Origin of the sequence: Kitasatospora sp. NPDC088346, assembly GCF_044740765.1 — a bacterium.
Lineage (GTDB): Bacteria > Actinomycetota > Actinomycetes > Streptomycetales > Streptomycetaceae > Kitasatospora.
This window is the reverse complement of the sequence record NZ_JBIURH010000004.1, coordinates 171,517-228,530: the sequence shown is the minus strand read 5'-3', so window position 1 is coordinate 228,530 and position 57,014 is coordinate 171,517. Positions and strand designations below refer to the sequence as shown.

Genomic DNA, 57,014 nt, shown 5'->3' with positions numbered 1-57,014 from the left:
TGCGAACGCACCGCGGCGGCCTCCACCGCCGCGTCCGCCCCTTCGGGGGACAGCTCCACCCGTAGTTCCGGCTCCACCCGTGGTTCCGGCTCCACCCTTGGTTCCGGCGACGGCCCCACGGGGGCCCGCTTCACCCGGCCCGGCGGGATGTTCTCCTCCCTGAGGGTCCGTAACTACCGCTACTTCTTCGCCGGCCAGATCGTCTCCAACTCGGGGACGTGGATGCAGCGGATCGCCCAGGACTGGCTGGTCCTCAGCCTGACCGGCAGTCCGTTCGCGGTCGGTGTCACGACGGCCATGCAGTTCCTCCCGATGCTGCTGCTGGGCCTGTGGGGCGGCGTCCTCGCCGACCGGCTGCCCAAGCGGCGCCTGCTGATCGTGACCCAGGGCGCGATGGGCCTGCTGGCCGCCGGGCTCGCGGTGATGACCGTCACCGGCGCGGTGACGGCGTACTGGGTGTACCTGTTCGCGCTGCTGCTCGGCCTGGTGACGGTGGTGGACAACCCCACCCGGCAGGCCTTCGTCAGCGAGATGGTCGGGCCCGCTGACCTGTCCAACGCGGTCAGCCTGAACGCCGCCAACTTCCAGTGCGCGCGGCTGGTCGGCCCGGCGGTCGCCGGACTGCTGATCGCCGCCGTCGGCAGCGGCTGGGCCTTCGCCGTCAACGCGCTGTCCTTCGCGGCCGTGATCGGCGGGCTGCTGGCGATGCGGACGGCCGAGCTGCGGCCCACCGTGCCGATCGCCCGGCAGAAGGGCCAGCTGCGCGAGGGCCTGCGCTACGTGCGCGAGCGCCCGGAGCTGCTCTGGCCGATGGTGCTGGCCGGCTTCATCGGGACCTTCGGCTTCAACTTCCCGACCCTGCTCTCCGGTTTCGCCCACGACACCTTCAAGGTGGGGCCCGGCGAGTACGGTCTGCTGAACACCGCGATGGCGGCCGGCTCGCTGGTCGGCGCGCTGCTCGCGGCGCGGCGGGGGATGCCCCGGCTGCGCGGCCTGGTCGCCGCGGCGCTGGCCTTCGGCGCGCTGGAGGTGCTGGCCGCGTTCGCGCCCGGGTACTGGACGTTCGCGATCCTGCTGACCCTGATCGGCGTGTTCGGGCTGACCTTCAACACCTCGGTGAACTCGGCGCTCCAGCTGGCCACCGACCCCGCGATGCGCGGGCGGGTGATGGGCCTGCTGGTGCTGGTCTTCACCGGTGGTACGCCGATCGGCGCGCCGCTGGTCGGCTGGGTGACCGCCGCGTACGGTCCGCGGGTCGGGCTGCTCGCCTGCGGTCTGGTGTCCGCCCTCGCGGCGGCCGTGGTGGGCCTGGTGCTGGCCCGTGCCGCGAACCTGAAGGTGCGGGTCGACCTGCACCGGGGCAGCCGGGTGGTGACCGTGGTGCCGCGGACGGTGTCCAGGCAGCAGCTGGCCACGGCCAGTTGAGACCCGGCCGGAGCCGCCGCCGCGCCCGGGGGCGGGCGGCGGCTCCGGCCGGCGCGCGTCAGAGCCGGATCTCCAGGAGCTGTCCGGGCCACGGCGTGCCGGACTGGTCGACCTCGAAGGACTCGGTCGGGGTGAAGCCGAGCTTCTCGTACTGGGCGACCAGGCGCCGGTCGTCGCCCGCGTAGCAGTCCACCCGGAGCAGCCCGAGGCCGCGCCGCCGGGTCTCCTCGACGGCGTCGGCGACCAGGGCGGCGCCGATCCCGGAGCCGCGGTGCGCGCGGTCGGTGACCAGCAGCCGGACGTACAGCTCGGGCCGGTCGACGGGGGTCGCGTACTCCGGGGCCTCCTCGGCCAGCACGCAGACGCCCAGGGCGCGGCCGTCCGCGTCCTCGGCGACCCGCAGCAGGTAGTCGCGGGCGTACCGCTCGGTGCGCTCGACGGCCTTGCGGTGGCTGGTCCACGGCCGGTCGCCCCACTGGCCGGTGCGGCCGAGGGAGACCAGCCAGGCGACGGCGGCGTCGAGCAGGGCCAGGGTGGCGGGGGCGTCGGCGGGTCCACCGGTGCGGATTCTCATACCGCAGTTCTATCCGGTGGGGTCCGCCGTGTGCAGAGGAATCGACGGGACGGCCGCGGCGATGGGCGGCAGGATGGCGCCATGAGACTCTTCGTGGCGGTGAATCCGCCGACGGCGGCGATCCAGGAGCTGGTGGACACGGCCGCACCGCTGAAGGACCTGCCCGGCGCCGACCGGCTGCGCTGGAGCGAGGTGGCGGGCTGGCACCTGACACTGGCCTTCCTCGGCGAGGTGCCGGTGGTGAACGTGCCGGACCTGGAGGCCCTGCTGGCCGTCGCCGCGCAGGAGCACGGCGCGCACCGGCTGCGGCTCGCGGGTGGCGGCACCTTCGGCGACCGGGTGCTGTGGGCCGGGGTCGCGGGGGAGGTGTGGGCGCTGCGGGGGCTGGCGGAGGCCGTCCGCCAGGCGCTGCCGCTGGTCGGGATCGAGTCCGACCAGCACGGTTTCCACCCGCACCTGACGCTGGCCCGGGCCGGGTCCTCGCACGGGCAGCGGCGGGCCGAGCGGCGGGCGGCCGTCGGGGAACTGCAGGCGATGGCGGCGGCGCTGGAGGGGTTCCGGGGCGCCGAGTGGGAGGCCGGGGAACTTCACCTGATGAGCAGCGAGCCGGGCTTCGGCCCGGCGCGCTACCGGAGTGTGGCCTCCTGGCCGCTGGCCCGCTGGGAGGCCTGAGCCCGGCGGCCACGGCGGCCCCGGCGGCCCGGCCCCGGGCGGGGAGCCGGGCCGCCCGTCCTTTCAGCCCAGGTCCGGTGCCCCGCGCAGCTCCACCGCCGCCGGGGCGGCGTCACCGAGCTCCAGCACCACGAGGTCGTTGGCGCCCTCGCGCAGCAGCGGCTGCGGGCAGTACAGCGTCGTCTGGGGGCCGGCCGCGTCGTAGCGGCCGAGCAGGAAGCCGTTGACCCACAGGTAGCCGTGCCCGCCGCCGGGGACGGCCAGGAACGTGTCGCCGGTGGACCGGAGGGTCAGCGTGCCACGGGCGAGGACCTCCGAGCCGGGCTCGCCCGGGCCGAACTCCGCGTCGGGCAGCGGCTCCAGGGGCAGTGGCTCGGCCCGGCACCCGTGCAGGTACTGGCGCTCGTACCGGACGCCTCCGGTGATGCCCTTGGTCTCGCCCACCCGGGGGCCGTAGTTGACCCGGCCGAGCGACTCCACCAGCAGCTCGACCACGGCGCCGCCCGGGGCCGCCACCGGTGTGCCCTCGGCGCCCCGGTACAGCGCGGCCGTCCGCTTGCCGTCGATGCGCAGCGTCGCGCGGTCCCGCAGGCCCTCGACCGTGAGCGGCAGTTCGGGACCGGGCTCCGGGGTGCGGAAGGTGTAGCGGACCAGGCCGTGCGCCAGGCCGAGCTCCTCCAGCGTCGGCGGCACCGGGGCCTCGACGGCCGGCCCGAAGGGAAGTTCGGCGAACGCGGTCAGCTCCACCCGGCCGGCCGGCAGCACCGCGGGCAGCTCCGGGAAGGCGGGCGTGCGGTCGTCCAGGAAGCGGGCCTGCTCGGGCTGTTCGGCCGCGAACTCGGCCAGCACCGCGCGGAACGGCTCGTACTTCGCGCCCGGCGCGCCGCGCTCGTCCAGCGCGGCGTCGTAGTCGTACGAGGTGGTGACCGGCTGGTACGGGGAGCGGGTCCAGTCGGTCGAGTTGTGCGGGGCGTCCTCGTGGTTGGCTCCGGCTCCGGTGCCGAAGTTGGTGCCGCCGTGCGCCATGTAGAGGTTGACCGAGCCGCCGGCCGCCAGGATCCGGCGCAGGGCGTCGGCGGCGTCGGCGGCGTCCCGGGTGTGGTGCGGCTTGTCCCAGTGGTCGAACCAGCCGTTCCAGTACTCCATGCAGAACGGCGGGTCCTGCGGCCGGTGGCGGCGCAGCAGTTCGAAGGCCGCCTCCGGGTCGTTGCCGAAGTTGACGGTGGCCAGCACCCCGGGCAGTGTCCCGGCCGCGAGCATGTGGTCGGTCGGGCCGTCCGAGGTGAACAGCGGGACGGTGACGCCCCGGCGCAGCAACCCGTCGGCGAGGTGGCGCAGGTAGGCCCGGTCGCTGCCGAAGGACCCGTACTCGTTCTCCACCTGGACCAGCAGCACGTTGCCGCCCCGGTCGACCTGGCGGGCCACGACCTCGGGCAGCAGCACGTCGAGGTAGGCGTCGACGGCGGCCAGGTACTCCCGGTCGGAGGTCCGCGCCCGGCGGCCCACCCGGGCGGTGAGCCAGGCCGGCAGGCCGCCGTTGTCCCACTCGGCGCAGATGTACGGGCCGGGGCGGACGATCGCCCACAGGCCCTGGCGGGCCGCCTCGTCCAGGAACGCGGGCAGTTCCGGCAGCCGCTCGTACCGGCCCTCGGCGGGTTCGTGCAGGTTCCACGGCACGTACGTCTCGACGGTGTTCAGGCCCATCGCGCGCAGCGCGGCCAGCCGTTGGGGCCACTGCTCGGGCCGGGTGCGGAAGTAGTGCACGGCCCCGGAGAGGATCCGCAGCGGCCGCCCGTCGAGTGCGAAGCCGGTGGAGTCATAGGTGAGCATGCCCCCAGCCTGCGGGAACGCCCCCCGTGCGGCCATGGACAAAGCCCGGCGGCGTGTTGGATTGTTCGTCCGGTGGGCAGGGTGACGGAGGACGCCCGGCCGGCCGAGGAACGGGGGAGCAGATGGAGCGCTGGTGGCAGTACCTCACGCCCGGGCCGGTCCAGCTCCGGACGGGCCTGGCCTGTCTGGGCGTCGGGATGCAGCGCGGCCGGCTGCCGACGGTCGGCCCCCGGACGCTGGACCACTGGGTGGCGGTGGTGGTCACCGGCGGCCGCGGCTGGTTCGAGGAGCCGGACGGCACCCGCCGGCCGGTGACCGGGCCCGCGGTGCTGTGGCTGCGGCCCGGCGTCCCGCACCACTACGCGCCCGACGAGCGTGGCTGGGCCGAGTCCTTCGTCGACTTCGCCGGGCCCGCCACCGCCGCCTACGCCGAGCTGGGGCTGCTGCCGGAGGCCTCGGTGGTGCCGCTGACCAGCGCGGAGCCGGCCCAGCGGGTGGTCGCGCGGATCGCCGCCGCCTGCCGCCGGACGGGCCCGCTGACCGGGGTGGACGCGGCGGCGGGCGTCCACGAGCTGCTGGTGGAGCTGCGCCGGCACCGGGCCGACCTGGACCCGGCGGGCGCCCCGGTGCTGGAGGTGCTGCGGCGCGACGCCTGCCTGCCGCTGTCGGTGGCGGAGCACGCCCGCCGGGCCGGGATGTCGGTGGCAGAGCTGCGCCGCGCGGTGCGCTCGGTGGGGGCGGTCGGGCCGAAGGAGTACCTGCTGGGCGTCCGGCTGAACGAGGCCAAGGACCTGCTGGCGGCCAGCGAACTGCCGGTCGCCGCGGTGGCCCGGCGGGTGGGGTACGCGGACCCGGCGTACTTCACCCGGATCTTCACCCGGCGGGTCGGGGTGGCGCCGTCGGTGTTCCGGGCCCAGCAGTACCGCGGCGACGGTCGGCTGCGCCCGGTGCGGACGGAGGAGCTGGCGGCCGAGCTGACCGGGCTGTACGGCCCGGAGAGGGGCCGGGCGCAGGCCCGTCTGGCCACCGGGTAACCTCGATGACCGTGGACCCCAAGACTCGTATGCGGATCGTGACCGGCGCCCTGGTGCTGCTGCTGGTCGTCGTGGTGGTCGGTTCGCTCGTACGGCGCTGAGCCGGACCGGACCGCGGACGACCGAGGGCGCGGCGGTCACCGGGTGGTGACCGCCGCGCCCTCGCGGCCGGTCGGACGGGTCAGAGCGCGCCGACGACGTGGTCGATGCAGGCGGTGAGCGCCTGGACGTCGGCCGGGTCGACGGCCGGGAACATCGCGATCCGCAGCTGGTTGCGGCCGAGCTTGCGGTACGGCTCGGTGTCGACGATGCCGTTGGCCCGCAGGGCCTTGGCGATGGCGGCGGCGTCGATCGACTCGTCGAAGTCGATGGTGCCGACCACCTGCGAGCGCTCCTGCGCCGCGGCCACGAAGGGCTGTGCGAAGGAGGACTTCTCGGCCCAGGTGTAGAGGATCGAGGAGGACTCCGCGGTGCGGGCCACCGCCCAGTCCAGGCCGCCGTTGCCGTTCAGCCACTCCAGCTGCTCGGCGAGCAGGAACAGCGTCGCGATCGACGGCGTGTTGTAGGTCTGGTCCTTCGAGGAGTTGTCGATCGCGGTCGGCAGGTCGAAGAACGGCGGGATGTACCGGCCGGAGGCGGCGATCTCGGCGGCGCGCTCCAGGGCGGCCGGGGAGAACGTCGCCAGCCACAGACCGCCCTCGGAGGCGAAGGACTTCTGCGGGGCGAAGTAGTAGACGTCGGTCTCGGTGACGTCCACCGGGAGGCCGCCGGCGCCGGAGGTGGCGTCGACCAGGACGAGGGAGCCCTCGTCGCCGCCGACCGGGCGGCGGATCGGCATCGCCACACCGGTCGAGGTCTCGTTGTGGGTGAGCGCGTAGACGTCCACGCCGGCCTCGGCGACCGGCAGCGGGTGGGTGCCCGGCTCGGACTTGATCACCGACGGGTCGCCCAGCCAGGGCGCCGCCTTGACCGAGGAGGCGAACTTGGAGGAGAACTCGCCGAAGTTGAGGTGCTGGGACTTCTCGCGGACGAGGCCGAAGGCCGCGATGTCCCAGAACGCGGTGGAGCCGCCGTTCCCCAGTACCACCTGATAGCCCTCGGGGAGCGAGAACAGGTCGGCGACGCCCTGACGGACGCGCTTGACCACGTTCTTGACCGGGGCCTGCCGGTGCGAGGTGCCCAGCAGCGAGGTGCCGGTGGCCGCGAGAGCGCTCAGCGCCTCGGGACGCACCTTGGAGGGGCCACAGCCGAAACGGCCGTCGGCGGGCTTGATGTCAGCGGGGATCTGGATCTGAGCCACAGCCGCAGCCTACTGCCCAAGCCCGTCGGCGCGGTACGGAAGTCCGCACGCTGAGATGCGATTCCCGCTGCTCGGACGGGCCCGGAACGCCGTTCCGGACCCGCCCGAAAGGGTGATGCCTGGTCAGCGCGTGAGCGCGGCCCAGCCCTCGACCTCCTGCGGGCTGCGCGAGGCGGGGCCGATGTAGCGGGCGGCCGGACGGACCAGCCGGCCGGTGCGCTTCTGCTCCAGGATGTGGGCGGACCAGCCGGCCGTCCGGGCGCAGGTGAACATCGAGGTGAACATGTGCGCCGGGACCTCGGCGAAGTCCAGCATGATCGCGGCCCAGAACTCCACGTTGGTGGCGAGCACGCGGTCGGGGCGGCGGTTGTGCAGCTCCTCCAGCGCGGCCTTCTCCAGCGCCTCGGCGATCTCGAAGCGCGGGGCGCCGAGCTCCTTGGCGGTGCGGCGCAGCACGCGGGCGCGCGGGTCCTCGGCGCGGTAGACGCGGTGACCGAAGCCCATCAGGCGCTCGCCCTTGTCGAGGGCCTTCTTCACGTACCCGGCGGCGTCGCCGGTGCGCTCGATCTCCTCGATCATGCCGAGCACGCGGGACGGCGCGCCGCCGTGCAGCGGGCCGGACATCGCGCCGACCGCGCCGGAGAGCGCGGCCGCCACGTCGGCGCCGGTGGAGGCGATGACGCGGGCGGTGAAGGTGGAGGCGTTCATGCCGTGCTCGGCGGCCGAGGTCCAGTACGCGTCGACGGCCTTGACGTGCTTGGGGTCGGGCTCGCCCCGCCAGCGGATCATGAACCGCTCGACGATGGTCTCGGCCTTGTCGATCTCGCTCTGCGGGACCATCGGCCGGCCCTGGCCGCGGGCGGACTGGGCCACGTAGGACAGCGCCATCACGGCGGCCCGGGCGAGGTCGTCGCGGGCCTGCTCGGCGGAGATGTCGAGCAGCGGCTTGAGGCCCCAGACCGGGGCGAGCATGGCGAGGGCGGACTGCACGTCGACCCGGATGTCACCGGAGTGGACCGGGATCGGGAACGGCTCGGCGGCGGGCAGGCCGGGGGCGAACTTCCCGTCGACCAGCAGACCCCAGACGTGGCCGAAGGAGACGTGACCCACGAGGTCCTCGATGTCCACACCGCGGTAGCGCAGGGCGCCGCCTTCACGGTCTGGTTCGGCGATCTCGCTCTCGAAGGCGACTACCCCTTCGAGCCCGGGTACGAAATCGGACATCAGACGGCTCCTTCAGTGATCCGATACGGCGCGTCGCGATGGTGGTGCGGCGCGTCGGTGACCGATGGTGGTTGGCACTCGGTGTCAGACTCTCAGGCACCGAGTGCATTGCGCCATACACCACCACGGTGATGTTTCCCCCACGGGCCGCTCCGGCCCCGGGCGCGCGTCCGGCGTCATCGGCGGACTTCCCGGGTGAATCCGGACGTTTCCGGACCATTCTCCCGTGCGGTGGGCGGTGGAGCGGTGGCGAGACACCTTATCTCCCACCCGGGTTTGCACAGACGTAGCGGTGCCCGACGCTTGTCGTACGGGATGATGTTGGGGTGCCTACCGCGGAACGCCACCCGACAGCCCTGACCACGCGCACCGAGGGCCGGCCCGGTCCGGACCTGGCCGCGATGCGCCGGCAGTACCAGCACGACGGCCTGACCGAGGCCGGGATCGCCGCCGACCCGGTGGCCCAGTTCACCGACTGGTTCCACGAGGCGGTGGCCGCCGGCGTGGAGGAGCCCAACGCGATGGTGCTCTCCACCGCCGACGCGGCCGGGCGCCCCGGCTCCCGCACCGTGCTGCTCAAGGGCTTCGACCGCCGCGGCTTCGTCTTCTACACCAACTACGGCTCCCGCAAGGGCGCCGACCTGGCCGCCAACCCGCAGGCCTCGCTGCTCTTCCCGTGGATCTCGCTGGCCCGACAGGTGATCGTGGGCGGCCGGGTGGAGAAGGTCGGCCGGGACGAGACCGCGGCCTACTTCCGCACCCGCCCGCACGGCTCCCAGCTCGGCGCCTGGGCGAGCGAGCAGTCCAGCCCGGTCGCCGGCCGCGAGGTGCTGGAGCAGCGCTACGCCGACCTGGAGGCCCGCTACCCGGAGGGCGAGGGCGTGCCGGTCCCGCCGTTCTGGGGCGGCTACCGGGTGGTCCCGGACACCATCGAGTTCTGGCAGGGGCGCGAGAACCGGCTGCACGACCGGCTCCGCTACGTCGCCGAGGCCGAGGGCGGGGCCTGGCGGGTGGAGCGGCTCTGCCCCTGAGGCCCCTGAGGCCCCCGAGACCACTGGGGCCCCCGAGACCGCGGAGACTGCTGGAGCCTTGAGGCCCGTGGGGCGGGCGGCCGTCAGCCGGTTGGCGCAGGAGGAGCGCGGGCGGGCCGGTGGCGCGCGCGCTTCGCCGAACGAGTGAATCCCCGGGCCCCGCCGCCGGGGACACGTGCACTTGGGGGGACCGGGCGACTTCCGGGGCCCGTCCGCGCCCCGCTCGCGCGGTCGCGGTGCGGGCACTTCGCGGTTCTCCAAGGCATACCATTTGGCCAGGCATCGAAACCAGCAGTGGCAGTCGCGAAAGGCGGCCCTCACCACCCCGGCGATCCGATGCCCGAAGAACGGTCGAAGGTCTGAAGAACGGTCAGACAACGGCCCATGTATCGCCCATGTCCACGGAAGAAGGGCAGCACTGCCATGACCACTGCACTTGCCAACGAGCCCGTAGAGTATTTGACTGACGGTCAGATCGGTGAAGGAAGAGTGTCGCTCGCCGAACTCGCCGCACTGGGTGCCGACGAGCTCGTCGCGCAGCTTCGGCGCGCTCTGCCGGGAGGCGTGACCAACCAGGTGTCGGTCGCCGCCTTCCAGTCGTCCATCTGAGGTCGCGCTGAATCGGTTCCCCGCGTTGCCACACACCCTTTGACGGCGGTTCACCTTCATGACGCACCATCCGGTCCCCTTCAGGCAGTTCGTGCTGAAGGTGCACAGTCGCTGTGACCTGGCCTGTGACCACTGCTATGTCTACGAGCACGCGGACACCAGCTGGCGCGGGCGACCGCGGGCCGCGAGCGACGAGGTACTGGCCAGGACTGCGGAGCGGATCGCGGAGCACGTGTCCGCTCACCGGCTGAGAGCGGTCCATGTGGTGCTCCACGGCGGGGAACCGCTGCTCGCCGGTCCGGTGCGGCTGCGTCGGGCCGCCGAGCTGCTGCGCGCGGCCCTGCCCGGGGACTGCACGCTGGACCTGCGGATCCACACCAACGGCGTACTGCTCAGCCGGGAGTTCTGCGAACTCTTCGACGAGCTCGACATCAGGGTCGGCGTCTCGCTCGACGGCGACCGGGTCGCCAACGACCGGCACCGCCGCTTCCCCGACGGCCGCAGCAGCCACGCCAAGGTGCTCGCCGCGGTCGACCTGCTGCGCCTGCCGGAGTTCCGCCACCTGTACGCCGGGCTGCTGTGCACCATCGACGTCGAGAACGACCCCGTCGCCGTGTACGAGGCGCTGGTGGCCCTCGACCCCCCGCGGATCGACTTCCTGCTGCCCCACGCCACCTGGGACGTCCCACCCAAACATCCGGACGGCGCCGGGCCGACGCCCTACGCCGACTGGCTGCTGGCCGTCCACGACCGCTGGACCGAGCAGGGCCGCCCGGTGCCCGTCCGCGGCTTCGAGTCCATCCACCGCACCCTGCGGGGCCGCTCCAGCCTCACCGAGTCGCTCGGCCTCGATCCGGCCGACCTCGTGGTGATCGAGACGGACGGCAGCCTCGAACAGGCCGACAGCCTCAAGACGGCGTACGACGGCGCACCCGCGACCGGGTTCGACCTCTTCGCGCACACCCTGGACGACGTCGCCCGGCACCCGGGCATGCTGGAGCGCCAGTCGGGCCTGGCCGGGCTCAGCGCCCGGTGCCGCGCCTGCCCGGTGGTGCGCTCCTGCGGCGGCGGTCTCTACGCGCACCGCTACCGCAGCGGCAGCGGCTTCGACAACCCGTCGGTCTTCTGCGCGGACCTGCTGAAACTGATCACCACCATCCGGGACGGCGCCGCGCTGCCCGCCCCGCCGGCCGCCCCGCCCGCCCCGCTGACCGAGGAACAGCTGCTGGAACTGGCCTCCGGCCACGGCGGCGGCCCGACCGTCCGGGCCCTCGCCGCCGCGCAGCTCGGCCTGACCAGGCGGCTGCTGGCCGCCGTCGCCGCCGGCCCCTCGCCGGCCTGGGACGTCCTCGACGAGCTGGACGGCCGCGCGCCCGGCGCACTCGACGCGGTGCTCGCCCACCCGTACGCCCGCTCCTGGGCCGTGCGCTGCCTCCAGGGCGAGCCCGGTGCCGACCTCGGCGGCCTCGCCGAGCTGGCGGCGGCCGCCGCGGTGCGGGCCGGCCTGCCGGCGGAGCTCGTCCTGCCGGTGCGCGGCGGCGCCGTCCACCTGCCGACCCTGGGACGGGTGCTGACCGGCGGCAGCGGTGAGGCCCGGCTGACCGTCACCGCCGACGGGTTCACCGTCGACGGCGGGGGCGACCGCCTGCGCGTCCGCCCGGACGCACCGGACGCCCCGGACGCCCCGGACGCCCCGGGTGACGGCCGCTGGCAGCCGGTCCGGCGGATCCCGCTGCCCGGCTGGACGGTCGCACTGGAGGACACCGACCCGCAGCGGGACAGCCACCAGTGGCCGGCCGCCGACCGGCTGCCCGACCCGGAGCTGACCGCCTGGACCGCGGACCTGCGGGCCGCCTGGGAGCTGCTCGGCCGCGAGCTGCCCGGCCACCTTCCCGGCATCGCCGCGGGCCTGTCCACCGTCACCCCGCTGCGCCCCGGCCCGGCCGGCCGGGACATCAGCGCGGCCGCCCGGCAGGCCTTCGGCGCCGTCGGCATCGCCCGCCCCACCGACCCGGCGATCCTCGCGCTGCTGGTCGCGCACGAGTTCCAGCACGTCAAGCTGGGCGCGGTGCTGGACTTCCACGACCTGTACGACGCGGCCGACGACGCCCTGTACTACGCACCGTGGAGGCCGGACCCGCGCCCGCTGGAGGGGCTGCTCCAGGGCACGTACGCGCACCTCGCGGTGACCGAGTTCTGGGGGGCCCGGGCCCGGACGTACGACGGGGCCGGCGGCGCCGCGGGCGACCGGGCGCGGCTCCAGCTGGCGACCTGGCGCGCGCACACCGCGGAGGCCGTCGAGACGCTGATCGACTCCGGCTCGCTCACCGGCCTCGGCCGGCGGTTCGCGGTCGGCATGCGGGCGGCGGTCGCGCCGTGGCTGGACGCCCCGGTGGGCGCCGCCGCCGAGGCGGGGGCCCGGCGCGCGGCGGCGGAGAACCTGGAACGGTGGCGGGCCCGGAGCCCGGAGCAGGCCGCGGCCACCGGCCGCTGAGCGGTGCACGTCCCGAATCCGGCAACGGCGCCGGGAGGCTACTGGAGGCCGTGGTGTACTCCCGAGCGGAGCTGACCGCCCACCTGCGAGACCTGGGGGTCGGCGAGGGCGAGACCCTGCTGGTGCAGTCCTCCGTGAAGGCGGTGGGCCCGGTCGACGGCGGATCGGCGACGATCGTCGCCGCCCTGCGGGCCGCCCTCGGCCCGGCCGGCACCCTGGTGGCGTACACGGCGACCCCGGAGAACTCGGACACCTCCCCGCTGGACCGGGCGGCGACCGCCGGGCTGGCGCCGGCCGCACTCCGGCGCTACCGGGCGACGATGCCCGCGTTCGACCGTGCACGCACGCCCGCCTCGCGCACCATGGGCCGGCTCGCGGAGGAGATCCGCACCACCCCGCGCGCCGTGCGCAGCGACCACCCGCAGACCTCCTTCGCCGCGGTGGGCCCGGCGGCCGAGCGGCTGATGGCCGGCCACGACCTGCGCAGCCACCTCGGCGAGCGCTCGCCGACCCACCGGCTCTACCGGGAGGGGGCCAGGGTCCTGCTGGTCAGCGTGCCGTGGACGTGCTGCACGGTCTTCCACCTCGCCGAGTACTGGCAGCCCGAGCAGGTCCAGCAGCACTACGGCTGCGTGATCAGGGACGGGCGCGGGCTGCGGCAGTGGGTGCACTTCGACGCGCTCCGGCTGGAGGTCCGCCACTTCGAGGAGATGGCCCGTTCGGTGATCGGGGAGTGCGCGGGCCTGGTCAGGGGCAGACTGGGTGACGCCGACTGCTTTCTGCTGCCGATCGCCGAGACCGTGGATCTTGCGACGAAGTGGCTTCTCAACAGGAAAAGTTGACTCCTGCTCAGCGCTCCGTGATTACGGTGGGGAGTACGGCCCTATTCCATCGGGTACCGGCCGTTCCTAGACTGAGGAGCTTCTGTGGGTATCAGCTGTCTCGGGGGAGGCACGGCTTGAACGGCCAGGGGGACAGCGGCAGGGACCAGCGCCCGTATTTCTTCCTCAGTTATGCGCACATTCCCCGGGCGGGGAACCGGGGTTCGGGCGATCCCAACATCTGGGTCGCACAGTTGTACAACGACCTCTGCGAGGCCATCTTCCAGCTCACCGACGCGCCTTCCGGCCACCCGGTGGGTTTCATGGACCGGTCCATGCACCAGGGGCAGAAGTGGGCCGAGCGGCTGTCCGCCGAACTCGCCAACTGCCGGGTGTTCGTGCCGCTCTACTCGCCGCGCTACTTCGCCAGCCAGGCGTGCGGCAAGGAGTGGCACCTGTTCAGCCAGCGGCCGGTGTACCAGCGGCGGCCCGGCGGCGAGAAGCACACCGGGATCGTCCCGGTGCTGTGGGTGGCGATGAACCACTACCCGCTGCCCCGGGTGGCCAGCGAGCTCCAGTTCAGCCACGACAGCTTCGGCGGCGACTACGCCGCCGAGGGGCTGTACGCGCTGATGAAGATAGCCTCCTACCGGGGCCAGTACGAGAACGCCGTGTACCGGCTCGCCGAGCGGATCGTCCACGTCGCCAAGCAGACCGTCATACCCCTCGGCCAGCAGGCCGACTTCGAGTCCCAGCCGAGCGCCTTCGAGCCGCCGCCGCCCACCGACCGGGTGCGGATCTCGGTCTACTCGCTGCGCCGCCGGGAACTGCCGGCCGGCCGCGGGCCGGACTGCTACGGGGCGCGCCGGCTCGACTGGCAGCCGTACCAGCCGCAGTCCGCCCGGCCGCTGGCCGAGGACGCGGCCGAGGTGGCCCGGCGGATGGGATTCGTGCCGACGGTCGGCGAGTTCGAGGACGAGGCCGAGGTGCTGCTGGCCGAGGAACCGGCCGGCCCGAGCGTGCTGCTGGTCGATCGCTGGGCCCTGACCGATCGTCAACGAAGCGGTAAGATCAGGCAGTTGGACCGGAAGAACCTGCCCTGGGTGAGCGTCCTGGAGCCGTGGAACCCGGAGGATCCGGAATGCCGAAGAGACGAGGAGATGCTCAACGGCCTGAGCGAGGAGGTCCTGCGGCTCAGCCGCGGTGCCCACCGGCCCAGCCTGCGCAGCCCCGTCGGCGGCACCCCCGGCAGCCTGGAGGAGTTCCGCGGCGAACTCGAACGGGCCGTGATGCAGGCGACCAACGCCTTCGACCAGCGCAGCGAGACGAGGCCGGGCCCCGCGGGCCCGGCCGGTGCGACGGGACCGCGCAGGCCCAGCCTGCGCCAGGGCCTGCGTGGTGCGGATCCGACGACCGACGGGTACGGCAGGGATGACGACGGCGGCCTCGGGCGGGCTGCCCGTGGGGGAGGAGAGCCATGACCGACACACCGACCTGGGCGCACCGGCCGGCCGACCGGCCGGGGGACAAGCTCCGGGCCACCGGCCACCGCACCGAGCGCGACTACGGCGCCAGAACGGAGGACGACCGCGAGGGCCGGATCATCACGTTCTACTCCTACAAGGGCGGCACCGGGCGCACCATGGCGCTGGCCAACACCGCCTGGATCCTGGCCTCCAACGGGCACCGGGTGCTCACCGTCGACTGGGACCTGGAGGCGCCCGGCCTCGACCAGTTCTTCCGGCCGTTCCTGGATCCGGACGTGGTGGCCGGGACGACCGGCATCATGGACCTCTTCGCGGACTACCTGGAGGAGGCCCGCCGCCCGCTCAACCGCGACCTCAACTGGCACGAGGACTTCGCCCGGATCCACCCGCACGCCATCTCCCTGGCCTGGCCGCACTTCCCGGGTGAGGGTGGCCTGGACTTCGTCCCCGCCGGGCAGCTCAACCGCGACTACTCGGGCACCGGCAACCGGATCGACTGGGACCTGCTCTACGAGAACCACAACGGCGCCGCCTTCATCGAGGCGCTGCGCCGGGACATGAAGCGCCGCTACGACTACGTGCTGATCGACAGTCGGACCGGCCTCACCGACACCGCCGACATCTGCACCGTCGAGATGCCCGACGACCTGGTGGTCTGCTTCACCCTCAGCGACCAGTCCATCGACGGCGCCTCGCGGGTCGCGCACACCATCGACACCCAGTACGAGTCGCGCGGGATCCGGATCCTGCCGGTGCCGATGCGGATCGACGAGGGCGAGAAGGAGAAGGCCGACGCCGGCCGGGCGCTCGCCCGGATCAAGTTCGGCGGCCTGCCCGAAGGCCTGACCGAGGCCGAACTGCTGCGCTACTGGGCCTCGGTGGAGATCCCGTACCGCCCGTTCTACGCCTACGAGGAGATCCTCGCGCCGTTCGGCGACCTGCCCCAGCAGCCGGCCTCGATCCTGGCCGCCTGCGAGCGGCTGACCTCCGAGCTCACCCACGGCCAGGTCACCGGGCTGCCGCCGATGGACGAGGACCTGCGGCTGCGCAACCTCGCCGCGTTCGTCCGCCGCCGACCGACCGCGCCCGCCGACCTCTACCTCAGCTACGTCCCGCAGGACCGGGCCTGGGCCGACTGGATCTCCGCGGTGCTCGGCCAGGCCGGCTTCCGGGTGGTCTCGATGGACCTCGGCGTGGGGACCAACCCGCGCACCTCCACCGAACGCGGCATCGACTCGGCCTACCGCACGGTCGCCGTGCTCTCCTCCGCCTACCTGTCCTCGCCGCAGGCCCAGGCGCTGTGGGGCCGCACGGTCAGCGCCGACCCGGCCGGCGCCCGGCGGCAGCTGATCCCGGTCCGGGTCGGCGACATCCGGATCACCGCGCCGTACAACAACCGCAACCCCGTCGACCTGGTCGGCCGGGACGAGGCCGAGGCCGTCCAGGCCCTGCTGCGCGCCCTCGGCCGGGGCGAGGCGGACCTCGGCGAACGCCCCACCGACACCCCGCGCTTCCCGGGCGCCAAGCCCGCGTACTGGTCCGTCCCGCAGCGCAACCACTCCTTCACCGGCCGCACCAAGGTCCTCGACGACCTGCGCGAACAGCTGGTCGGCGGCCCCACCGCGGTGCTGCCCACGCCGCAGACGCTGTACGGGCTCGGCGGCATCGGCAAGACCCAGGTGGCCCTGGAGTACGCCCACCGCTACATGTCGCACTACGACCTGGTCTGGTGGATCAACGCCGAGCAGACCGAGTCGGCCGCCCAGTCCTTCGCGGAGCTCGCGGGCCGGCTCGGGCTGCGCACCAGCGACAGCGTCACCGAGGCGGCCGAGGCCGCCCGCGACGCCCTCCGCCGGGGCTCGCCGACCTCCCGCTGGCTGCTGGTCTTCGACAACGCGGACGAGCCGTCCCGGATCCGGCCGTACTTCCCCGACGGGCCGGGCCACATCCTGGTCACCTCGCGCAACCAGGGCTGGTCCGGGCAGGCCGGCGTGCTCGGCGTGGACGTCTTCACCCGGGCCGAGAGCGTGGACCACATCACCCGCCGGGTCCGCGGTCTGACCCGCCAGGAGGCCGACCGGGTGGCCGAGGCGCTCGGCGACCTGCCGCTGGCCGTCGAGGTCGCCGCGGCCTGGCTGGAGACCACCCGCACACCGGTCGACACCTACGTCGCCCAGCTCCAGGCGGCCGCCACCAAGGTGCTCGCGGCCGGCGAGACCCCGGTCGACTACCCCACCCCGGTCGGGCTGACCTGGAACGTGTCGATCGCCCGGCTGCGCGAGCAGTCCCCGGCCGCCGTCCGGCTGCTGGAGCTGTCGGCGTTCTTCGCCCCCGAGCCGATCTCGCTCAAGCACTTCTTCTACAGCGAGCAGATGCGGCGCGCCCTGGAGCCCTTCGACGCCGAGCTCACCGACAGCTTCATGCTGGGCAAGGTGATCCGAGCGGTCAGCCGGTACGCCCTGGCCAAGACCGACGCGTCCAGCTTCCAGGTGCACCGGCTGGTCCAGGCCGTGGTCCGCAGCGGGATGACCCAGACCGACCAGAACAGCACCATGCACGAGGTGCACCGGATCCTGGCCAGCGCCCGCCCGCAGCTCGGCGACACCGACAACCCGGAGAACTGGCCCACCCTGGAGAAGATCTGGCCGCACCTCGGCCCCTCCCGGGCCCAGGACTGCGACGAGCGCGAGGTCCGCGAACTGCTGATCGACCGCGTCCGCTACCTGTGGAAGACCGTCGACCTGGACCAGGCCCTCCAACTGGCCCGCCAGCTGGACGCGGTCTGGGCCGAGCGGTACGAGATCGAGGTCGACCCGGCCGAGCGGCGCTTCCTGCGCCGGCAGATCCTCAGCCTGCGCTTCAACCTCGCCAACGTGCTGCGCTCGATGGGCTCGTACACCGAGGCGCTGGAGATGGACCAGGCCACCCTGGCGGGCCAGCGCGAACTGCTCGGCGAGCACAACGCGTTCACCCTGATGACGGCCAACTCGATGGGCGCCGACCTGCGGTACCTCAACCGCTTCCAGGAAGCGCTGACCATGGACCTGGAGACGTACAGCCAGTTCGTGGAGCTGTTCGGCGAGGACGACGCCCGCACCCTGTCCGTCGCCAACAACCTGGCCATCGACCACCGGCTGGTCGGCAACAGCGTCGCCGCCCGCGACCTCGACCAGGACACCTTCGAACGCCGCTCCGCGGTCCTCGACCAGTCCCACCCCTACACCCTCTCCAGCAAGTCCAACCTGGCCCGCGACCTGCGGGAGATGGGCGACTACAAGGGCTCCGCCGAGCTGCTGCGGGAGGTCTACGAGGCGTTCACCACGATCCTCGGACCGGACCTGCCGGAGACCCTGCGCAACGCCAAGTCGCTGGCCGTCTCGCTGCGCCGGGCCGGCGAGCTGGGCGAGGCCCGCGAGCTCACCGAGCAGACCTACCAGCGCTACGTCGAGCGGTACGGCACCGAGAACCCGGAGGCCCTCGCCTGCCAGCTCAACCTGGCCGCCGACCACAGCGCGGCCGGCGACAAGGAGACCGCCCGGGACATCGCCTCCGCCGCCTACGACGGGCACCGCCGGCTGCTCGGCGACGACCACCCGTTCACCCTCGCCTGCCAGAACAACCTGGCGATCTACCTGCGCGGCAGCGGCGACGTGGCCGGGGCCGTCCGGTTCGGCGAGCAGGCCGTCCAAGGCCTGTCCCGGGTGCTCGACCCGGACCACCCGTACACCCTCAACGCCATGATCAACCTGGCCAACGCGTACGCCGACAGCGGGCAGCTGGCGCGCGCCGAGGAGATCGGCCGGGTGGCGCACGCGGGCCTGGACAACCGCTACGGGCCGACCCACCCCGACTCCGTGGTCTGCCAGCTCAACCTGGCGATCACGCTCCGGACCGCGGGCCGGGCCCGGGAGGCCGAGGCGATGCGCAAGCACGCGATGGCGATCCTGCTGGAACTCTTCGACGAGGGGCACCCCACCGTGGTCTCCGCCCACAACTGGCACCGGATCAACCGCGACCTGGAGCCGCAGCCGCTCTGAGGGCCGGTCGGGCCCGCAGGCGGTGTAGCCTGCGGGCCTGATGACCCAGACCGTGACACCCCCCGTCCTCGTCACCCGCCGTCTCGCCGAGGGCGTCCTCGACCGGCTGGCACCGGAAGCCGTCACCCGGCACGACAGCGAGCGGCCGATGGCCCGGGCCGAGCTGCTCGCCGCACTGCCCGGCCGCGCCGCCGTGATCACCACCCTGGACGACCGGGTGGACGCCGAGTTCCTCGCCGCGGCCGGTCCGGACCTGCGGATCGTCGCCAACCACGCGGTCGGCACCCACAACATCGACCTCGCCGCCTGCGCCGAGCGCGGCGTGCTGGTCAGCAACACCCCCGGGGTGCTCACCGAGGCCACCGCGGACCTCGCCTGGGCCCTGCTGCTGGCCGCCACCCGCCGCCTGGGCGAGGGCGAGCGGCTGCTGCGCTCCGGGCAGCCGTGGGCCTGGGCGCCGACCTTCATGCTCGGGATGGAGCTGACCGGCACGCCGCTCGGCATCCTCGGGATGGGCCGGATCGGGCAGGCCGTGGCCCGCCGCGCGGCCGGCTTCAGCATGCCCGTCGCCTACCACAACCGCAGCCGGCTCCCCGCGGACCGCGAGGCCGGGGCCCGCCCGCTCCCGCTGGACCGGCTGCTCGCCGAGTCCCGGGTGCTGGTGGTGACCTGCCCGCTCACCGACGCCACCCGGCACCTGGTGGACGCCGAGCGGCTCGCCCAACTGCCCGCCGGCGCCGTGGTGGTGAGCATGACCGCGGGCGTGGTGGACGAGCGGGCGCTGGCCGCGGCGCTGGCCTCCGGGCACCTGTTCGGCGCCGCCGTGGACAACTTCGAGCACGAGCCGGCCGTCCATCCCGACCTGCTCGCGCAGGAGCGGGCCGTCCTCGTCCCGCACCTCGGCAGCGCCACCGTCCGGACCCGGCAGGCCATGGGTGGGCTGGCCGTCGACAACGTGCTCGCCGTGCTGGCGGGCGGGCCGCCGCTCACCCCGGTGGGCTGAGCGGCCGCGCGGGCCCGGGTGCGCTCCGGCGGGCTGGGCGGCCGCGGGCCGGGTGCGCTCCAGCCCTACCCGACCAGCCACTTGAGCGTCGAGGCCATCTCCTCGAACGCCCCGAAGTGGGCCGCCCCGGGCTCCAGGTAGAGCTCGGCGCCCGGGATGTTGTCGGCCAGCCAGCGCGAGTGGTCCACCGGGGAGAACTGGTCGTCGGCCCCGTGCCACAGCCGCACCGGCACCCGGATGTCCTGCACCCGGAAACCCCAGTCGGTGGTGAACGCCAGCACGTCGTCGATCCAGCCGAAGGCGCCGTAGCGGAAGGCCTGCCGGTAGGTGCTCAGCAGCATCCGGCGGATCCCCGGATCGGTGACCACCGTCCGGTCGGTGGGCGGTAGTTCGGGCACCAGGTCCTTGATCAGCCGGACCGGGTCGCGCTTGATCACCCGGGACCTGAGCTGGAAGGCGTCGGCGATCCGCAGCAGCCCGCGCTCCGCCTGCCGGTACTCCCGGACGTTCGACGGCGTCATCCCGCCGTACCAGTCCAGTCCCTCGGCGTTCCGCGGCGCCAGGCTCACCAGCGCGGCCACCCGGGTCACCCGGCCGGCGAGCAGCGCCGCACAGGCCAGCGCGTGCGGGGCGCCGCCCGACCGCCCGGCCACCGCGAAGCGCTCCAGACCGAGGTCGTCGGCGATCGCCTGCACGTCCGTGGCCGCCGCGGCCACCCGGCGGCCCGGCAGGCGGTCCGACTCCCCGTAGCCGGGACGGTCGAAGGAGATCAGCCGCACCCCCATCCGGGACAGCACGCTGCTGCGCGGCGCCGGGCCCACCCGGCTGCCCGGCGTGCCGTGCAGCAGGAACACCGGGCTGCCCTGCGGGTCCCCGGAGACCTCCACCGCCAGCGCACGTCCGCCCGGTGCCTCGACCGTCCGTGCCACCACCGGCTTCCTCCCGATCACTTGCCCGGACCACTTGCCCGGACCACTCACTCGGACCACTCACGCGGATCACTCACTCGGACCGCCCGCCCCGGACCGCCCGCCCCGGACCGCCCGCCCCGGACCGCCCGCCCCGGACCGCCCGCCCCGGACCGCCCGCCGCGCCCCGCGCGGGGGTCAGTTCGGCACGTCCAGACCGCGCACCTCGCGGCGGGCCTGCCAGGTCGTGTGCTCCCGGGAGATGGCGTCCTCGGCGTCCCGGGCCAGCCGGGCCCAGTAGTCCTCGGCCTGCTCGGAGTCCAGCTTCAGCTGGGTCAACTGGGCCTCCACCTTGGCCAGCTCGTCCGCGGCCAGCCCGTACGCGGCCGCCTGCGGCCGGTACTGGCGCAGCTGTGCCCAGGCCGACACCGAGGCCGCGACCGCCGAGACCGTGCCCAGCGCGTCGTAGCTGAACCACCCCAGGGCGCGCAGCACCGCCAGCGTCAGCCCGAGCAGCGGCAGCACGATCGCCAGCCGCCCGGCCCGCCGGGCCGCGTTGCGGCAGCGCTGGGCCTTGCTGCGGTACCACTCGCGCTGGGCCTGCACCCGCTCGCGCAGGTACACCTCGCGGCGCACCTGCAGCGGCTGGTCGCGCAGCCGGGTCATCATCTCGGTGATCTGGGGGTGATGGGCCGGCTCCCGCCAGGTCTGCAGGTCGTCGTCCATCCGCGCCATCTCCGGGATCACCTGCGCGGTGTCGAACTCCCCGAGGATGCCCTTCAGTTGGACGTCGTACAGGCGTTCGGCGTCCGGCAGCTTCTTCGGTGGCGGCTGGTAGGCATCGGCCTGGACGGCGTACTTCCAGCAGAGCGTCTTCACCGACTCGGCGATCGCCCGGCCGTCGTACCAGAGCCGCTGCGGATTCTGCCGGGCCGCCACGGTGGCCATCGCCAGGGTCAGCAGGTAGGCGAAGGCGGCCGTCCAGGCCCACAGGTCGCCGTCGGCGGAACCGGTGGCCGCGGCCACCACCAGCAGCACCAGCTCCCAGCGGGACAGTGCGACGGAGCGCCGCTGCCCCTGCAGCGAGGCGGAGTCCGAGGCCCAGAAGATCTCGGGCAGCAGCTCGTCCTCGCGCACCCAGCCGATCGATCGCGCCGCCCCCGCCGCCATGCTGACCCCCCGGGTCGCCCCGCCGCCCACGGATACTTGGATACCGAACAGCTGGATCCTGCCCGGGGCCGGGCCGGGATACGCCTCGCGGCCGCGGCCGGGCGCGCCGGGACGGATCCCGGCACGCGGCGCGGGCCCGGCGCCGGTTACGCGGCTCAGTACGCGTACAGGATGCGGTCCGCGTTGTCCGCCATCACCTTGGCGTTCCACTCGGTGCCGCCGTCCACGTTCCCCGAGCGGAACAGCGGGGGAGTGATCCCGCGCTCCGCCAGCCGGCCGACCGCCGAGGCGACCACGGACTGCATCAGGGCGCTGGTGACGATCGTGGAGACGGAGCCGAACGGGACCCCCGCCGCCGGGTGGGAGAGCTCACCGTCGCCGACCGCGATCTTGCTGTCCAGCACCACGTCGCAGTTGTCCTTCAGGAACGTCCCCGAGGGGTGGTTGGAGGAGACCTCGCCCGGATAGGCCAGCGACGTCACCCCGACCACCCGCATCCCCCGGTCCCGGGCGTGCCGGGCCAGCTCGACGGGCATCACCTGGCGGCCGGAGAGGGAGATCAGGAACAGCAGGTCGCCGCCGCGCGCGGGGGTCAGGTCCAGGGTGGCGGTGGCCAGCCCGGAGACCCGCTCCAGGGCGCTGCCCAGCGGCGCGGGCATCACGTTCACCCCGGTCATCCCCGGCACGTTCAGCAGGTTGATCACCACCAGGCCGCCGGCCCGGTAGACCACGTCCTGCGCGGCCAGCGAGGAGTGCCCGGCGCCGAAGGTGAAGATTCGGCGACCGTCCGCCACCGCTTCGGCCAACAGCTCGGCGGCGGCCTCGATGTTCCCGGCCTCCTCCGTTCGTACCCGCTGGAGGTGGGCGACGGCGGCGTCGAAGTACTGCCCGACCAGGTCGGTCATCGGAACTCCATCAGGGCGCGAGGCGGTCCGGTGGTCCAGACCGCGTCTGGAGAAAGATCTGGCCAGCACCGTGCTGCCTGGCCGGCTCCCCTGTCAACAGGCACCAAAACCGCAGGGCATAGCCGTCCGGCGGCACCGGTTGTCACTCCGGTACGTCAGAATTGGCGGTGGAGACACCGAGGAACGGGAGCCAGGGGCGATGTCTGGTCTGATCGACACCACTGAGATGTACCTCCGCACCATTCTGGAGCTGGAGGAAGAGGGCATCACCCCGATGCGCGCCCGGATCGCGGAGCGGCTGGAACAGAGCGGCCCCACCGTCAGCCAGACCGTCGGACGGATGGAGCGCGACGGCCTGCTCCAGGTCGCCGGAGACCGCCACCTGGAGCTGACCGCGGAGGGCCGCAGGCTGGCCGTCCGGGTCATGCGCAAGCACCGGATCGCCGAGTGCCTGCTGGTCGACGTGATCGGCCTGGAGTGGGAGCAGGTGCACGAGGAGGCCTGCCGCTGGGAGCACGTGATGAGCGAGACGGTCGAGCGCAAGGTGCTCGCCATGCTCGGCCACCCCACCCAGTCCCCGTACGGCAACCCGATCCCGGGCCTGGACGAGCTGGGCGACACCAAGGCGGAGGGCGAGGGCTTCGACGCCGCGCTGACCACCCTGGAGGCGCTGGCCGTCGGCGAGCACGGCACCACCGTGGTGGTCCGCCGGATCGGCGAGCCCATCCAGACCGACGGCGAGCTCATGCTGACGCTGCGCCGGGCCGGGGTGCGCCCCGGGGCGGTCGTACAGGTCACGGCCGGGCTGGCCGGGGTGCTGGTCGGCGGCGGCGACAACGCGGTGGAGCTGCCGAAGGAGATCGCCGGGCACGTGTTCGTGGCCGAGAGCTGACGGCCGCCGGGGGCCGCCCGCGGCCCCTGCGCTCCCGCCCGGGCTCGTACCCGGGGTGCTACCCGGCCCGGTAGCCGCACCCGTCCCGCGACGGCGCCGATCGCGCGCCGTACAGGCCGGGCGGGGCGGGGGGGGGCCCCCCCCCCCCCCGCGCCCCCCCCCCCCCCCCCCCCCCCCCCCCCCCCCCCCCCCCCCCCCCCGGCCCCCCCCCCCCCCCCCCCCCCCCGCGGCTACCGGGCGGGCGGGCCGGCCCCCCCCCCGGGCGGGGCCCCGGCCGCTCCCACCCCTGCTCCCACCCTGTTCCCTCCCTGCCGCCGCGGTCCCCGACCACCCCGAGCTCGGTGGGCACCGCGACCCTCCCCGACACCGGCGCCGCGTTCGGCTTCCCCGTCCGAACGCCCCTCTGGCACCGCCCCCGGCCTGCGACCCCCCGGTCCTGCGACTCCCTGGTCCTGCGAGTCCTGCACCCCCTCGCTCCCGGCTGTCGTTCTCCCTTCCGTCTCGATCGCCCCTCTCGCAGGAATTCCTCCCACTCGGCAGATCACCGCAATCCTTGAGCGCCGTCACTCGTACGAGGGGCTTCTTCGGACGATCACCGGGTACACCCGTCTCTTATCCCGACATGCGTCTGACGGGCCCCGCCTCCGGTGGGAGACAAGGCCCGTCAGATGCGCGCGGGGTGTCGCGCGGAGCGCGCCCTCACCCGATGGGGTGCAGGGGCGCCCGTTCGGGGCGGCGGCGGGCGGTCAGCGCACCGCCGCGGGCTGCCGTACGGAACGGGCGGCGGGGGCCTCCCGGCCGCAGGCGTAGGCCAGCGGGTTGATCAGCTCGGCGGCGTCCGGCAGCCAGCGGTTGAGCGCGGACGGCGGCCGGGCCCACTGGGCGAAGCTGTAGGGGCCGATCCGGGACGGCGGTGCGACGATCCAGTCGCCCTCGCCGCGGGCGGACAGGTCCAGCCGCCCCGAACCCCAGCCGAGCGTGCGCAGCATCTCCGGGAGCTTGGCCTGCACCCCGGGCAGCACCAGGAAGTGCAGCCGCCGCCCGACCTGTCCGGCGGAGGCCGGCACGGCCACCACCGGGCCGAGTTGGAGGCTCATCCGCTCCATCCGGGCCAGCGCCAGGCAGCCGGCCACCTCCGGGACGTCCAGCACGTCGAAGGAGCGCCCGGTGGGCAGCAGGATCGACGCGTCCGGGTTCTCCGTCCACCAGCGGCGCACCACACCGGGGCCGGCGCTGGCCCGGCGGCGCCAGTCCTCACCGACCGGGTGCGCGCCGGGCAGCTCGCACCGTTCACCGCACGAGCAGCGGGCCGGGCCGTCGCCGTCGATCAGCCACGTGCCCGGGACGACCTCCCAGTGTCGGTCCTCCGCGTAACTGACGGCTTCGATGAGGAGCGGGGGCAGGCCCTGCTCAGGGGCTCCTGGGGTGTCTTCCACGTGCTGCTCAACTACCGTCGGTGAGTGGGGTTACGGGCGCGCCGGGGGCGGGTCAGCGCGGAGCGGGAGATGTCACCCGTACCGGTGAGGTGGACGATTTCAGGCCGCTTCGGCCGAACCCCGTAACGGGCGCAGGAGGGGCGCACTGGGGCATTCAGCAGGGCGCAAGGGGAGTGGACCCGTCACCGTGGGTATTGCGCTGGTGTCGCCGTACCCCGGCAGGGGCCCATGCCGCTGCCGGTCGGCGCATCGGCAAGCTAGCACCAGAGTCGTACGCGCGTCGGCCCAGGGCCGGGGTGGCGTAGGGGAGGCGAAGCCCAATGGCCGCGAGAGCACTCGTCGCACGAGAGCCCAACGAGCGTCTGCAGCAGCTCATCCAGGAAGCGGGCTGCTCGAACGCGGGCCTCGCCCGCCGGGTGAACCTGTGCGGCGCCGAGCACGGACTGGATCTGCGGTACGACAAGACCTCGGTCGCCCGGTGGCTGCGCGGGCAGCAACCGCGCGGCCAGGCACCGGCGGTGATCGCCGAGGCGCTCGGCCGCAAACTCGGCCGTGGCGTCACGGTCGAGGAGATCGGGATGGCCGACGGCAAGAACCTCAGCTCCGCCGTGGGCCTGCAGTTCGCCGCCAACCTGCCGGCCGCGCTGGAGCAGGTGTGCGAGCTGTGGCGCAGCGACGTCGGCCGCCGGGACTTCCTGGCGGGGGCGGCCGTGGCGGCCTCCGCCCTGGTCGAGCCCAGCCGGGACTGGCTGATCACCCCGCCCGACCCGGTGGTGGCCCGCACCGGTGGCACCCGGGTCGGTCTGGCCGACGTGGCGGCGATCAGGGCCACCACGCAGATGCTGGTGGACCTGGACCACCGCTTCGGCAGCGGGCACGTGCGCCCGGTGGTGGTGCACTACCTCAACAGCGTGGTCTCCGGGTTCCTCGGCGGCGCCTACCGCGAGGAGACCGGCCGCCAGCTGTTCGGGGCCGTCGCACGGCTCACCGAGCTGGCCGGGTACATGGCCGTGGACACCGCCCAGCCCGGTCTGGCGCAGCGGTACTACATCCAGGCGCTGCGGCTCGCCCAGGCCGCCGACGACCGGGGGTACGGCGGCTACGTGCTGGCGGCCTCGATGAGTCACCTGGCGGCCACCCTCGGCAACCCCCGGGAGATCGCCCAACTCGCCCGCGCCGCCCAGGAGGGCGCCCGGTCGGTGGCCACCCCCACCGCGATGGCGATGTTCTACGCCGCGGAGGCGCGCGGGCACGCCCTGCTCGGCGACAGCGCGGCGTGCGAGGCGGTGGCGGCCAAGGCCCTGGCGGCCATGGAGCGGCGCAACCCCGAGGACGACCCGGACTGGATCGTCCACTTCGACGAGGCCTACCTCGCCGACGAGTTGGCGCACTGTCACCGTGACCTCCAGCAGGGGGAGAAGGCGGAGCACTACGCCCGCACCGCGCTCGAACTGCACCCGGCGCACCGGGTCCGCCGCCGCGCGGTCGACCTGGTGCTGCTGGCCACCGCGCAGCTCCAGCAACGGGATCTGGAGCGCGCCTGCCAGACCGGCGCGGAGGCGGTCCGGCTGCTGAGCGGTCTGCGGTCGAACCGCGGCGTGGAGTACCTGGACGACTTCCGCAGCCGGCTGGAGCCGTACCGGGCCCACCGGGCGGTCCGCGAGTTCCACGCCAGGACGGAGGGCGAGGCGGCCTGACCGGCCCCGCGAGCCGTGGGCAGGGGTGAGAACGCCTGCCCACGTAGTCATCATCGGCAGTGAACCGGTAGCGTGGCTCAGCAGTTGTGGTCCGCCGTCAGCGAGCGCGCGGAGGAACCGAGAGGCCCGGGCCGACCCAGGGCCGTGCACAGGTGAGGAACCCGCGTGAGCCAGCGCCGCTCGTACTCCAGCTCGAACGACTTCAACATGGACGACCTGTTCCGGCCGGAGCCGGCCGGACCGCAGGGCGATCCGCAGGCCGTGCCGCCCCAGCAGCAGGGCCAGCCGCAGGGCGTACCGCCCCAGCAGCAGGCTCCGGGGGGCGGCCCCGAGTACTGGGGTGCTCCGCAGCAGCCCGGGCCCGTGGCGGCCCCGCAGGGCGATCCGGCGCCCGAGACGCAGTTCCTGCCGCCGTACCCGCGCAGCGAGCCCAGCATCGGCAACGGGCTGCCGCAGCTGCAGGCGGGCGCTCAGCCGGGCTACCCGGCGCCGCAGGCCTACCCCGCGCCGGCGGGCCAGCCCCAGCAGCCGCCGGCGTACGGCGCTGCGGACGGCTACGGCGGCCAGCCCGGCTACGGGCAGCAGCAGCCGTCGTACGGCGGCCAGCAGACCTTCGGCGGGCACGAGCAGGGCGCCCAGACCTTCGGCGGGCAGCAGTTCGGTGTCCCGCAGCAGCCCGGTGTCCCCCAGCAGCCCGGGTACCCGGCCGCCGACCCCGGTCGGGGACCGGCCCGGCGGCCCTCGCAGAAGCTGATCATCGGCGGTGTGGTGGCGGGCTGCGTGGCCGCCGGCCTCCTGGTCGCCGTGCTGATGAGCGGCGGGGACGAGGAGAAGAGCGCCCAGCCGCCGGTCGCCAAGCAGTCCGGCAGTGCGCCCGCCACCGCCGGCGCGGGCGGGGTGGACCCGCAGACGCAGACCCAGGCCAAGGCGATGTCCGAGCTGCTGGGCAAGGCCAGCGCCAGCCGCCAGGCGGTGATCGGCGCGGTCTCCTCGGTGCAGAAGTGCGACAAGCTGCCGGAGGCGCAGGCCGCGCTGACCGCGGCGGCGGGCCAGCGCGACCAGCTGGTCGCCGAGCTGGGGGGCCTCAAGGTGGACAAGCTGACCGGTGGACCGCAGCTGGTCGAGCAGCTGCAGAAGGCCTGGAGCGCCTCCTCCACGGCCGACAAGGAGTACGCGGCCTGGGCCGGCGACTCGATCGCCTCCTGCGACCCGGCCAAGCAGGCCGAGAACCAGCACGCCAAGAACGGCAACTCGGCCAGCGGCGCGGCGACCACCGCCAAGACCCAGGCCTCCGAGCTGTGGAACGCCGTGGCGGCCCAGACCGGCCTGCCGAACAAGGACAAGAGCGAGCTCTGACCCCGGACGCCCGAAGGGGCGGTGCGGCCCTCCCGGCCGCACCGCCCCTTCGGCTTCCCCCGGGGCCGCTCCGACGAGCCCCCGGCGTCCGCGCTCTCACGCCGGGGGCTTGCCTCCGGCCAGCACCCAGCGGACGTCGACGAAACCGGGCCGCTGCTCGACCAGCCGTCCGCCCTGGACCTGCTGGAAGGTCACCGAGGTGTTCACCAGCCGCGGCGAGTCCGCGCTCGGCAGCATGTTGGTCAGGCCCCAGCTGAGCGGCGGGGTGGCACCACCGGTCTCGATCGGCTCGCCGCCGTCGAGCACGGCCCGCAGCGTGCGGGAGCTCAGCGGTTTGCCGTGGTCGGCCCGGGCGGCGGCCTGCCGGAAGACCTCGTAGGCGACCCAGGTGGTCTGCACGCCGGGGTCGGCGACGTCGATCAGCGCGTCCCCGGTGCCGTGGGTGCGGGCGGTGTAGCGCAGCGCGTCCCACACCTTGGAGGACTCGGCCGGGTACCAGCCGGTCGCGAAGGCGCCCCGCAGCGGGCCGGCGTCGCCGCCGGTGGAGTCGACCACCGACTGCTGGAAGCTGCCGATCACCGAGGCCAGCTGGGTGTGCTTGGGCGCGAGGCGGCGGTACGGGTCGAGCAGGTTGGAGGTCGGCTCCGAGCCGAGCGCGCTGATCACGCAGTTGCCGGCCCGGTCGTCGCCGATGGCCCGGCGGGCGTAGTCGCTGTAGTCGTTGGACTTCTCCGGCGCGGGGACGTCGGTCAGCCTGACGCCGGCCGGCTTCAGGGCGCCGTTCAGGTAGTTGACCAGGGTGTCGCCGGCGCGGGTGTCCGGGCGGATCAGCGAGACCGTCTTGCAGCCGGCCTCGACCAGCTGCCGCCCGCTGCCGGCGATCAGCGCGGGGCTGCCGCCGGCCACCGGGTAGGACAGCGGGCTGCTGAACTCGGGCGAGGAGATCCCGTAGCCGCCCAGGTAGGGGATGCCGGCCCGCTCCAGGGCGGGCATGAAGTCGGTGCCGTACTGGCTGTAGGAGCCGATCACCGCGACCACGTGGGCGTCGATCGCCTGCCGGGCGCAGGCCGCGACGCCGTCGGCGGTGTTCTGCTCGTTGCAGGTGAGCACCCGCAGCCTGCGGCCGTCCAGGCCGCCCTTGCCGTTGATCTCCCGGCCGATCGCCTCGGCGAGCGCGGTCATGCCCGGCCGGTCGGCGGAGCCGGTGCCGGACGGCGCCCAGGTCATCACGGTCAGCTCGGAGCGGCCCGCGGCGGCGGCGTCGGCCGGGCCTCCGCAGGCCGAGGCGGCGAGCAGGACGGGGAGCAGTGCGGCGGCCGCGGCCAGCGCGCCGGTGGTGCGGCGTCTGCGGCCGGGACAGGCCGTCGCGGTGGCCGCGGGCCGGTGGTCGATCGGTCGTGGGCGGTCGGCTGATCCGGTCCGCGTCATGATGCTGTGCCCTCCCGGGTAGCTGCCTCCGAGCGCCGTGCGCCCGTTCGGCCCGGCCAGCCTCGACCCGTGCGGGCACGCGGAGAGGACCGGAATACGAACGGCGGGTCAACGGGAACGGAACAGCGGGGGGTGACGCGTGTAGATCATGAAATCAGGGAACGTACGATCGATTCCTATGTCCGACAGTATGGATTCTCGGTATCGGTCCGCCCGATCCCCTTCTCGAACCGGGCACCGGTCGAGCACGATGGGCGGCATGCCCCTGAACGACCTGCCCTGGTGGCGCTGGCGGGCCCGGCTGCGGTCGGCCCTGCACATGCTGTCCGACCCCGCCTTCCAACAGGAGGCCTGGCTGGCCGGCCGACCGGGCTACGGCGACGTGACCGACGCGGTCTACCGGCTGGTCGAGGACACCTGGCTGGACCGCTGGTCCGCCGAGAAGTACCTCGGCACGATCCTGCGTGACCCCACCGAGGCCGCCCTGGTGGACGCCGCGGTGCTGCCGGTGCTGCGGATCCTGCACGAGGTCGGCGCGGACGCGCCCGCCGCCGCCTACCTCGGCCACCCCGGCTGGCCGGACGCGGTCGCCGCGGCCCGCGAGGCGCACGCCTACCTGGCGGCCGGTGACGGCGAGGACCCGGACGCCCCGCCGCGCAGCCTGGAGGTGCTGCGCATCCTCACCAGGGCCGCATAGGGCCGTGCGGGGTCCGTCCGGGGCCGTGCCGGGCGGCGTCCCGCGGCGGGTCTCGCGGCGGGTCTCGCGGTGCGGGCGGTGGCGGCGGTCGGCGGGCGATCTGTGACAGGCTGGACCATTCGCCGGCCAGCCGTGCCCGGACCGACCGAAGCCTCGCCTTCCGTAGACCCAGGGGAATCGCAACCGTGGAAGAGCAGTCCGCCCCCGCCCAGTACGTCCTCACCCTGTCCTGCCCGGACAAGCAGGGGATCGTCCACGCGGTGTCCAGCTACCTCTTCATGACCGGCTGCAACATCATCGACAGCCAGCAGTTCGGTGACGGCGACAGCGGGCTGTTCTTCATGCGGGTGCACTTCTCCGCCGAGCAGCCGGTGACCGCGGACAAGCTGCGGGCCAGCTTCGCGGCGATCGGCGCCTCGTTCCGGATGGACTGGCAGATCCACGAGAGCACCGAGCGGATGCGGGTGGTGCTGATGGTGTCGAAGTTCGGCCACTGCCTGAACGACCTGCTGTTCCGGACCGGGATCGGCGCGCTGCCGGTGGAGATCGCCGCCGTGGTGTCCAACCACACCGACTTCCGCGCGCTCACCGAGTCCTACGGCATCCCCTTCCACCACATCCCGGTCACCAAGGACACCAAGGCCGAGGCCGAGCAGCGACTGCTCGACCTGGTCGCCGACCAGCACGTCGACCTGGTGGTGCTGGCCCGCTACATGCAGGTGCTCTCCGACCGGCTGTGCAAGGAGCTCTCCGGCCGGGTGATCAACATCCACCACTCGTTCCTGCCGAGCTTCAAGGGCGCCAAGCCGTACCACCAGGCGCACGCCCGGGGCGTGAAGCTGATCGGCGCGACCGCGCACTACGTGACGGCCGACCTGGACGAGGGCCCGATCATCGAGCAGGAGGTGGCCCGGGTGAACCACGACGTGACGCCGGACCAGCTGGTGGCGCTCGGCCGCGACGTCGAGTGCCAGGCGCTGGCCCGCGCGGTGAAGTGGCACAGCGAGCACCGGGTGCTGCTCAACGGCGCCCGTACCGTGGTCTTCGGCTGATCCGGAGGATTTGTTTCTCCGCGGTGTGCGGAACGCGTTTCCTGCGGTGGCCGCCCGGCCGTCCGGAAGTACTCCTCCGGAATGCCGGGCGGGCCGCAGAATCCCCTTCGGGATAACGCCCGGGGCGTCAACTCCGGTTTCTTTTCCGGCCGTCCACGGCGGTAACGTGGCCGCCGCCGAACGGGGAAACCGGTGGCTCCGCGCAGAGCGCGGCCGGTCCCGGTCCGTCGAGCCGGAATTCAGCGGTCCGTCGAATTCGCGACCGGCCGAGCGCCCGGTCCGGCCGACCGATCCGCGCGAAGGGCTGACCATGACGACTTTCCCCGCTCCCGGTACCGAGGAATTCCCCGCTGCCGTCGGGTTCCCCGGTGCCGTCGACGGCGCCCGGATCGCCCGGGTCGCCGAGGAGTTCGGCACCCCGGTCTGGCTCTACGAGGCCGGCACGGTCCGCGCCCAGATCGAGCGGCTGCGGCGCTTCGACGTCATCCGCTTCGCCCAGAAGGCCTGTTCCAACATCCACATCCTGCGGCTGATGCGGGAGCAGGGGGTGCTGGTGGACTCGGTCTCGCTCGGCGAGGTCGAGCGGGCGCTGGCGGCCGGCTACCAACCGGGCGGCCCCGACGACCCGATCGTGTTCACCGCCGACCTGCTGGACCGTCCCACCCTGCGCCGGGTGGTGGAGCTGGGCGTCCCGGTCAACGTCGGTTCGCCGCAGATGCTGGAGCAGCTCGGCCGACAGGCCCCGGGCCACCCGGTGTGGATCCGGATCAACCCCGGCTTCGGCCACGGCCACAGCCGCAAGACCAACACCGGCGGGGAGCAGAGCAAGCACGGCATCTGGCACGAGCACCTGGCGGAGAGCCTGGACCTGGCCGACCGGTACCGGCTGGACCTGGTCGGCTTCCACATGCACATCGGCTCCGGGGTGGACTACGGCCACCTGGAGGCGGTCTGCGAGACGATGGTCAAGCAGGTCCGGCTGGCCGGCCGCGACATCCGGGCGATCTCGGCCGGCGGCGGCCTGTCCGTGCCGTACGCGCCCGGGCAGCCGGAGGTGGACACCGACCGCTACTTCGGGCTCTGGGACTCGGCCCGCCGGGAGATCGCCGCCGAACTCGGCCACCCGGTGCGCCTGGAGATCGAGCCGGGCCGCTTCCTGGTGGCCGGCGCCGGTCTGCTCGCCACCGAGGTCCGGGCGCAGAAGCCGGTCGGCAGCAACCACTTCGTCCTGGTCGACGCGGGCTTCAACGACCTGATGCGGCCCGCCATGTACGGCAGCAACCACCGGGCGTCGGTGCTGGCGCCGGACGGCGAGGTCCGCCGGGACGCGCTGCGCGACACCGTGCTGGCCGGGCCGCTGTGCGAGTCGGGCGACGTGTTCACCCAGGCCGCCGGCGGGGAGGTGCGGCCCGTGCCGCTGCCGCGCGCGGAGGTCGGCGACCTGGTGGTGTTCCACGACACCGGGGCGTACGGGGCGAGCATGTCGTCGCTGTACAACTCCCGGCCGCTGCTGCCGGAGGTGCTGGTGGACGGCGGACGGACCCGGCTGATCCGCCGCCGGCAGTCGGTCGCCGACCTGCTGGCGCTGGAGACCGGGCTGCCGCAGTAGGCGACCGGCCCCGCGGGGCCGGTCTCAGGGGCGGGACAGCAGCGGCACGGCGTGCAGCACCCGCCGGATCGCGGCGGGGTCGCCCTGCCGTCCGACCGGGAGGTGGTCCGGATCGCGGTGGGCGGCGGCGAGGTAGCAGAACTCCAGCCCGTCCAGCACCATTTCGGCGGTCGGCGGGGTGCCCTCGTCCGGTCCGTCGAGCGGGATCCGCCACTCGCCGCAGGCCGGGCCGTCGATCACCAGCCGGAGCAGCCGGCCGGCGCCCGGCAGCCTCCCGGGCAGGGCGGTCAGCAGCCGCGGCAGCATCCGGGCGGCCAGGTCGACCAGTTGCCGCAGGTGCTGCGGGGCCGGCGGGGCGTAGGGGTAGTGCACGGCGCGGGCGAGGTCGTCACCGTGGATCCAGCACTCGAAGGCGCGGTCCAGGAAGGCGTCCGCCAGCGGCAGCACGGCGAAGCCGTAGTCGACCGGTGCACCGCCGTCGGCGCCGAGTCCGGCGGCCCGGAGCAGGGCGTGGCTCCGCTGCCGCCACAGCGTGCGCACCGCGGTGGGCGGGTTGCCGCGCTGGTCCTCGATCAGCCGGCGGGTCCGGGCCAGGACGTCCTCGGGCCGGCCCGGCTCCGGCGGGTGCGCCGGTCCGCCCTGGGCGGGGACCCGCGGCGCCGGGCCCGCGTCGGGGACCGGGTCCGGCAGGTCGAGGACGGGCGCCAGGTAGCCGTCGACGGCGGCGAGGTGGCAGAGCACCTGGGCCGGTCGCCAGCGCTGCGTCCCGCCGTGCCAGGGCAGTTCGGCGACCTCCTGCCACTCCCCGGGCCCGAGGTCGCGGAGCAGGGCGTCCAGCTTGGCGGTCTCGGCGGCGTACGGCGCGGCCCACGGCGGGACCGGGAGCGCGGCCGGCCGCTTCGCCAGGCACCAGTCGAGGACCTGCCGGCGCAGCCCGTCGGCCGGGTCGAGCGAGTCGTCGGGGGAGAGCCAGTGCGCGGCCTCGCGCAGCCGTCCGGCCTCGGCCGCGCAGCCGGGGCAGTGTTCCAGGTGGCGGCCGAGCTCGGCGGCCTCCCGCGGCGGGCAGGCGTCCAGCGCCCAGGCGCCCAGCAGGGAGCGGAGCTCCTCGTGCTCCGGGCCGTCGGGCACCCGGCCCGGCTCCGTCCCGGTCACCGGGCCGGCCCCGGGCAGCCGCCGGCGTCCGGGCCGTCCTGTCCGGCGAGCGCGGAGGAGATCAGCTGGAGGCCGAGCCGCATCCGGTGCTTGGCGGCCTGCTCGGTGATGCCGAGTCGGCGGGCCGTCTCGGGGTAGCGCAGGCCGTCGTACCAGCCGACGGCGATGGTCTCGCGCAGCGGCTCCGGCAGGGCGGCGACCATGTACTGGACCCGGGCGGCGGTGGCCCGGGCCTCGACCTCGGGGTCGTCGCCGCGCTGGGAGCGCAGGCGTTCGACCGCCCGGCGCTGGGTCAGCGTGCCGAGCCAGGCGCGCAGCGAGCCGCGGGCCGGGTCGTAGGCGGCGGGGTGCTGCCAGAGCTGGGCGAAGACCTCGCGGGTGAGCTGCTCGGCGGCGTCCAGGTCGTCCAGGATCAGGCCGGCCAGACCGTGCACCAGCGGGGCGAAGCGGTCGTAGAGCTCGCCGAGCGCGGACTCCTCGCCGCGCAGCAGCCGCCACCGGATCTGCTCGTCCCAGCTCGGGGTGCGGTCGGACATGGCCCTCGCCCCCTCCGTGTCCCCGGGCGGTCCTACTCAACGGTAGCCCTTCGGCGGGGAGCCGGGGTGGATTCGTACGAAGAAGGAGAATGCCGGGGTCCGGACCATTCGGCGGCCGGCCGGTCGGCGCAGGGGGGGTGTCCGACCCGAACCGGGCACCGAACCGGACAAATGTAGGAAGGGTGGTTCGCTCGTGGCAGGCGGGACGCGGGAGGTCTTCGGAGGTACCGTCGTTCTGCTCGTGCGGAGGATCCGGCAGGGCACGGGACGGGACGGCACGGTCCGGGCGGACGATCGCCGGTACGACGCTCGCCAGGGTGAGCGGGACAGTATGCACCGAGCTGTCCCCCGATCGCTGGAATATGCCTGAAGCGCTTGCTCCGGCGGACCTGCGGAATCATCCTGAGGCCTATTCGTGCCGAAGCCATGGGTAGCCCGGCAGGCATTCCCCAGGTGCGCGGCCGGCCGAACCGACATGACCAAGACCCCGGCCCGCCCGATCCGGGCAGCAGGGAGAGCGGCCGACTACCGGGCCGAATACCGAGTGCGGGTGGTGGAGCGGTGCAGGTACTTCAGGTTCAGCTGGCGGTCCAGGCGGACCCGTCCGAGGTGGGCAGGGCCCGGAGGTGGGTGCGGGCCCGACTGGCGGGGCAGGGGCTGGACCCGGACGCGCCGGTCGCCGAGACGCTGGTGCTGGTGGTGTCGGAGCTGGTCACCAACGCGGTGGTGCACACCGGCTGTCCGGCCGTGCTGCGGCTGTCGATGCCGGTCCCGGGCGGGCTGCGGGCGGCCGGTCACGGGTCCGCCGGGGGGTTCGCCGGCGGCCCGGACGGGGGGTTCGCCGGTGGGGCGGACGGCGGTTTCGGTGGCGGCCCGGACGGGGGTTTCGCCGGCGGGCCGGCCCGGAGCGTCCCCGTCCGGGTCGAGGTGGCCGACGCGAGCCTGGTCGCCCCGGCCCCGCGGCACGCGGGCGGCGAGGCCACCAACGGGCGGGGCCTGGAGCTGGTCGAGCTGCTCTGCGACCGGTGGGGCTGGTACCCGGACGGCTCGGGCAAGCGGGTCTGGTGCGAGATCGACCCGGACGCCCGTGGCCACGCCGACTGTCCGACGGACCCTGCGGCCACCGCCGCACTCGCCCTCTGACGTCCCGTCCGCACCTCTCCCCCCGGGCAGAGCTGACGCCGCGCGGGCCCCGTCCGCCCCGGGGGGCGCGTCCGGCGCGCTCCCGGCCGGCGCCGTGCGCCACCGAGTGCCAAATGCGCCGCAACCATTCCGAATTTCGGACAACCCATTGACGTGACGTATCCGACTGATCACTCTTGGGTGCAGCTCTCCGTTGCGAGGGGACGTCGAGGCGGCTCCCGGCCGGTGCGGGCGCAGGGGGACAGCCGTTGCCTGCCGCCCGGGGCCGCCACCTCGACGAGTGCGGAGCGCAGGCGCGCGGCTTCAGGGCTCGGGCGCCAGGTCGGATGGTGGTCCGCCGCGCCGCGCTCGGGGCACGTGCGGCGGGCTGCCGTCCGGGCCGGCGCGGGTGCGCGCGGAACGCTGCCGCATCGTGACCTCAACCACTGGAAATCGGCAGTGGTCTACACCAAAACTTCTCCTGTGACCGCACCCGAACTGCAGGACGCCCCCACCACCCCCACCCCCGTCACCACCGGCCCGGGCCCCGCCATCTGGTCCACCGGATTCCGGCTCTACTTCACCGCCCGCAGCGCCGGCCTGCTCTCCGACGCGATGCTGCCGGTCGCCGTCTCGGCCGGGCTGCTGGCCGCCGGCCGGCCGATCGGCACGGTCGGCTACGCGATGGCCTTCCTGCTGGCGCCGTTCGTCACCCTGGTCCTGGTCGGCGGCGTCCTGGCGGACCGGTTCACCGCCCGCCGGCTCATGATCGCCGCGGACCTGCTCAACCTGACCACCCGGGTCCTGCTCGCCCTGCTCTTCTTCCGCGGCGTCGACCAGCTGTGGCAGCTCTACGCACAGCTCTCGCTGGCCGGCACGGCCGCCGCGATGTTCCAGCCCGGCGCCGCGTCCACCGTCCCGCTGGTCGCCCGGGACGTCCAGGGCGCCAACGGCGTGCTGAGGATCTCCGAGGCGGTCACCGCCCTGGTCGGCCCCGCCCTCGCGGGCGTCCTGGCCGGCGCCGCCGCCACCGGCTGGGTGATGGTGATCGCCGCCGTCGCCTACGGCGTCAGCGCGCTGTGCCTGCTCGCGCTGCGGCTCGGCCGGGTGCCCGCCCCGCCCGAGGGCGACAGCCTCTGGCGCAACCTGGTCGTCGGCTGGCACGAGTTCAGGTCCCGCAGCTGGATGTGGGGCGTCATCGTGATCTGGCTGTTCTTCAGCGTCCTGTCGGTCGGACCGCTGCTGCCGCTGGCCGCCGGCGTGGTCGTCCCGCAGCACGGTCCGACCGTCTACGGTCTGCTCAACTGCGCCTTCGGCGCCGGCACCGTGCTCGGCGGCGTGGCGGCGATCCGGATCAGGCCCGCCCGCCCGCTGGCCGGCGGGGCGGTGACCCTGGCCGCCTTCCCGGCCTACCAGTTCGCGCTGGCCCTGGACCTCCCGGTGCCGCCGCTGGTCCTGGCCCAGCTGCTGTCCGGGGCGGGCCTGACGTTCTGGGCCGTCATGTGGGCGACCAGCGTGCAGACCCAGGTCCCCGGCGAGGTGCTGAACCGGATCCACGCGTACGAGGTCGCCGGCTCGGTCTGCATGGTCCCGCTCGGCGCCGCCCTGGTCGGCCCGGCCGTCGGGGTGTTCGGCGAGCGCGAGCTGCTGGCCGCCGGCGGCACCGTCACCCTGCTGGTGGTCGCCGCCCTGCTGCTCTCCCCGCCGATCCGGGGCCTGCGCCGGGTACCCGCGCAGGCCCCGGTGGCCCGATCCTGACGAAAGGTGGCAGTCAGACCCCTCGCTCGGGCACCCCGGCGACCCGGACACTCGGTCCGTGACCGACCTGCGCACCCCGCCCCGGACCGCCCCCGCCCGCTCCCCCCGGCTCCACTACGCCTGGGTGGTGGCCGGCGTCGCGCTGATCGTGCTGATCGGCTCGGCCGGCTTCCGTTCCACCCCCGGCCTGATGATGGACGCGTTGAACAGCGAGTTCGGCTGGTCGCACGCCACCGTCTCCGGCGCCGTCTCGGTCAACCTGACCCTGTACGGGCTGACCGCCCCGTTCGCCGCCGCCCTGATGGACCGCTTCGGCGTGCGGCTGGTGACGGTCTGCGCGCTGCTGCTGATCGCCACCGGCTCCGGGCTCACGGTCCTGATGACCCGGCCCTGGCAGCTGGTGCTCTGCTGGGGTGTCCTGGTGGGCCTCGGCAGCGGCTCGATGGCGGGTGCCTTCGCGACCACCATCACCGGCCGCTGGTTCCAGGCCCACCAGGGCCTGGTCACCGGGGTGCTCACCGCCGCCGGCGCGGCCGGCAACCTGGTCTTCATGCCGGTGCTGGCCGCCCTGGTCACCGAGCACGGCTGGCGGACGGCGGTGGTGGTCGTCTCGCTGGCGGCCACCGCCGTCGCCGTCCCGGTCCTGCTGCTGATGCGCGAGCGGCCCGCCGACGTCGGCCTGCTGCCGCTCGGCGCGACCGGGCAGCCGGCCCCGCCCGCGGTGACCGGCAGCGCCCTGGCCCGGTCCCTGCGGGTGCTCCGGGACGCCGCCCGCAGCCGGGCGTTCTGGCTGCTGGCCGGCTCCTTCGCGATCTGCGGGGCCACCACCGCCGGCCTGGTCGGCACCCACTTCGTCCCGGCCGCGCACGACCACGGGATGCCCGTCACCACCGGCGCGGGACTGCTCGCCCTGGTCGGGATCTTCGACGTGGTCGGCACCGTCGCGAGCGGCTGGTTCACCGACCGCTTCGACTCCCGGGCCCTGCTCGTCACCTACTACGCGCTGCGCGGGGTCTCGCTGCTGTTCCTGCCGCAGCTGTTCGCCGACTCGCTGCGACCGCCGATCCTGGCCTTCGTGATCTTCTACGGCCTGGACTGGGTGGCCACCGTCCCGCCCACCATCGCGCTCTGCCGGCGCCACTTCGGCTCGGACGCCCCGGTGGTCTTCGGCTGGGTGCTGGCCGCCCACCAGCTCGGGGCGGCCGCGGTCGCCTCGCTGGCAGGCCTCGCCCGTGACCGCTTCGGCGACTACGACCTCGCCTGGTACGCGGCGGGCGGACTGTGCGCGGTCGCGGTCCTGCTCTGTCTGGGCCTGGCCCGGCGCCCCGCCGGGCGACCCGTCGCCCAACCGGCCGGTTAGGCCCGGTCCGGCCGATCCTGCCGGCCCGGACAGGCCCTAGTCTGCCGAACATGACACTGCGCTTCGCCCTCGACCCGGACCTCACCCCCGAACTGCGGGCCGCCGTCACCGCCCTGTGGGTGGACGCCACCAACGCGGGCGGCGCCGTCGGGTTCGTACCGCCGGTGGGCCCGGAGCAGGTCCGGCCGGTCGCCGAGCGCGAGTTGGCGGGCGCCGGGCCCGACGGGCCGGACCGCCTGCTGGTCGCGTACGAGCAGGAGAGCGGCCGGACGGCCGGGCTGCTGTTCCTCACCTCCCCGCGCTTCGACCTCATGGAGCACTGGCGGCTGCTCACCCGGGTCATGGTCCACCCCGAGCTGCAGGGGCGCGGCCACGGCGCGGCCCTGCTGGCCGAGGCCGAACGGGTCGCCCGCGACCAGGGCCTGGCCGGGCTGCGGCTGACCGTGCGCGGCGGACTGGGCCTGGAGGACTTCTACGCCCGCTGCGGCTACAAGGAGGTCGGCCGGGTCCCGGGAGCGATCCGGGTCGCCGACGGGGACGACCGCGACGAGGTCACCATGTGGCTGGGGCTGCACTGAGCCTGTCTGCGGCCGCGGCCGTCCGGCATGCTTCACTGGAACCCGCGCCCCGTGGGCCAGCTCCGCCCGCCGTACCCCTGCAGTTAGGACCTCCTCCCGTGAGCAGCAAGACGCACGCCACGCTCCGCTACACCTCCCTGCGGGTCAGCATCTTCCTGGGCTGCCTGCTGGTCGCCCTGCTGCTGGGCCACTTCGGTGTGATCCCGGTGACCGGCGACGCCGGTGCGGTCTTCCTGGTGCTGCTGGCCGGCGTGGTGTCCGCGCCGATCAGCTACGTGCTGCTGAGCAAGCAGCGGGACGCGATGTCGGCGCAGATCACCGAGAAGGTCGAGACGATCCGCGCCCGCACCGCCGCGCAGAACGCGCAGGAGGACGCGGCCGACGACGCCGCCCGGGCCGCATCCTCCCCGGCCGTGCAGAACTGACCCTGGTGCCACCGTCCGAGGCCGGACCGGCCGCCGCCCCGACCCCGCCGAAGCGGCCGACCGGCCGTGACGTGGCCCGGCTCGCGGGCGTCTCCCAGGCCACCGTCTCGCTGGTCTTCTCCGGCTCCGACGCCGGGCACCGGGTCTCCGACGCGACCCGCGAACGGATCCGGGAGGCGGCCCGCAGCCTCGGCTACCGCCCGCAGGCGGCCGGCCGGCAGCTGCGGCTGGGCCGCAGCGGGATGATCCTTCTCGCGGTGCCCAACCTGCTCGGCCCGTTCTTCGGCCGGGTCCTGACCGGCGTCCACGAGGAGGCCGGCCGGCACGGGCTGGCCGTCGTGGTCAGCAGCGGCTGGGGGAGCGCCACCCTCGCCGACGCCGCCGCCACCAGCCGCTTCGACGGCCTGCTGGTCTGCTCCCCGGACGACAGTCAGCTCGGCGACCTCCCGCCGGACACCCCCGCGGTCTTCCTGGACGCCGACCCCGCGCTCGACCACGGCCGGCCGACGGTCGAACTCGACGTGGCCGGTGGCATGCGCGAGGCGGTCGAGCACCTCGCCGCACTCGGCCACCGGCGGATCGGCCACCTGCGTTCCACCCACAGCGCCTACACCTTCCGGGTCCGGCAGGCCGCCTTCGAGCACGCCACCCGGGAGTTCGAGGTGGTCGAGGTGGGCGTCAGCCTGAACGACGGCCGGCAGGCCGCCTTCGAGGCCGCGCACCGGATGCTCGGCGGCCCGGACCGGCCGCGGGCCGTGGTCTGCGACGACGACGTGGTCGCCTCCGGGCTCTACCAGGCCGCCGCCGAACTCGGCCTGCGGATCCCCGCGGACGTCTCGGTGGTGGGCATCGACAACATCCCGGTCGCCGAGCTGCTCGCCCCGCCGCTGACCACCGTCGACCTTCCCGGCGAGCAGCTCGGCCGGGCCGGGGTCACCGCGCTCGCGGCCCTGCTGCGCGGCGAACCGGCGCCCCGGGTCGCGCCGCTGGCCACCACGCTGGTGCTGCGCAGCTCGACCGCCCGGGCCGGCGCGCACGCCTGACGGGAGGTCAGGCGACCGGCACCCGCTCGGCGGCCGGCTCCGCCGGGGCGTCGGCGACGTCCCGGTCCGCGTCGGCCGCCGGAGGCCGAAGCCGGTGGCGGCAGACGAACAGCAGCAGCGCGCCCAGCCCGATCCCGCCCACCGCGCAGAGCGCGACACCCGGCAGCGAGTCGGTCGCCAGCAGGCCGGAGACCGCGTAGCCGGCCGCGTTGCCGGTCGCGAACAGGGTGACCAGCCAGGCGAAGGCCTCGGTCACCGTGCCGGTCGGGGCCAGCTCGGCGACCAGCACGAAGGCGGCGGCCAGCAGGGGCGCCAGCGAGATCCCGGAGAGCAGCGCCAGGCCGGCCATCGCGAGCGGGCCGGGGAGCGGCAGGAGCGGCAGGTAGCTGACGGCCATCGCGAGCGCGATCGTCCAGGTCCGGGTCGCGGTGCTGATCCGCCAGGGCAGCGCGCCGTAGACCAGTGCGCCGACCAGCCCGCCGAGCGCCGCCAGCGCCAGCAGGCTGCCCGCGCCGCCCGGCAGGCCGCCGGGGTGGCGTTCCGCGTAGGCGATGAACAGGACGTTCTGCGCGCCGACGGCCCAGCCGGCCCCGGCCAGGCCGACCAGCAGCAGCACCAGGCCGGGGGAGCGCAGCGGGCCGAGCAGCCCGGCGGAGGACTCCCGCTGCGGGGCCCGCCAGGCCCGGGCCGGCGCGGTGGTGGCGACGACCAGCGCGCCGAGCAGGCCGAGCGCGGCGGCCGTCCACAGGGCTGTGGACGGTCCGAAGGCGGCGGCCAGTCCGGCCACGGCCAGCGGCCCGGCCACGTACAGCACCTGCTGGGAGGCGGAGTCGAAGGCGTAGGCGGTGTCCAGCTGCTCCTCCTCGACCACGGCCGGCCACAGGGAGCGCAGGCAGGGTTCGAGCGGCGGCATCGCCAGCCCGGCGAGGGCGGCGCCGGTCAGGGCGGCGGGCGGCGAGCCGGGGGCGAGCGCGAGCAGCGCGTAGCCGAACCCGGCGACCACCGCGGAGACGATCAGCACCCGGGGCTGCCCGGTGCGGTCGACGATCCGCCCGAGCACCGGCCCGCCGACGGCGGCGGCGATCGCGTACGCGGCGGTGGCCAGGCCGATCCTGCTGTAGGGGGCGCCGGCCTCGCGCAGGGCCAGGGCGATCACCAGGGCGGTCATGCCGGCGGGCAGTCGGCCGAGCAGGGTGCCCAGCAGCAGTCGGGTGACGTGCGGGGCGCGGAGCAGGGCGAGATAGCCCATGGTGTTCGGGTCTCCTGGGCAGGTGGCGGCAGTGGAGGTCAACAGTCAAGTTATACGTATAACCGACCGGGGTCAATCTGTCTGGTTCCGGATGGTTCGTTGACGCAACTCAAACCTGTACTTTGAACATCTCAAAGGTTTATTGCTAATCTTCCGGCCATGACCACCACAGGCGCCGCACTCCGGCACGGGACGAGCACTCCGCTCGCGCCGTGCCGCCCGCGCCTGTCCGGTGCTGTGGACGGCCCCCGGCGCTGTCGCTCCTCGCGCTGTACCAAGGCGGCACGCCCCTCCTGAAGGCCCCGGACCCCCGTCCGCCGCCTTCCCTCCGTGCCGCCGCTCCGCGCCCACCCCCGCCTGACCCTCCCGCATCCCCGGAGCCGCATCCCCATGTCCACAGCACCCTCGTTCCTGACGAAGGTCCGCAAGACCCCGTTCTGGGTCCAGATCGTCGGTGGCCTCGTCCTCGGCGGCCTGCTCGGCTGGCTCGCCCGGTCCCAGGACATCTCCTGGCTCACCACCACCCTCGAAACCATCGGCAAGACCTTCGTCCAGCTGCTCAAGCTGGCCGTGCCGCCGCTGGTCTTCACCGCGATCGTGGTGAGCGTCGCCAACCTGCGCAACGTCACCAACGCCGCCCGGCTGGCCGTGCGCACCCTCCTCTGGTTCCTGATCACCTCGCTGATCGCGGTCGCCATCGGCCTCACCCTCGGCCTGCTCACCGACCCCGGCAAGGGCGCCGGCCTGTCCACCGAGGGCGTCAAGGGCGTCGACGACGCCGGCACCTGGGTCGACTTCCTGACCGGCATCATCCCGACCAACATCGCCACCGCGTTCGTCGAGGTGAACGTCCTCCAGATCGTCTTCCTGGCCGTCGTCACCGGTGTCGCCATCCTGAAGATCGGCGAGAAGGCCGCACCCGTCCTCAAGCTCAGCGAGTCCGTCCTCGACCTCGTGCAGACCGCCCTGTGGTGGGTCATCCGGCTGGCGCCGCTCGGCACCCTCGGCCTGATCGGCAAGTCCGTCGCCAAGTACGGCTGGGACCTGCTCGAACCGTTCGCGACGCTGACCGTCGACGTGTACGCCGGCTGCGCCCTGGTGCTCTTCGTGGTCTACTCGCTGCTGCTCAGGTTCGTCGGCGGCCTCAACCCGCTGAACTTCTTCAAGGGCGCCTGGCCCGCGATCCAGCTCGCCTTCGTCTCCCGCTCCTCCGTCGGCACCCTGCCGGTCACCCGCCGCGTCACCGAGCGCCTCGGAGTCCCCACCGAGTACGCCTCCTTCGCGGTCCCGTTCGGCGCGACCACCAAGATGGACGGCTGCGCCGCGATCTACCCGTCGCTGGCGGCGATCTTCGTCGCCCAGGTGTACGGCATCGACCTCGGCATTGGCGACTACCTGCTGATCGCCTTCGTCTCGGTGGTGGGCTCGGCCGCCACGGCCGGCCTCACCGGCGCGATCGTGATGCTCACCCTCACCCTCTCCACCCTGGGCCTGCCCCTGGAGGGCGTCGGCCTGCTGCTGGCCATCGACCCGATCCTCGACATGGTCCGCACCGCCACCAACGTCGCCGGCCAGGCGGTCGTACCGATCCTGGTCGCGGCCCGCGAGAAGACCCTCGACCTGACGGCCTACAACAACCCGACGGGCGAACTGCTGGACGACGCCGCCCACATCCCGGCCCAGACGACCAAGGAGCCTCTTCCGGCCTGACGCGTGAACAGTTCGAGCCCTTCCCCGGCACTCTGGGGGAGGGCTCGAAGCGTCCCTGGCGCGGTCGGGCCAGCGGATGGCCGGGCCCGGCCCCGAGCGCCAGTCGTCGATCCGCTTGCGGATGCCGGGCACCATCGGGAGCTCGTCGACTGCTGCGGGCTCGAACCACGCGGCCTCGTGCGACTCGTCGGCCGTGCCGGCGCGGCTGGTCGGTGCCGGGGCGTTCGCGGTTCGGCCGCGACGTGTCCCTTCCAGGGATCAGCGAGGCGGAGTTGGACCGCCGGATCCACGCGGTCGACGAGGAGAGGAAGCGGACACCCGCTCCCGGTTGTGCCGGGCTCCGTACGCAGGCAGGGGGCCCGCCGGGTCCGGTTGGTCCGGACCGGGGCGGGCCCCCTTGGTACTGCTCGTCATGCTCTTGTTGGCGGTCGGTCAGGGCCGCCGGTGGACCCACACGGGGCCCCGAGCGATCAGATCATCAGAGGATGGATCAGACAGGGGTGACGTTCTCCGCCTGCGGGCCCTTGGGGCCCTGGGTGACGTCGAAGCTGACCGCCTGGTTCTCCTCCAGCGAGCGGAAGCCGCTCGCGTTGATGGCGGAGTAGTGGACGAAGACGTCGGGGCCGCCGCCCTCCTGGGCGATGAAGCCGAAGCCCTTCTCGGCGTTGAACCACTTGACGGTTCCGGTCGCCATACCGTTCTCCTTGCGAGCGACGTAGCGGGTGCCACACCTTGTGGCACCCGGTCCGCTGCCGCTGATCGCCCCGCCTCCGGAGTGGGTCCGGAGTTTTTCGCACAGTGCTCAATCAGTGCTCAATTGATGCTGGTGAAAAATTACAAAAAGCCTGCGGTTACATGCTCCGCAGGCTCCAAGTACTGCAAGGGGAATCAAACTGCAACTGTGTGGAACCGTAGCACGAGGGGGCTGCCCCGACCAGAGGTCTCCGGAAGCCGTACGCGGTGTGTCGGCCACCGGATGCGGGGCCTCCTGTAAGGCGGGCATACCCTGCCAGCAGAGTACGAACAGCAGAGGGAGCACGCGGTGACCGGTACGGACGCAGGCGGCCCGGCGGCGGTAAGGCCACGGGTCGGGCATATTCAGTTCCTCAACTGCCTCCCCCTCTACTGGGGCCTGGCGCGGACCGGAAACCTGCTCGATCTCGATCTGACCAAGGACACCCCGGAGAAGCTCAGCGACCAGCTGGTCGACGGCACGCTCGACATCGGCCCGATCACCTGTGTGGAGTACCTGCGCAACGCCGAACAGCTGGTCGTCCTGCCGGACATCGCCGTCGGCAGTGACGGGCCGGTGATGTCCTGTGTGATCGTCAGCAAGGTGCCGCTGGCCGAGCTGGACGGCCGCCGGGTCGCCCTCGGCTCGACCAGCCGGACGTCGGTGCGGCTCGCCCGGCTGTTGCTGGAGGAGCGCGAGGGCGTGCACCCGGAGTACTTCGCCTGCCCGCCGGACCTGGACGCGATGCTCGCCGAGGCGGACGCCGCCGTGCTGATCGGCGACCCGGCGCTGCGGGCCTCACTGGAGCAGGCGCCCAGTCAGGGGCTGGCCGTGCACGACCTCGGTGCGATGTGGAAGGAGTGGACGGGCCTGCCGTTCGTCTTCGCCGTCTGGGCCGCCCGCCGCGACTACGCCGACCGCCACCCGGCGACGGTGGCCGCCGTGCACCGCGCCTTCCTGGAGTCCCGCGACCTCTCGCTGGCCGAGGCCGCGCAGGTGGCCGAGCAGGCCGCCCGTTGGGAGTCCTTCGACGCGCCCCTGCTGGAGCGGTACTTCAGCCAGGCCCTCGACTACTCGCTCGGTGAGCGCCAGCTGGCCGGCATCGCCGAGTTCGCCCGCCGGGTCGCCCCCGACAGCGGCTTCGCACCCGATGTGACGATCAGCCTGCTGGAGCCGGCCGTGGTCGGCTGAGCCCCCGCGACGTCCCCGACGGGTCTGCGACGAGTCCCTGACCCGGGCGCCGCGGACCGGTACTGTCTGGCCTGCCGCACCGGCCCGCCCGACGGGCCCGCCGGAGGCGGCCGCACCGGCACACGAGGGGACGGGGCCATGGAGCCGCTGGGTCCGGAGGATCCGCGACAGATCGGCGCGTACCGGCTGCTGCGCCGGCTCGGCGCGGGCGGGATGGGCCGGGTGTACCTGGGCCGCACCGCCGGCGGCCGTACGGTCGCGGTCAAGGTGGTGCGCGCCGAACTCGCCGACGACCCGGAGTTCCGGGCCCGGTTCCGTCAGGAGGTGGAGGCGGCCCGGCTGGTGGGCGGCGCGGGGACGGCACCGGTCCTGGACGCGGACACCGAGGGCCCGTGCCCCTGGGTCGCCACCGGGTACGTGGCGGGGCCCGCGCTGGGCGCCGCCGTCCGCCGCTTCGGGCCGCTGCCGGCCTCCGCCGTCCACGTCCTCGGGGCGGAACTCGCCGGGGCGCTCGCCCGGGTGCACGGCCTCGGGCTGGTGCACCGGGACGTCAAGCCGTCCAACGTGCTGCTCGCCCCGGACGGGCCCCGCCTGATCGACTTCGGCATCGCCCGCGCCCTGGACGGCGCCGCCGAGCTCACCCGCTCCGGCTTCGTGGTCGGCTCGCCCGGTTTCATGTCGCCCGAGCAGGCGGGCGGCGGTCGCAGCGGCCCGCCCGGGGACGTCTTCTCGCTCGGCGCCGTGCTGGCGTACGCCGCGAGTGGTACGGCTCCCTTCGGTGACGGGGTCAGTGCGGCGGTGCTGCTCTACCGCGTGGTGCACGAGGAGCCGGACCTGACCGGGTTGGACGGCGGCCTGCGCGCCGTCGTCCGGGAGTGCCTGGCCAAGCGGCCCGAGGACCGTCCCACGCCGGCGGCCCTGCGGGAGCGGCTGGCCGCCGGCGCCGCGTCCCCGGCCGGGGGCGGCTGGCTGCCGCCGGTCCTGTCGGACGCGGTCGCCCGCAGTGCCGTCGAACTGCTCGACCTGGAGGGCGAGGCGGCGCCGGCCGGCCCGCTCGCGGGCCCGGTCGCCGACCGCACCCCCACCTGGGCGGACGCCCGGCCGGCCGGGGGACGGGCGCAGGCGCCGACCGGCCCGCACGACGGCCCGTACGCCGGTCCGCAGGACTGTCCCCGCCCGGAGGGGCCGGGCCGGCCGCGCCGGCGGTTCCTGCGCGCCGCCGTGGCGGGAGCGCTCGTGCTCGCGGCGGCCGGCGCGGCCGTGGTGTGGTCCCAGGGCCTGCCCTGGGACCGGGAGAAGCCCAGCCAGGACCGGGCGGTGAGTGGTGCCGACGCGCTGCCGGCCGCCTTCCTGGGCACCTGGGAGGGCACCATCACCACCCAGATCGTGCCGCTGCCGAGCACCTTCCGGGTCGAGCTCGCGGCCGGCCGGGTCGGCGAGAAGGTCGGGCGGACCAGCAACGCCTCCCGGCTCAGCAGCACGGTCTGCCGCGGCGAGCTGACCCTGCTCACCGTGGCGCCCGACCGGATCGTGCTGCAGGAGCGGTCGGTCGGGGCGGACCCGGGCTGCACCGGCGCGCCCGAACAGCAGACGTACACCCTCAAGGACGGCCGCACCCTGCACCTCCAGGTCAGCGGGGCGCCGCTGGGCTCCGACCCGTCCGGGGACCTGGCCAAGCAGGCCTGAGCGGCGGCCCGAACGGCCTGGCGTAGGCTGGTTCGGTCATGTCGGCCGGGCCCCCTCCCGGCTGAGGCGACCCGATGGATGGACAGAAAGAAGGCCCGCCAGGTGTCCGAGCAGACCCTTTCCGCCAACGACCTGCAGGCCGTCCTGGACCGCGCGGCCGCCGGCGGCCGGATCACCCCGGAGGAGGCGCTGGAGCTCTACCGCTCCGCGCCCCTGCACGCGCTCGGCTCCGCCGCCGACGCCGTCCGGCGCCGCCGCTACGCCGGTGTCGAGCACATCGCGACGTACATCATCGAACGCAACATCAACTACACCAACGTCTGTGTGACGGCCTGCAAGTTCTGCGCCTTCTACGTGGCGCCGAAGAGCGACAAGGGCTGGTCCCGCGACCTGGACGAGATCCTGCGCCGCTGCGCGGAGACGGTCGAGCTGGGCGGCACCCAGATCATGTTCCAGGGCGGCCACCACCCGGACTACGGCGTCGAGTACTACGAGCGCGCCTTCGCCGCCATCAAGGCCGACTTCCCGCAGCTGGTGATCCACTCCCTCGGGGCGTCCGAGGTCGAGCACATGGCACGGATCTCCAAGGTCTCCATCGAGGAGGCCATCACCCGGATCAACAGGGCCGGCCTGGACTCCTTCGCGGGCGCCGGCGCGGAGCTGCTGCCCGCCCGGCCGCGCAAGGCGATCGCCCCGCTCAAGGAGTCCGGCGAGCGGTGGCTGGAGATCATGGAGGCGGCCCACGGCCTGGGGGTGGAGTCCACCTCCACCATGCTGATGGGCACCGGCGAGACCAACGCCGAGCGGATCGAGCACCTGCGGATGATCCGCGACGTGCAGGACCGCACCGGCGGCTTCCGGGCCTTCATCCCGTACACCTACCAGCCGCAGAACAACCACCTCAAGGGCTCCACCCAGGCCACCGTCTTCGAGTACCTGCGGATGATCGCGATCGCCCGGCTCTTCCTCGACAACGTGGCCCACATCCAGGGCTCCTGGCTCACCACGGGCAAGGAGGCCGGCCAGCTCTCGCTGCACTACGGCGCCGACGACCTCGGCTCGGTCATGCTGGAGGAGAACGTCGTCTCGATGGCCGGGGCCAAGCACCGCTCCAACCTGACCGAGCTGATCCACCTGATCCGGGCGGCCGACCGCACCCCGGCCCAGCGCTCCACCACCTACCAGCACCTGCGGGTGCTGGACGACCCGGCCAACGACCCGGTCGACCCGCGGGTGGCCTCGCACATCGCCTCCACCGCGCTGGACGGCGGCACCGCGCACCCCGAGCTGAAGATCCTCTCGACCACCTGATGCTGACCCTCCACCGGGCCGCCCTGCTGGTGCCCGACCCGGCCGACCCCGCCGCCCCGTCGATCACCGACGGGGCGGTGCTGGTGGACGGCGCACGGGTGGCCGCGCTGGGGCCGTACCGGGAGCTGGCCGACCGCGGCGCCCGGGTGCGGGAGTGGGGCGGCCTGCTGCTGCCGGGGCTGCGCAACCCGTTCGGGCAGCGGCTGCTGGAGCGGGCGTACCACCCGGACCCGCGCGAGGAACTGGGCGCCGAGCCGCTGCTGCTGGAGGTCGACCCGGACCGCCGGGGCGGCAGCGCCCGGCGCGGCCTGCAGCGGATGCTGGCGTACGGGACGACTGCGGTGGCCGGCCCGTTCGAACTGCCGGTGGTGCGGACGGCGGTGGCCCGCTCGGGGCTGACGGCGCTGCCCGGAGTCGCGCTGCCCGGAGCCGAGCTGCCCGGAGCCGAGCTGCCCGGAGCCGAGCTGCCGGGGGACGGGCCGGCCCGGCTGGACCCGCTGGCGGTGGGGACGCCCGGCGAGATGGTGCACCGTGCACTGACGGTCGGTGCCGCGGCGGACTTCGCGGTGTTCGACGCCCCGTCCGTGGAGGCGCTGGCGAGGGCCGGGGCGGGCTGCTGCCTGGCCACCGTCCTGGGCGGACGGCTGCTGTACCGGCGTCGCTGACGCGACGTGAGTTTCCCGCCAGGAGGTGGCCGGAAACCGACCTGGGCGTGGCGATCCTCATATCGGATGAGCGGCCGTCACCGTGACCTGAGGCCCCGCCAGCGGCTACGATCCCCGACAGCCACTCAGGTGATGCAGCCAGGACAGGGAACCATGCAATCCGCGACCGCCCCCCGACCGAACGGCCCCTTCGGGCCATCGGCTCGGCCTCGGCTCGGCCGCGGCTGGTACCTCGTCGCCGTGCTCAGTGCGGTGCTGGCCCTCGGGATGTGCCTGCTCGGCTGGCGCCAGGCCGACCAGGCCGACCGGATCGCGGCCAACCCCGTGCGGGTCGAGGGCACCATCACGCAGCTGCCCGGGGGCAGCGGCACCTACAGCCAGGTCCGCTACCAGGCCGGCGGACGCCAACTGGTCGCCGCCGACCTGTGGCTGCCGGAGGGCGCCCAACTCGGTGCGGGCATCTGCCTGGAGCACGCCGCCGCCGACCCCGGCGCGGTCCGGGTCTGCGGCGAGCGCTACCCGCAGCCGGTCGGCGTCGGCCTGGCGCAGGTCAGCGTGCCGGTCGCCCTGCTGCTGTGCGCGGCCTGCGTGGCCCGGATCTGGCGGTACCGCCGGGCCAACCCGGTCCGGCGCGGGGAGTCCCGGGTCCGCACCACGGTCGCGCTGGCCGCCGAGGCGCTCGGCGAGGGCATGCCCGCCATCACCCACGGCAAGCGCTCCCGGCGACGGCGCAAGGGCGGCCGCCGCGCCCTGCGCTGACACCGCGCCCCGCGCGTGCATCGGCGCGCGTGGTGTGCGGAGCGCCCCCCTGAGCCACCGCACGCCACCCCCGAGGAGACCCCGTCGCCCGGACCACCGGTGCCAAGGTGAACAATGGGTGGCGTGACCCGAGCCTCCCTGGACAAGCAGCCGCACGAAGTCGCCGCGATGTTCGACGACGTCGCGGCCAGGTACGACCGCACCAACGACGTCCTCTCCCTCGGCCAGACCCGGCTCTGGCGGCGCGCCGTGGCCGACGCCATCGGCGCCGAGCCCGGCCAGCGGATCCTCGACCTGGGGGCCGGGACCGGCACCTCCTCGCTGCCCTTCCTGGAGGCCGGCGCCGAGGTCGTACCGTGCGACTTCTCGCTCGGCATGCTCACCGAGGGCAAGCGCCGCCACCCCGAGCTCTCGCTGACCGCCGGCGACGCCACCCGACTGCCCTTCGCCGACGGGGTCTTCGACGCCGTCACCATCTCCTTCGCGCTGCGCAACGTGCAGGACACCGACGCCGCGCTGAGCGAGCTGTACCGGGTCACCAAGCCCGGCGGGAAGCTGGTGATCTGCGAGTTCTCCACCCCGACCTGGACCCCGCTGCGGACGGTCTACACCGAGTACCTGATGCGGGCGCTGCCCCCGGTCGCCACCGCGGTCAGCAGCAACCCGGACGCCTACGTGTACCTCGCCGAATCGATCCGCTCCTGGCCCGACCAGCCCGCGCTGGCCACCAAGCTCCAGCAGGCCGGCTGGTCCAAGGTGGCCTGGCGCAACCTCACCGGCGGCATCGTCGCCCTGCACCGGGGTTTCAAGGCCTGACGACCGGGCCCGGTCCGGCCGATCGTGCCGGGCCCGCGACGGCGGTCGTGCTGCCCGACGCCGGGGACCGATCCGACGGGATCGACCGGACAAGACCTAGACTGCGGGGGGCCGTCCGCGGCCCCGCGTCCAGTCCCGAGCCCCCACCGCCGTTCGCAGGAGAGTGCCAGCCGTGACCACCGACACCGCAGCCGATCTGACGAAGCCGGACAACCCCGTGGAGAGCACGGCGGACGTCATCGTGGTCGGTGCCGGTCCGGCGGGGTCGACCACCGCGTACTACCTGGCCCAGGCCGGGCTGGACGTGCTGCTGCTGGAGAAGACCGAGTTCCCGCGCGACAAGGTCTGCGGCGACGGGCTCACCCCGCGGGCCACCAAGCAGCTGGTGGACCTGGGAATCGACGTCTCCACCGACAACGGCTGGCTGCACAACAAGGGGCTGCGGATCATCGGCGGCGGTGTCCGGCTGGAGCTGGACTGGCCCGAGCTGGCCTCCTTCCCCGACTACGGCCTGGTCCGCAAGCGCGCCGACTTCGACGAGCTGCTGGCCCGTCAGGCGCAGAAGGCCGGCGCGCGGCTGTACGAGCGCTGCAACGTCACCGGCCCGGTGCTGGACGAGCGGACCGGCCGGATCACCGGCGTCACCGCCAAGGTCGGCGAGGAGAAGCGCGCGGTCGTCTTCAAGGCCCCGCTGGTGGTCGCCGCGGACGGCAACTCCACCCGGCTGTCGGTCGCCATGGGCCTGCACCGGATGGAGGACCGCCCGATGGGCGTCGCCTACCGGACGTACTTCACCTCGCCCCGGCACGACGACGACTACCTGGAGTCCTGGCTGGAACTGCGCGACCCGCGCAAGAAGGACGAGCTGCTGCCCGGCTACGGCTGGATCTTCGGCATGGGTGACGGCACCTCCAACGTCGGCCTCGGCATCCTCAACTCCTCGCCCGCCTTCGGCAACCTCAACTGGCCCGAGGTGCTCACCACCTGGTGCTCCGGGATGCCCGAGGAGTGGGGCTACACCCCCGAGAACATGACCGAGAAGATCCGCGGCGCCGCCCTGCCGATGGCCTTCAACCGGCAGCCGCACTACACCCGCGGCCTGCTGCTGGTCGGCGACGCCGGCGGCATGGTCAACCCGTTCAACGGCGAGGGCATCGCCTACGCGATGGAGTCCGGCCAGATCGCGGCCGGCGTCATCGTCCAGGCCTCCGCCCGGATCACCGAGGCCGGGCGCGAGCGCGTGCTGCACAGCTACCCGAAGGTCCTCAAGGAGGTCTACGGCGGCTACTACACGCTCGGCCGCGCCTTCGTGAAGCTGCTCGGCAGCCCCAAGGTGATGAAGCTCGCCACCGAACGCGGCCTGACCCACCCGCTGCTGATGAAGTTCACCCTCAAGCTCCTCGCCAACCTGACCGACCCGCGCGGAGGCGACGCGATGGACCGCCTGATCAACGGGCTCACCAAGGTCGCGCCCAACGCGTAGCGGCCGCCCCGGGCGCCCGGGTGCCCCGGGCGCCGGCCCGCCGGATTTCCGGTGGCCCGGTGCCGGGCCGGGGTGCTTGGATCCCGGGCATGAACAGCGACCTGCCGGACGGCTACGAGATCTCCACCGACCCGGCGCGGCTCGACGCCGTACTGATCCACACCTGGCTGTCCGAGGACGCCTACTGGGCGCTCGGCCGCCCCCGGGAGAAGCAGGACCGGGCGATCGCCAACTCTTTGAACTTCGGGGTCTACGACCGGGCGTTCGCACGGCAGGTGGGCTACGCCCGGGTGGTCACCGACCGGGCCACCTTCGGGTGGCTGTGCGACGTCTACATCGCCCGCGAGGCGCGCGGCAGGGGCCTGGGCACGGCCCTGGCGGCCGCGGTCCGGGACCAGGTGGCCGAGTTCGGCCTGCGCCGGGTCCTGCTGGCCACCGCCGACGCCCACGAGGTCTACGCCCGGGTCGGGTTCGAGCCGCTGACCGTGCCGGAGAAGTGGATGACGCTCGGCGCCCAGTAGCCGGCCCAGTGGCCGGCCCGGCAGCCGGCCCGGTCGTGCGCGGCGGCGGCGGGCCCCGGCCGGGGTCAGGACTGCCAGCGGCGTTCGCCGTCGTACCACTGGTCGGTGGGGGTCAGGCCGACGGCGGCGGCGACGCCCGCCGACGCCCGGTGGTCGGGGTGGATGTGCGCGACCAGGGTGTCCACCGGCCCGGCCGTCAGGTGGACGGCGGCGGCGCGGGCGGCCTCGGTGGCGATGCTGCGGCCCTGCCACGGGGTGCCGACGACCCAGGCGAGTTCGGCGGTGCGCCCGGTGACGGTGGCCTGGACGTAGCCGGCCAGCCGGCCGTCCTCGCGCAGCCGGATGACCCAGTTGTGCCAGCCGGTGCCGGGCTCGGGGGAGCCGGCGGCCAGCCTGCGGTAGCGGGCGCGCAGTTCGCCGGGGGTGGCGGGAGCGCCGCCGGTGTAGGTGTGCAGGGCCGGGTCGGCGAGGACGGCGGCCATCTCCTCGGCGTGGTCCTCCTGCAGCGGCACCAGGTCGAGCCGCTCGGCCGGGACGGCGTCCAGGGCCCGCCGCCGGACGTACGCCGTCCGCCGCTCGAAGACCTCGCGGGCGTCCGGGGTGAGGGTGCGCAGGGCGACCAGGGCGGCGAAGACCACGTCGCAGAGCTCGTGCTGGACGTCCTCCCAGCTGTGCGTGACGCCCTTGCGCGGGTTCTGGCCGGTGGCGCCGACGACGGCCCGGCCGACCTCGCCGACCTCCTCCGACAGCTTGATGATCCGCAGCAGCCGTTCGTCGCCGGGGGACAGGTCGCTCTCCCGGTCCAGCCAGGCGACGAGTTCCTCGACGTTCTCCCAGGTGGTGCGGTCCATCCGGCGGCTCCCGTACGGCAGGGGGTGGGCCCCCACCGTACGGGAACCGGCGGGCCGTCAGCCCTTGGCGATCCTGACGTTGCGGATGTCCGTCCGGACGGCCGGGTAGCCGTCGCCGGGGCCGTTCTGGTCGTCCTCGCCCGCCGCCGCGATCTTCTGCAGCACGTCCAGGCCCCCGGTGACCTGCCCGAACGGGGTGTAGGCGGGGGAGAGCTTGGTGTCCTTCCAGACGAAGAAGAACTGGCTGCCGTTGGTGTTCGGCCCGGCGTTGGCCATCGCCACGGTGCCGGCGGGGTAGGTCGCGCCGGTCAGGTTCTCGTCCGGGAAGGAGTAGCCGGGGCCGCCGCTGCCGGTGCCGGTCGGGTCACCGCACTGGAGCACGAAGATCCGTTGGGTGGTGAGGCGGTGGCAGTGGCTCTTGTCGAAGTAGTCGTGCTCGGCGAGGAAGCGGAACGAGAAGGTGGTGCACGGGGCCTTGTCGGTCAGCGCCTTGAAGGTGATGTCGCCCTGCCTGGTCCGCAGCGTGGCCTTGTACGGCTTGGCGGCCTTGGCCGCGTCGAAGACCGGGATGCCCTTGAAGTTGTCGGCGGGGACGGCCGGTGTGTAGCCGCAGTCCACCTGGAGCGCCGGGGCGGCCGAGGCGGTTCCCGCGGTGGTGGCCAGGGCGAGCGGGACGGTGGTGGCGGCCAGGAGCAGGGCCCAGTGCTTGCGCTTCACGTGCGGTACCTCCGGTGCGGAACGGGCTGGTGGCATGGACGTGTCACTCGCGGACGTGACATCCATGCCCGCTCCTCCCGCCGCTACTCCTGCGCCACTTCCGTCCGTCCCCGCGCGGGTCCGGCCCGGGCGGGGAAGGCCCGAGCACAGAGGGCCCGGGCGGTGAAGGACCTGGCGGTGAAGGACCTGGCGGCGGGTCCCCGCCGCGGTGGTTCAGAGCGGATGCCCCTGGGCGTCGGTCGGCAGCCGCTGGGTGTTGAACTTGATCTGCCAGACCGTCACCCGGCCGTTCGGCTGCTCGCAGAGCACCGCGCCGTCCTGCCAGATCCCGTCCGTGTCCCACCACTGACTGCCGTACGGGTCGCCCTGGTTGAGGTGCACGTCGTGCACGCCCAGGCCGTCGGCGAAACGCTGCCCGAAGACGTAGATCCGGCTCGCCGAGCGCAGCCGCGGCTCCAGCACGTCGAGCGCGTTGTCGCCGTCGCTGGCCACCCACGGGTGCACCTTCGCCCGCAGGCACGCGAGCAGCGCGGCCAGCCGGTCCGCCAGGTTGGGGCCGTACACCGGTGCGCCGACCGCCGGGTGCAGGAGCGCCTCGACCAGCCGCTGGACCAGCCTGCGCAACGGCGGCAGCCAGCCCGGGTCCCGGAGCACCGGGCTGCGCTGGTAGTCGAGCGCGCCCGTCTCGGGGGCCGGGGCCAGCGGGTGGAAGCCGTCCGGCAGGGCGCGGACGGTCGCGATGTCGGCCCCGGCCAGGCCGGTGACCAGCCGGTAGCCGACCCCGACGCCGCTCGGCGAGTCGACGTCCAGGGCCGCTTCGTAGGTCCCGGCGGGAGTGATCAGCGACAGATGGCCGTGGTACCAGGCGCCGTACTCGTGCTGCGGGTCCCGGGTGAAGTCGTGGAACGTGCCGATGGCGACGCCGTAGAGCGGCAGGGGCATGGCAGGCCCTCCGATCGGTGCGCGGGGCGGACCGTACCTCCAGTCTGGGCGCGCGGCGGGGCGGTGGCATCCGGTGGCCCGCGGTGACGGAGAGTGGCGGGCGACGCTCCTCGTGCCCTTGTGAACAAAGGGTCAAGCGCGTGCACCGGGCCGGCCACCCGAGCGGGTGAGGACCTATAACACGTCAACCTGGGGCGGCTGAAATTTGCTTCGGGCGTCGTGGAGTTGATATAGGCGAAGGCCTCTGACCTGTCGCTTCACCGCTGAATGCGACTGATTGTGCCCATTTGCCTCCGCTGTGTTGATTGATTGCGACTTGATCGTCTACGTGATCGTTTGTCAGGTGTCGTAGATCACAAAGATCGTCTGGAACTGCGTGTCGCAGATCACAAGCCGACAGGCATAGGATGCGCTCGATCCAGGCTTTGTGAACTGACTCACATGGGATGGATCTCGGTAAGTGGATCACGGGTTCACCTGCGGTGATCGCGCGATTCCGATCTGCAGTCAAGGACGACTGGACGGAGGGAGCGGGGGCTTATGAATGCCTACGCGCCGATCCTCGTACTCGGTGCCATCGCGGCGGCGTTCGCGGTCGGCTCCGTCACGATGGCCTCACTGACCGGCCCGAAGCGCTACAACCGGGCCAAGTTGGAGGCGTACGAGTGCGGCATCGAGCCGACCCCGCAGCCGATGGGCGGCGGGCGGTTCCCGATCAAGTACTACCTGACGGCGATGCTCTTCATCGTCTTCGACATCGAGATCGTCTTCCTCTACCCGTGGGCGGTCAGCTTCGACGCCCTGGGGATCTTCGGGCTGGTCGAGATGCTCCTCTTCATCGCCACCGTCTTCGTCGCCTACGCCTACGTGTGGCGTCGCGGCGGTCTGGAGTGGGACTGACGGCGCCCGCCTTGTGAACCGGAGCGCAAGGTGAACGGGCGTCATCGCCATCGGACTTGGATCGCATTGAGAGGGAACTGATGGGAATCGAGGAGAAGCTGCCGAGCGGCTTTCTGCTCACCAGCGTGGAGACCGCCGCCGGGTGGGTGCGGAAGGCGTCGCTCTTCCCCGCCACCTTCGGGCTCGCCTGCTGCGCGATCGAGATGATGACCACCGGAGCGGGCCGCTACGACCTGGCCCGGTTCGGCATGGAGGTCTTCCGCGGTTCCCCGCGCCAGGCCGATCTGATGATCGTGGCGGGTCGGGTGAGCCAGAAGATGGCCCCGGTGCTGCGCCAGGTGTACGACCAGATGCCGAACCCCAAGTGGGTCATCTCGATGGGTGTCTGCGCATCCTCCGGCGGCATGTTCAACAACTACGCGATCGTCCAGGGCGTCGACCACATCGTCCCCGTGGACATCTACCTGCCGGGCTGTCCGCCCCGCCCGGAGATGCTGCTGGACGCGATCATCAAGCTGCACGACAAGATCCAGCACGAGAAGCTCGGGGTCAACAAGCGCCGGGCCGAGGAGGAGGCGGAGCAGTTCGCCCTCCAGGCCACCCCGATCAGCGAGATGCGGGGGCTGCTGCGATGAGCGACAGCGACATCCCCGCCGTCCGCAGGGAAGCCCACCAGACCGAGCTCCCGGTCGAGGTGGTCGGGCGCCGCGAGGGCATGTTCGGCGCCCTCGGCACCGGCGACACCTCCGGCTTCGGCGGCCTGACCGCGCCGATCGCGCTGCCCCCCGCGAGCGTCCGCCCGTACGGCCACGGCT

General features: G+C 73.7%; 50 protein-coding genes (2 of these 50 only partly in view). 34 read left to right on the top strand and 16 right to left on the bottom strand.

Annotation, left to right across the window (positions count from 1 at the left end):
• Positions 1-1,425, top strand: partial view of an MFS transporter gene (locus ACIOFR_RS08790; protein WP_400993727.1) — the 3' portion only. Its footprint begins 138 nt before the window's first position; only the last 1,425 of its 1,563 coding nucleotides appear in the window; its start codon lies beyond the left edge, outside the window; the stop codon is at positions 1,423-1,425.
• Positions 1,426-1,483: 58 nt separating this feature from the next.
• Here the strand turns inward: ACIOFR_RS08790 and ACIOFR_RS08785 are convergent, their stop codons facing one another.
• Positions 1,484-1,999, bottom strand: coding sequence for a GNAT family N-acetyltransferase (locus tag ACIOFR_RS08785; protein ID WP_400993724.1), 516 nt, complete (start codon positions 1,997-1,999; stop codon positions 1,484-1,486).
• An 81-nt stretch (positions 2,000-2,080) separates the two neighbouring features.
• On the opposite strand from ACIOFR_RS08785, the gene thpR reads away from it, so the two are divergent.
• A complete protein-coding gene (gene thpR / locus ACIOFR_RS08780) occupies positions 2,081-2,671 on the top strand; it encodes an RNA 2',3'-cyclic phosphodiesterase (RefSeq protein WP_400993722.1) in 591 nt (196 codons plus the stop codon).
• Positions 2,672-2,734: 63 nt separating this feature from the next.
• Here the strand turns inward: thpR and ACIOFR_RS08775 are convergent, their stop codons facing one another.
• Positions 2,735-4,501, bottom strand: coding sequence for a beta-galactosidase family protein (locus ACIOFR_RS08775; RefSeq protein WP_400993719.1), 1,767 nt, complete (start codon positions 4,499-4,501; stop codon positions 2,735-2,737).
• A 122-nt stretch (positions 4,502-4,623) separates the two neighbouring features.
• Between ACIOFR_RS08775 and ACIOFR_RS08770 the strand changes: the two genes are divergently transcribed.
• The gene (locus ACIOFR_RS08770) at positions 4,624-5,535 is read left to right on the top strand and encodes an AraC family transcriptional regulator (protein WP_400993716.1); all 912 of its coding nucleotides are present in this window, start codon (positions 4,624-4,626) and stop codon (positions 5,533-5,535) included.
• A gap of 181 nt (positions 5,536-5,716) precedes the next feature.
• On the opposite strand, the gene serC is transcribed toward ACIOFR_RS08770, so the two are convergent.
• Positions 5,717-6,835 carry a phosphoserine transaminase gene (gene serC, locus ACIOFR_RS08765; RefSeq protein WP_400993713.1) on the bottom strand — a complete coding sequence of 373 codons (1,119 nt, stop codon included), beginning with the start codon at positions 6,833-6,835 and terminating at the stop codon, positions 5,717-5,719.
• Between the two features lie 123 nt (positions 6,836-6,958).
• Positions 6,959-8,059, bottom strand: a complete 1,101-nt coding sequence (locus ACIOFR_RS08760; protein WP_400993711.1) for a citrate synthase 2 — start codon at positions 8,057-8,059, stop codon at positions 6,959-6,961.
• Positions 8,060-8,460: 401 nt separating this feature from the next.
• Here ACIOFR_RS08760 and pdxH point away from each other — a divergent pair, with 401 nt between their 5' ends.
• From pdxH to ACIOFR_RS08725, 7 genes are all read left to right on the top strand, one after another.
• Positions 8,461-9,090: a pyridoxamine 5'-phosphate oxidase gene (gene pdxH, locus ACIOFR_RS08755; protein ID WP_400994007.1), complete on the top strand. Its 630-nt coding sequence runs from the start codon at positions 8,461-8,463 to the stop codon at positions 9,088-9,090.
• A 423-nt stretch (positions 9,091-9,513) separates the two neighbouring features.
• Positions 9,514-9,699 carry a hypothetical protein gene (locus ACIOFR_RS08750; protein ID WP_400993708.1) on the top strand — a complete coding sequence of 62 codons (186 nt, stop codon included), beginning with the start codon at positions 9,514-9,516 and terminating at the stop codon, positions 9,697-9,699.
• Between the two features lie 58 nt (positions 9,700-9,757).
• Positions 9,758-12,193 (top strand): FxsB family cyclophane-forming radical SAM/SPASM peptide maturase, encoded by a 2,436-nt coding sequence (locus tag ACIOFR_RS08745; protein ID WP_400993705.1) that lies wholly within the window; start codon positions 9,758-9,760, stop codon positions 12,191-12,193.
• Positions 12,194-12,246: 53 nt separating this feature from the next.
• On the top strand, positions 12,247-13,035 hold the full coding sequence (locus ACIOFR_RS08740) for an aminoglycoside N(3)-acetyltransferase (protein ID WP_400993703.1): 789 nt from the start codon (positions 12,247-12,249) through the stop codon (positions 13,033-13,035).
• Positions 13,011-14,495: a TIR-like protein FxsC gene (locus ACIOFR_RS08735; protein ID WP_400993700.1), complete on the top strand. Its 1,485-nt coding sequence runs from the start codon at positions 13,011-13,013 to the stop codon at positions 14,493-14,495. The genes ACIOFR_RS08740 and ACIOFR_RS08735 overlap by 25 nt, the downstream gene beginning before the upstream one ends.
• Complete coding sequence (fxsT, locus tag ACIOFR_RS08730; protein WP_400993698.1) at positions 14,492-18,538, top strand: FxSxx-COOH system tetratricopeptide repeat protein; 4,047 nt, start codon at positions 14,492-14,494, stop codon at positions 18,536-18,538. The genes ACIOFR_RS08735 and fxsT overlap by 4 nt, the downstream gene beginning before the upstream one ends.
• A 40-nt stretch (positions 18,539-18,578) precedes the next feature.
• Positions 18,579-19,541 (top strand): 2-hydroxyacid dehydrogenase, encoded by a 963-nt coding sequence (locus ACIOFR_RS08725; RefSeq protein ID WP_400993696.1) that lies wholly within the window; start codon positions 18,579-18,581, stop codon positions 19,539-19,541.
• 65 nt (positions 19,542-19,606) lie between these two features.
• Here ACIOFR_RS08725 and ACIOFR_RS08720 read toward each other — a convergent pair whose 3' ends face one another.
• From ACIOFR_RS08720 to ACIOFR_RS08710, 3 genes are all read right to left on the bottom strand, one after another.
• Entirely contained in the window at positions 19,607-20,470 is an 864-nt protein-coding gene (locus tag ACIOFR_RS08720) for an alpha/beta fold hydrolase (protein WP_400993693.1), read from the bottom strand.
• A gap of 177 nt (positions 20,471-20,647) precedes the next feature.
• Entirely contained in the window at positions 20,648-21,586 is a 939-nt protein-coding gene (locus ACIOFR_RS08715; protein ID WP_400993690.1) for a DUF4231 domain-containing protein, read from the bottom strand.
• A gap of 188 nt (positions 21,587-21,774) precedes the next feature.
• Entirely contained in the window at positions 21,775-22,524 is a 750-nt protein-coding gene (locus ACIOFR_RS08710; protein WP_400993688.1) for a sugar isomerase domain-containing protein, read from the bottom strand.
• Positions 22,525-22,723: 199 nt separating this feature from the next.
• On the opposite strand from ACIOFR_RS08710, the gene ACIOFR_RS08705 reads away from it, so the two are divergent.
• Positions 22,724-23,416 carry a metal-dependent transcriptional regulator gene (locus ACIOFR_RS08705; protein WP_400993686.1) on the top strand — a complete coding sequence of 231 codons (693 nt, stop codon included), beginning with the start codon at positions 22,724-22,726 and terminating at the stop codon, positions 23,414-23,416.
• A gap of 746 nt (positions 23,417-24,162) precedes the next feature.
• On the opposite strand, the gene ACIOFR_RS08700 is transcribed toward ACIOFR_RS08705, so the two are convergent.
• Positions 24,163-24,852, bottom strand: a complete 690-nt coding sequence (locus tag ACIOFR_RS08700) for a bifunctional DNA primase/polymerase (RefSeq protein ID WP_400993684.1) — start codon at positions 24,850-24,852, stop codon at positions 24,163-24,165.
• A 320-nt stretch (positions 24,853-25,172) separates the two neighbouring features.
• On the opposite strand from ACIOFR_RS08700, the gene ACIOFR_RS08695 reads away from it, so the two are divergent.
• Both ACIOFR_RS08695 and ACIOFR_RS08690 read left to right on the top strand, forming a co-directional pair.
• Complete coding sequence (locus ACIOFR_RS08695; RefSeq protein WP_400993682.1) at positions 25,173-26,549, top strand: transcriptional regulator; 1,377 nt, start codon at positions 25,173-25,175, stop codon at positions 26,547-26,549.
• Positions 26,550-26,714: 165 nt separating this feature from the next.
• On the top strand, positions 26,715-27,905 hold the full coding sequence (locus tag ACIOFR_RS08690) for a hypothetical protein (protein ID WP_400993679.1): 1,191 nt from the start codon (positions 26,715-26,717) through the stop codon (positions 27,903-27,905).
• A 96-nt stretch (positions 27,906-28,001) separates the two neighbouring features.
• Here the strand turns inward: ACIOFR_RS08690 and ACIOFR_RS08685 are convergent, their stop codons facing one another.
• A complete protein-coding gene (locus ACIOFR_RS08685; protein WP_400993677.1) occupies positions 28,002-29,333 on the bottom strand; it encodes an ABC transporter substrate-binding protein in 1,332 nt (443 codons plus the stop codon).
• Between the two features lie 190 nt (positions 29,334-29,523).
• On the opposite strand from ACIOFR_RS08685, the gene ACIOFR_RS08680 reads away from it, so the two are divergent.
• The 3 genes from ACIOFR_RS08680 (at position 29,524) to lysA (ending at position 32,691) form a co-directional block, all read left to right on the top strand.
• Entirely contained in the window at positions 29,524-30,030 is a 507-nt protein-coding gene (locus tag ACIOFR_RS08680) for a hypothetical protein (protein ID WP_400994004.1), read from the top strand.
• Positions 30,031-30,215: 185 nt separating this feature from the next.
• Positions 30,216-31,082 (top strand): formyltetrahydrofolate deformylase, encoded by an 867-nt coding sequence (gene purU, locus ACIOFR_RS08675; RefSeq protein ID WP_400993675.1) that lies wholly within the window; start codon positions 30,216-30,218, stop codon positions 31,080-31,082.
• Positions 31,083-31,392: 310 nt separating this feature from the next.
• On the top strand, positions 31,393-32,691 hold the full coding sequence (gene lysA, locus ACIOFR_RS08670) for a diaminopimelate decarboxylase (RefSeq protein ID WP_400993673.1): 1,299 nt from the start codon (positions 31,393-31,395) through the stop codon (positions 32,689-32,691).
• A gap of 24 nt (positions 32,692-32,715) precedes the next feature.
• Here lysA and ACIOFR_RS08665 read toward each other — a convergent pair whose 3' ends face one another.
• Both ACIOFR_RS08665 and ACIOFR_RS08660 read right to left on the bottom strand, forming a co-directional pair.
• Positions 32,716-33,819 (bottom strand): zf-HC2 domain-containing protein, encoded by a 1,104-nt coding sequence (locus ACIOFR_RS08665; protein ID WP_400993671.1) that lies wholly within the window; start codon positions 33,817-33,819, stop codon positions 32,716-32,718.
• 20 nt (positions 33,820-33,839) lie between these two features.
• Complete coding sequence (locus ACIOFR_RS08660; RefSeq protein ID WP_400993669.1) at positions 33,840-34,379, bottom strand: sigma factor; 540 nt, start codon at positions 34,377-34,379, stop codon at positions 33,840-33,842.
• A gap of 561 nt (positions 34,380-34,940) precedes the next feature.
• On the opposite strand from ACIOFR_RS08660, the gene ACIOFR_RS08655 reads away from it, so the two are divergent.
• From ACIOFR_RS08655 to ACIOFR_RS08630, 6 genes are all read left to right on the top strand, one after another.
• On the top strand, positions 34,941-35,522 hold the full coding sequence (locus ACIOFR_RS08655; RefSeq protein WP_400993668.1) for an ATP-binding protein: 582 nt from the start codon (positions 34,941-34,943) through the stop codon (positions 35,520-35,522).
• A gap of 462 nt (positions 35,523-35,984) precedes the next feature.
• Positions 35,985-37,259, top strand: coding sequence for an MFS transporter (locus tag ACIOFR_RS08650; RefSeq protein ID WP_400993666.1), 1,275 nt, complete (start codon positions 35,985-35,987; stop codon positions 37,257-37,259).
• Positions 37,260-37,317: 58 nt separating this feature from the next.
• Positions 37,318-38,619 carry an MFS transporter gene (locus ACIOFR_RS08645; protein ID WP_400993664.1) on the top strand — a complete coding sequence of 434 codons (1,302 nt, stop codon included), beginning with the start codon at positions 37,318-37,320 and terminating at the stop codon, positions 38,617-38,619.
• Between the two features lie 50 nt (positions 38,620-38,669).
• Complete coding sequence (locus tag ACIOFR_RS08640; protein ID WP_400993661.1) at positions 38,670-39,197, top strand: GNAT family N-acetyltransferase; 528 nt, start codon at positions 38,670-38,672, stop codon at positions 39,195-39,197.
• 98 nt (positions 39,198-39,295) lie between these two features.
• Positions 39,296-39,622 (top strand): DUF4229 domain-containing protein, encoded by a 327-nt coding sequence (locus ACIOFR_RS08635; protein WP_400993658.1) that lies wholly within the window; start codon positions 39,296-39,298, stop codon positions 39,620-39,622.
• 5 nt (positions 39,623-39,627) lie between these two features.
• A complete protein-coding gene (locus ACIOFR_RS08630) occupies positions 39,628-40,665 on the top strand; it encodes a LacI family DNA-binding transcriptional regulator (RefSeq protein ID WP_400993655.1) in 1,038 nt (345 codons plus the stop codon).
• Positions 40,666-40,672: 7 nt separating this feature from the next.
• Here the strand turns inward: ACIOFR_RS08630 and ACIOFR_RS08625 are convergent, their stop codons facing one another.
• Positions 40,673-41,956 carry an MFS transporter gene (locus ACIOFR_RS08625; protein WP_400993652.1) on the bottom strand — a complete coding sequence of 428 codons (1,284 nt, stop codon included), beginning with the start codon at positions 41,954-41,956 and terminating at the stop codon, positions 40,673-40,675.
• Between the two features lie 348 nt (positions 41,957-42,304).
• Here ACIOFR_RS08625 and ACIOFR_RS08620 point away from each other — a divergent pair, with 348 nt between their 5' ends.
• On the top strand, positions 42,305-43,624 hold the full coding sequence (locus tag ACIOFR_RS08620; protein ID WP_400993649.1) for a dicarboxylate/amino acid:cation symporter: 1,320 nt from the start codon (positions 42,305-42,307) through the stop codon (positions 43,622-43,624).
• Positions 43,625-44,114: 490 nt separating this feature from the next.
• On the opposite strand, the gene ACIOFR_RS08615 is transcribed toward ACIOFR_RS08620, so the two are convergent.
• A complete protein-coding gene (locus ACIOFR_RS08615) occupies positions 44,115-44,318 on the bottom strand; it encodes a cold-shock protein (protein WP_003998944.1) in 204 nt (67 codons plus the stop codon).
• Between the two features lie 348 nt (positions 44,319-44,666).
• On the opposite strand from ACIOFR_RS08615, the gene ACIOFR_RS08610 reads away from it, so the two are divergent.
• The 8 genes from ACIOFR_RS08610 (at position 44,667) to ACIOFR_RS08575 (ending at position 52,789) form a co-directional block, all read left to right on the top strand.
• Positions 44,667-45,548, top strand: a complete 882-nt coding sequence (locus tag ACIOFR_RS08610; RefSeq protein ID WP_400993646.1) for a menaquinone biosynthetic enzyme MqnA/MqnD family protein — start codon at positions 44,667-44,669, stop codon at positions 45,546-45,548.
• Positions 45,549-45,686: 138 nt separating this feature from the next.
• Positions 45,687-47,234, top strand: a complete 1,548-nt coding sequence (locus ACIOFR_RS08605) for a serine/threonine-protein kinase (RefSeq protein ID WP_400993644.1) — start codon at positions 45,687-45,689, stop codon at positions 47,232-47,234.
• Positions 47,235-47,312: 78 nt separating this feature from the next.
• On the top strand, positions 47,313-48,545 hold the full coding sequence (gene mqnC, locus ACIOFR_RS08600; protein WP_371498677.1) for a cyclic dehypoxanthinyl futalosine synthase: 1,233 nt from the start codon (positions 47,313-47,315) through the stop codon (positions 48,543-48,545).
• Positions 48,545-49,210: a hypothetical protein gene (locus ACIOFR_RS08595; protein WP_400993641.1), complete on the top strand. Its 666-nt coding sequence runs from the start codon at positions 48,545-48,547 to the stop codon at positions 49,208-49,210. The genes mqnC and ACIOFR_RS08595 overlap by 1 nt, the downstream gene beginning before the upstream one ends.
• Before the next feature lie 153 nt (positions 49,211-49,363).
• On the top strand, positions 49,364-49,969 hold the full coding sequence (locus ACIOFR_RS08590) for a hypothetical protein (protein ID WP_400993638.1): 606 nt from the start codon (positions 49,364-49,366) through the stop codon (positions 49,967-49,969).
• A gap of 123 nt (positions 49,970-50,092) precedes the next feature.
• The gene (locus ACIOFR_RS08585) at positions 50,093-50,785 is read left to right on the top strand and encodes a demethylmenaquinone methyltransferase (protein ID WP_400993636.1); all 693 of its coding nucleotides are present in this window, start codon (positions 50,093-50,095) and stop codon (positions 50,783-50,785) included.
• Between the two features lie 217 nt (positions 50,786-51,002).
• Positions 51,003-52,268 carry a geranylgeranyl reductase family protein gene (locus ACIOFR_RS08580; protein WP_400994002.1) on the top strand — a complete coding sequence of 422 codons (1,266 nt, stop codon included), beginning with the start codon at positions 51,003-51,005 and terminating at the stop codon, positions 52,266-52,268.
• Positions 52,269-52,357: 89 nt separating this feature from the next.
• Entirely contained in the window at positions 52,358-52,789 is a 432-nt protein-coding gene (locus tag ACIOFR_RS08575) for a GNAT family N-acetyltransferase (protein ID WP_400993634.1), read from the top strand.
• Positions 52,790-52,854: 65 nt separating this feature from the next.
• On the opposite strand, the gene ACIOFR_RS08570 is transcribed toward ACIOFR_RS08575, so the two are convergent.
• The 3 genes from ACIOFR_RS08570 to ACIOFR_RS08560 form a co-directional block, all read right to left on the bottom strand.
• Positions 52,855-53,334 carry a GNAT family N-acetyltransferase gene (locus ACIOFR_RS08570; protein WP_400993999.1) on the bottom strand — a complete coding sequence of 160 codons (480 nt, stop codon included), beginning with the start codon at positions 53,332-53,334 and terminating at the stop codon, positions 52,855-52,857.
• Between the two features lie 363 nt (positions 53,335-53,697).
• Entirely contained in the window at positions 53,698-54,357 is a 660-nt protein-coding gene (locus ACIOFR_RS08565; protein ID WP_400993632.1) for a peptidylprolyl isomerase, read from the bottom strand.
• A gap of 213 nt (positions 54,358-54,570) precedes the next feature.
• On the bottom strand, positions 54,571-55,299 hold the full coding sequence (locus tag ACIOFR_RS08560; RefSeq protein ID WP_400993630.1) for a DUF2278 family protein: 729 nt from the start codon (positions 55,297-55,299) through the stop codon (positions 54,571-54,573).
• Positions 55,300-55,839: 540 nt separating this feature from the next.
• Here ACIOFR_RS08560 and ACIOFR_RS08555 point away from each other — a divergent pair.
• From ACIOFR_RS08555 to ACIOFR_RS08545, 3 genes are all read left to right on the top strand, one after another.
• Positions 55,840-56,199 (top strand): NADH-quinone oxidoreductase subunit A, encoded by a 360-nt coding sequence (locus ACIOFR_RS08555; protein WP_371498686.1) that lies wholly within the window; start codon positions 55,840-55,842, stop codon positions 56,197-56,199.
• A gap of 80 nt (positions 56,200-56,279) precedes the next feature.
• Positions 56,280-56,834, top strand: a complete 555-nt coding sequence (locus ACIOFR_RS08550) for a NuoB/complex I 20 kDa subunit family protein (protein ID WP_400993628.1) — start codon at positions 56,280-56,282, stop codon at positions 56,832-56,834.
• Positions 56,831-57,014, top strand: the 5' portion of a protein-coding gene (locus tag ACIOFR_RS08545) for an NADH-quinone oxidoreductase subunit C (protein WP_400993626.1). 533 nt of this gene lie beyond the right edge of the window; the window shows 184 of its 717 coding nt (coding positions 1-184); its start codon is at positions 56,831-56,833; its stop codon lies beyond the right edge, outside the window. The genes ACIOFR_RS08550 and ACIOFR_RS08545 overlap by 4 nt, the downstream gene beginning before the upstream one ends.

Excerpts from the sequence above, each read along its gene's own strand:
- ACIOFR_RS08785 (WP_400993724.1), bottom strand. The coding sequence starts at position 1,999 with ATGAGAATCCGCACCGGTGGACCCGCCGACGCCCCCGCCACCCTGGCC.
- thpR (WP_400993722.1), top strand. The coding sequence starts at position 2,081 with ATGAGACTCTTCGTGGCGGTGAATCCGCCGACGGCGGCGATCCAGGAG.
- ACIOFR_RS08775 (WP_400993719.1), bottom strand. The coding sequence starts at position 4,501 with ATGCTCACCTATGACTCCACCGGCTTCGCACTCGACGGGCGGCCGCTG.
- ACIOFR_RS08770 (WP_400993716.1), top strand. The coding sequence starts at position 4,624 with ATGGAGCGCTGGTGGCAGTACCTCACGCCCGGGCCGGTCCAGCTCCGG.
- ACIOFR_RS08760 (WP_400993711.1), bottom strand. The coding sequence starts at position 8,059 with ATGTCCGATTTCGTACCCGGGCTCGAAGGGGTAGTCGCCTTCGAGAGC.
- pdxH (WP_400994007.1), top strand. The coding sequence starts at position 8,461 with ATGCGCCGGCAGTACCAGCACGACGGCCTGACCGAGGCCGGGATCGCC.
- ACIOFR_RS08750 (WP_400993708.1), top strand. The coding sequence starts at position 9,514 with ATGACCACTGCACTTGCCAACGAGCCCGTAGAGTATTTGACTGACGGT.
- ACIOFR_RS08745 (WP_400993705.1), top strand. The coding sequence starts at position 9,758 with ATGACGCACCATCCGGTCCCCTTCAGGCAGTTCGTGCTGAAGGTGCAC.
- fxsT (WP_400993698.1), top strand. The coding sequence starts at position 14,492 with ATGACCGACACACCGACCTGGGCGCACCGGCCGGCCGACCGGCCGGGG.
- ACIOFR_RS08725 (WP_400993696.1), top strand. The coding sequence starts at position 18,579 with ATGACCCAGACCGTGACACCCCCCGTCCTCGTCACCCGCCGTCTCGCC.
- ACIOFR_RS08710 (WP_400993688.1), bottom strand. The coding sequence starts at position 22,524 with ATGACCGACCTGGTCGGGCAGTACTTCGACGCCGCCGTCGCCCACCTC.
- ACIOFR_RS08705 (WP_400993686.1), top strand. The coding sequence starts at position 22,724 with ATGTCTGGTCTGATCGACACCACTGAGATGTACCTCCGCACCATTCTG.
- ACIOFR_RS08695 (WP_400993682.1), top strand. The coding sequence starts at position 25,173 with ATGGCCGCGAGAGCACTCGTCGCACGAGAGCCCAACGAGCGTCTGCAG.
- ACIOFR_RS08685 (WP_400993677.1), bottom strand. The coding sequence starts at position 29,333 with ATGACGCGGACCGGATCAGCCGACCGCCCACGACCGATCGACCACCGG.
- ACIOFR_RS08680 (WP_400994004.1), top strand. The coding sequence starts at position 29,524 with ATGGATTCTCGGTATCGGTCCGCCCGATCCCCTTCTCGAACCGGGCAC.
- lysA (WP_400993673.1), top strand. The coding sequence starts at position 31,393 with ATGACGACTTTCCCCGCTCCCGGTACCGAGGAATTCCCCGCTGCCGTC.
- ACIOFR_RS08660 (WP_400993669.1), bottom strand. The coding sequence starts at position 34,379 with ATGTCCGACCGCACCCCGAGCTGGGACGAGCAGATCCGGTGGCGGCTG.
- ACIOFR_RS08640 (WP_400993661.1), top strand. The coding sequence starts at position 38,670 with ATGACACTGCGCTTCGCCCTCGACCCGGACCTCACCCCCGAACTGCGG.
- ACIOFR_RS08620 (WP_400993649.1), top strand. The coding sequence starts at position 42,305 with ATGTCCACAGCACCCTCGTTCCTGACGAAGGTCCGCAAGACCCCGTTC.
- ACIOFR_RS08615 (WP_003998944.1), bottom strand. The coding sequence starts at position 44,318 with ATGGCGACCGGAACCGTCAAGTGGTTCAACGCCGAGAAGGGCTTCGGC.
- ACIOFR_RS08605 (WP_400993644.1), top strand. The coding sequence starts at position 45,687 with ATGGAGCCGCTGGGTCCGGAGGATCCGCGACAGATCGGCGCGTACCGG.
- mqnC (WP_371498677.1), top strand. The coding sequence starts at position 47,313 with ATGGACAGAAAGAAGGCCCGCCAGGTGTCCGAGCAGACCCTTTCCGCC.
- ACIOFR_RS08595 (WP_400993641.1), top strand. The coding sequence starts at position 48,545 with ATGCTGACCCTCCACCGGGCCGCCCTGCTGGTGCCCGACCCGGCCGAC.
- ACIOFR_RS08590 (WP_400993638.1), top strand. The coding sequence starts at position 49,364 with ATGCAATCCGCGACCGCCCCCCGACCGAACGGCCCCTTCGGGCCATCG.
- ACIOFR_RS08575 (WP_400993634.1), top strand. The coding sequence starts at position 52,358 with ATGAACAGCGACCTGCCGGACGGCTACGAGATCTCCACCGACCCGGCG.
- ACIOFR_RS08560 (WP_400993630.1), bottom strand. The coding sequence starts at position 55,299 with ATGCCCCTGCCGCTCTACGGCGTCGCCATCGGCACGTTCCACGACTTC.
- ACIOFR_RS08555 (WP_371498686.1), top strand. The coding sequence starts at position 55,840 with ATGAATGCCTACGCGCCGATCCTCGTACTCGGTGCCATCGCGGCGGCG.
- ACIOFR_RS08550 (WP_400993628.1), top strand. The coding sequence starts at position 56,280 with ATGGGAATCGAGGAGAAGCTGCCGAGCGGCTTTCTGCTCACCAGCGTG.